The organism is Bradyrhizobium jicamae (assembly GCF_001440395.1).
Taxonomy (GTDB): domain Bacteria; phylum Pseudomonadota; class Alphaproteobacteria; order Rhizobiales; family Xanthobacteraceae; genus Bradyrhizobium; species Bradyrhizobium jicamae.
This window is the reverse complement of sequence record NZ_LLXZ01000194.1, coordinates 71,735-128,456: the sequence shown is the minus strand read 5'-3', so window position 1 is coordinate 128,456 and position 56,722 is coordinate 71,735. Positions and strand designations below refer to the sequence as shown.

General features: G+C 63.8%; 46 protein-coding genes. 19 read left to right on the top strand and 27 right to left on the bottom strand.

The genetic code is table 11. The features are described 5' to 3' along the window. Nucleotides 1–268: 268 nt before the first annotated feature. Together alkB and CQ12_RS33720 are read right to left on the bottom strand one after the other, a co-directional pair. A complete protein-coding gene (alkB, locus tag CQ12_RS33725) occupies nucleotides 269–922 on the bottom strand; it encodes a DNA oxidative demethylase AlkB (protein ID WP_057839594.1) in 654 nt (217 codons plus the stop codon). A 12-nt stretch (nucleotides 923–934) separates the two neighbouring features. Continuing rightward, complete coding sequence (locus tag CQ12_RS33720) at nucleotides 935–1,678, bottom strand: 2OG-Fe(II) oxygenase (RefSeq protein ID WP_057839593.1); 744 nt, start codon at nucleotides 1,676–1,678, stop codon at nucleotides 935–937. A 163-nt stretch (nucleotides 1,679–1,841) separates the two neighbouring features. Between CQ12_RS33720 and CQ12_RS33715 the strand changes: the two genes are divergently transcribed. Next, nucleotides 1,842–2,621 (top strand): transglycosylase domain-containing protein, encoded by a 780-nt coding sequence (locus tag CQ12_RS33715; RefSeq protein ID WP_063799863.1) that lies wholly within the window; start codon nucleotides 1,842–1,844, stop codon nucleotides 2,619–2,621. A gap of 1 nt (nucleotide 2,622) precedes the next feature. On the opposite strand, the gene CQ12_RS33710 is transcribed toward CQ12_RS33715, so the two are convergent. The 4 genes from CQ12_RS33710 to CQ12_RS33695 are packed head-to-tail and all read right to left on the bottom strand — an operon-like array spanning nucleotide 2,623 to nucleotide 6,339. Continuing rightward, on the bottom strand, nucleotides 2,623–3,309 hold the full coding sequence (locus tag CQ12_RS33710) for a DUF2848 domain-containing protein (RefSeq protein WP_057839599.1): 687 nt from the start codon (nucleotides 3,307–3,309) through the stop codon (nucleotides 2,623–2,625). After that, complete coding sequence (locus tag CQ12_RS33705) at nucleotides 3,302–4,654, bottom strand: amidase (protein ID WP_057839591.1); 1,353 nt, start codon at nucleotides 4,652–4,654, stop codon at nucleotides 3,302–3,304. Before CQ12_RS33705 ends, CQ12_RS33710 begins: the two co-directional genes overlap by 8 nt. A 22-nt stretch (nucleotides 4,655–4,676) precedes the next feature. Continuing rightward, nucleotides 4,677–4,997 (bottom strand): AtuA-related protein, encoded by a 321-nt coding sequence (locus tag CQ12_RS33700; protein WP_057839590.1) that lies wholly within the window; start codon nucleotides 4,995–4,997, stop codon nucleotides 4,677–4,679. A 1-nt stretch (nucleotide 4,998) separates the two neighbouring features. Next, nucleotides 4,999–6,339 carry an acyclic terpene utilization AtuA family protein gene (locus CQ12_RS33695; protein WP_057839589.1) on the bottom strand — a complete coding sequence of 447 codons (1,341 nt, stop codon included), beginning with the start codon at nucleotides 6,337–6,339 and terminating at the stop codon, nucleotides 4,999–5,001. 183 nt (nucleotides 6,340–6,522) lie between these two features. Between CQ12_RS33695 and CQ12_RS33690 the strand changes: the two genes are divergently transcribed. The 4 genes from CQ12_RS33690 to CQ12_RS33675 all read left to right on the top strand — a co-directional run bounded on the left by CQ12_RS33690 (nucleotide 6,523) and on the right by CQ12_RS33675 (nucleotide 10,492). Further along, a complete protein-coding gene (locus CQ12_RS33690; protein ID WP_057839588.1) occupies nucleotides 6,523–6,936 on the top strand; it encodes a Zn-ribbon domain-containing OB-fold protein in 414 nt (137 codons plus the stop codon). Between the two features lie 4 nt (nucleotides 6,937–6,940). Then, nucleotides 6,941–8,080, top strand: a complete 1,140-nt coding sequence (locus CQ12_RS33685) for a thiolase C-terminal domain-containing protein (protein WP_057839587.1) — start codon at nucleotides 6,941–6,943, stop codon at nucleotides 8,078–8,080. Between the two features lie 107 nt (nucleotides 8,081–8,187). After that, a complete protein-coding gene (locus tag CQ12_RS33680) occupies nucleotides 8,188–9,102 on the top strand; it encodes an SDR family oxidoreductase (RefSeq protein WP_057839586.1) in 915 nt (304 codons plus the stop codon). A gap of 223 nt (nucleotides 9,103–9,325) precedes the next feature. Then, nucleotides 9,326–10,492: an SMP-30/gluconolactonase/LRE family protein gene (locus CQ12_RS33675; RefSeq protein WP_057839585.1), complete on the top strand. Its 1,167-nt coding sequence runs from the start codon at nucleotides 9,326–9,328 to the stop codon at nucleotides 10,490–10,492. Between the two features lie 126 nt (nucleotides 10,493–10,618). On the opposite strand, the gene ppc is transcribed toward CQ12_RS33675, so the two are convergent. From ppc to CQ12_RS33660, 3 genes are all read right to left on the bottom strand, one after another. Beyond that, nucleotides 10,619–13,411, bottom strand: a complete 2,793-nt coding sequence (ppc, locus tag CQ12_RS33670; protein ID WP_057839584.1) for a phosphoenolpyruvate carboxylase — start codon at nucleotides 13,409–13,411, stop codon at nucleotides 10,619–10,621. Nucleotides 13,412–13,627: 216 nt separating this feature from the next. Beyond that, nucleotides 13,628–15,169: an acyl-CoA synthetase gene (locus CQ12_RS33665; protein WP_057839583.1), complete on the bottom strand. Its 1,542-nt coding sequence runs from the start codon at nucleotides 15,167–15,169 to the stop codon at nucleotides 13,628–13,630. A 127-nt stretch (nucleotides 15,170–15,296) separates the two neighbouring features. Then, nucleotides 15,297–16,112, bottom strand: coding sequence for a crotonase/enoyl-CoA hydratase family protein (locus CQ12_RS33660; RefSeq protein WP_057839582.1), 816 nt, complete (start codon nucleotides 16,110–16,112; stop codon nucleotides 15,297–15,299). 100 nt (nucleotides 16,113–16,212) lie between these two features. On the opposite strand from CQ12_RS33660, the gene CQ12_RS33655 reads away from it, so the two are divergent. Continuing rightward, nucleotides 16,213–17,085 (top strand): SDR family oxidoreductase, encoded by an 873-nt coding sequence (locus CQ12_RS33655; RefSeq protein ID WP_057839581.1) that lies wholly within the window; start codon nucleotides 16,213–16,215, stop codon nucleotides 17,083–17,085. A 193-nt stretch (nucleotides 17,086–17,278) separates the two neighbouring features. After that, a complete protein-coding gene (locus tag CQ12_RS33650) occupies nucleotides 17,279–18,859 on the top strand; it encodes a fatty acid--CoA ligase (protein WP_057839580.1) in 1,581 nt (526 codons plus the stop codon). A 137-nt stretch (nucleotides 18,860–18,996) separates the two neighbouring features. Here the strand turns inward: CQ12_RS33650 and CQ12_RS33645 are convergent, their stop codons facing one another. Beyond that, nucleotides 18,997–19,467: a GFA family protein gene (locus tag CQ12_RS33645; RefSeq protein ID WP_057839579.1), complete on the bottom strand. Its 471-nt coding sequence runs from the start codon at nucleotides 19,465–19,467 to the stop codon at nucleotides 18,997–18,999. 10 nt (nucleotides 19,468–19,477) lie between these two features. Continuing rightward, on the bottom strand, nucleotides 19,478–20,752 hold the full coding sequence (locus CQ12_RS33640) for an acyl-CoA dehydrogenase family protein (protein WP_057839578.1): 1,275 nt from the start codon (nucleotides 20,750–20,752) through the stop codon (nucleotides 19,478–19,480). 221 nt (nucleotides 20,753–20,973) lie between these two features. Here CQ12_RS33640 and CQ12_RS33635 point away from each other — a divergent pair, with 221 nt between their 5' ends. Then, nucleotides 20,974–21,753, top strand: coding sequence for an enoyl-CoA hydratase-related protein (locus CQ12_RS33635; protein WP_057839577.1), 780 nt, complete (start codon nucleotides 20,974–20,976; stop codon nucleotides 21,751–21,753). 123 nt (nucleotides 21,754–21,876) lie between these two features. On the opposite strand, the gene CQ12_RS33630 is transcribed toward CQ12_RS33635, so the two are convergent. Genes CQ12_RS33630 through CQ12_RS33620 form a run of 3 tightly spaced genes read right to left on the bottom strand, consistent with a single transcriptional unit; the run spans nucleotide 21,877 to nucleotide 24,027 of the window. Continuing rightward, entirely contained in the window at nucleotides 21,877–22,251 is a 375-nt protein-coding gene (locus tag CQ12_RS33630; RefSeq protein ID WP_057839576.1) for a DUF6285 domain-containing protein, read from the bottom strand. 1 nt (nucleotide 22,252) lies between these two features. Next, nucleotides 22,253–23,239, bottom strand: a complete 987-nt coding sequence (locus CQ12_RS33625; protein WP_057839575.1) for a phosphotransferase family protein — start codon at nucleotides 23,237–23,239, stop codon at nucleotides 22,253–22,255. Then, on the bottom strand, nucleotides 23,236–24,027 hold the full coding sequence (locus CQ12_RS33620) for an enoyl-CoA hydratase/isomerase (RefSeq protein WP_057839574.1): 792 nt from the start codon (nucleotides 24,025–24,027) through the stop codon (nucleotides 23,236–23,238). Before CQ12_RS33620 ends, CQ12_RS33625 begins: the two co-directional genes overlap by 4 nt. On the opposite strand from CQ12_RS33620, the gene CQ12_RS44470 reads away from it, so the two are divergent. The 3 genes from CQ12_RS44470 (at nucleotide 24,013) to CQ12_RS33610 (ending at nucleotide 26,708) form a co-directional block, all read left to right on the top strand. After that, complete coding sequence (locus CQ12_RS44470) at nucleotides 24,013–24,192, top strand: hypothetical protein (protein ID WP_157088642.1); 180 nt, start codon at nucleotides 24,013–24,015, stop codon at nucleotides 24,190–24,192. The two genes, CQ12_RS33620 and CQ12_RS44470, sit on opposite strands and share 15 nt — an antisense overlap. Next, nucleotides 24,189–24,968 (top strand): SDR family NAD(P)-dependent oxidoreductase, encoded by a 780-nt coding sequence (locus CQ12_RS33615; RefSeq protein ID WP_057839573.1) that lies wholly within the window; start codon nucleotides 24,189–24,191, stop codon nucleotides 24,966–24,968. The genes CQ12_RS44470 and CQ12_RS33615 overlap by 4 nt, the downstream gene beginning before the upstream one ends. Before the next feature lie 315 nt (nucleotides 24,969–25,283). Next, nucleotides 25,284–26,708: an FAD-binding protein gene (locus CQ12_RS33610; protein WP_057839572.1), complete on the top strand. Its 1,425-nt coding sequence runs from the start codon at nucleotides 25,284–25,286 to the stop codon at nucleotides 26,706–26,708. On the opposite strand, the gene CQ12_RS33605 is transcribed toward CQ12_RS33610, so the two are convergent. The 3 genes from CQ12_RS33605 to CQ12_RS33595 form a co-directional block, all read right to left on the bottom strand. Continuing rightward, complete coding sequence (locus CQ12_RS33605) at nucleotides 26,705–27,598, bottom strand: LysR family transcriptional regulator (protein ID WP_057839571.1); 894 nt, start codon at nucleotides 27,596–27,598, stop codon at nucleotides 26,705–26,707. The genes CQ12_RS33610 and CQ12_RS33605 overlap by 4 nt on opposite strands. 163 nt (nucleotides 27,599–27,761) lie before the next feature. Further along, the gene (gene htpX, locus CQ12_RS33600) at nucleotides 27,762–28,703 is read right to left on the bottom strand and encodes a zinc metalloprotease HtpX (protein ID WP_057839570.1); all 942 of its coding nucleotides are present in this window, start codon (nucleotides 28,701–28,703) and stop codon (nucleotides 27,762–27,764) included. Nucleotides 28,704–28,911: 208 nt separating this feature from the next. After that, nucleotides 28,912–30,432, bottom strand: coding sequence for an amidase (locus CQ12_RS33595; RefSeq protein WP_157088643.1), 1,521 nt, complete (start codon nucleotides 30,430–30,432; stop codon nucleotides 28,912–28,914). A gap of 205 nt (nucleotides 30,433–30,637) precedes the next feature. On the opposite strand from CQ12_RS33595, the gene CQ12_RS33590 reads away from it, so the two are divergent. The 5 genes from CQ12_RS33590 (at nucleotide 30,638) to CQ12_RS33570 (ending at nucleotide 36,491) form a co-directional block, all read left to right on the top strand. Continuing rightward, nucleotides 30,638–32,356 carry a winged helix-turn-helix domain-containing protein gene (locus CQ12_RS33590; protein WP_057839569.1) on the top strand — a complete coding sequence of 573 codons (1,719 nt, stop codon included), beginning with the start codon at nucleotides 30,638–30,640 and terminating at the stop codon, nucleotides 32,354–32,356. Nucleotides 32,357–32,474: 118 nt separating this feature from the next. Continuing rightward, entirely contained in the window at nucleotides 32,475–32,855 is a 381-nt protein-coding gene (locus CQ12_RS33585) for a VOC family protein (protein ID WP_057839568.1), read from the top strand. Nucleotides 32,856–33,000: 145 nt separating this feature from the next. Next, nucleotides 33,001–34,332, top strand: a complete 1,332-nt coding sequence (locus tag CQ12_RS33580) for an amidohydrolase (protein WP_057839567.1) — start codon at nucleotides 33,001–33,003, stop codon at nucleotides 34,330–34,332. A gap of 151 nt (nucleotides 34,333–34,483) precedes the next feature. Further along, nucleotides 34,484–35,758 (top strand): acyl-CoA dehydrogenase family protein, encoded by a 1,275-nt coding sequence (locus CQ12_RS33575; RefSeq protein WP_057839566.1) that lies wholly within the window; start codon nucleotides 34,484–34,486, stop codon nucleotides 35,756–35,758. A gap of 112 nt (nucleotides 35,759–35,870) precedes the next feature. Beyond that, a complete protein-coding gene (locus CQ12_RS33570; protein WP_057839565.1) occupies nucleotides 35,871–36,491 on the top strand; it encodes a flavin reductase family protein in 621 nt (206 codons plus the stop codon). Nucleotides 36,492–36,590: 99 nt separating this feature from the next. Here CQ12_RS33570 and CQ12_RS33565 read toward each other — a convergent pair whose 3' ends face one another. Together CQ12_RS33565 and yghU are read right to left on the bottom strand one after the other, a co-directional pair. Continuing rightward, nucleotides 36,591–37,346: an alpha/beta fold hydrolase gene (locus tag CQ12_RS33565; RefSeq protein ID WP_057839564.1), complete on the bottom strand. Its 756-nt coding sequence runs from the start codon at nucleotides 37,344–37,346 to the stop codon at nucleotides 36,591–36,593. 15 nt (nucleotides 37,347–37,361) lie between these two features. Then, complete coding sequence (gene yghU, locus CQ12_RS33560) at nucleotides 37,362–38,255, bottom strand: glutathione-dependent disulfide-bond oxidoreductase (protein ID WP_057839563.1); 894 nt, start codon at nucleotides 38,253–38,255, stop codon at nucleotides 37,362–37,364. Nucleotides 38,256–38,476: 221 nt separating this feature from the next. Between yghU and CQ12_RS33555 the strand changes: the two genes are divergently transcribed. Further along, nucleotides 38,477–39,628 carry an aminotransferase class V-fold PLP-dependent enzyme gene (locus CQ12_RS33555; RefSeq protein WP_057839562.1) on the top strand — a complete coding sequence of 384 codons (1,152 nt, stop codon included), beginning with the start codon at nucleotides 38,477–38,479 and terminating at the stop codon, nucleotides 39,626–39,628. A gap of 193 nt (nucleotides 39,629–39,821) precedes the next feature. Here CQ12_RS33555 and CQ12_RS33550 read toward each other — a convergent pair whose 3' ends face one another. Beyond that, nucleotides 39,822–41,480, bottom strand: coding sequence for a flavin-containing monooxygenase (locus CQ12_RS33550; RefSeq protein ID WP_057839561.1), 1,659 nt, complete (start codon nucleotides 41,478–41,480; stop codon nucleotides 39,822–39,824). A gap of 222 nt (nucleotides 41,481–41,702) precedes the next feature. Between CQ12_RS33550 and CQ12_RS33545 the strand changes: the two genes are divergently transcribed. Both CQ12_RS33545 and CQ12_RS33540 read left to right on the top strand, forming a co-directional pair. Beyond that, on the top strand, nucleotides 41,703–42,836 hold the full coding sequence (locus tag CQ12_RS33545; protein ID WP_057839560.1) for a nitronate monooxygenase: 1,134 nt from the start codon (nucleotides 41,703–41,705) through the stop codon (nucleotides 42,834–42,836). Nucleotides 42,837–42,979: 143 nt separating this feature from the next. Next, entirely contained in the window at nucleotides 42,980–44,500 is a 1,521-nt protein-coding gene (locus tag CQ12_RS33540) for an acetyl-CoA acetyltransferase (protein WP_057839559.1), read from the top strand. A 150-nt stretch (nucleotides 44,501–44,650) separates the two neighbouring features. Here the strand turns inward: CQ12_RS33540 and CQ12_RS33535 are convergent, their stop codons facing one another. From CQ12_RS33535 to CQ12_RS46950, 7 genes are all read right to left on the bottom strand, one after another. Beyond that, nucleotides 44,651–46,393: a methyl-accepting chemotaxis protein gene (locus CQ12_RS33535; RefSeq protein ID WP_057839558.1), complete on the bottom strand. Its 1,743-nt coding sequence runs from the start codon at nucleotides 46,391–46,393 to the stop codon at nucleotides 44,651–44,653. 236 nt (nucleotides 46,394–46,629) lie between these two features. Then, entirely contained in the window at nucleotides 46,630–47,646 is a 1,017-nt protein-coding gene (locus CQ12_RS33530) for a helix-turn-helix domain-containing protein (protein ID WP_057839557.1), read from the bottom strand. A gap of 404 nt (nucleotides 47,647–48,050) precedes the next feature. Then, nucleotides 48,051–49,751: a methyl-accepting chemotaxis protein gene (locus tag CQ12_RS33525; RefSeq protein ID WP_430642290.1), complete on the bottom strand. Its 1,701-nt coding sequence runs from the start codon at nucleotides 49,749–49,751 to the stop codon at nucleotides 48,051–48,053. A 139-nt stretch (nucleotides 49,752–49,890) separates the two neighbouring features. Continuing rightward, a complete protein-coding gene (locus tag CQ12_RS33520; protein ID WP_057839555.1) occupies nucleotides 49,891–51,597 on the bottom strand; it encodes a methyl-accepting chemotaxis protein in 1,707 nt (568 codons plus the stop codon). Between the two features lie 256 nt (nucleotides 51,598–51,853). After that, entirely contained in the window at nucleotides 51,854–53,884 is a 2,031-nt protein-coding gene (locus CQ12_RS33515; RefSeq protein ID WP_245310276.1) for a methyl-accepting chemotaxis protein, read from the bottom strand. A 248-nt stretch (nucleotides 53,885–54,132) separates the two neighbouring features. Continuing rightward, on the bottom strand, nucleotides 54,133–55,824 hold the full coding sequence (locus tag CQ12_RS33510; RefSeq protein ID WP_057839554.1) for a methyl-accepting chemotaxis protein: 1,692 nt from the start codon (nucleotides 55,822–55,824) through the stop codon (nucleotides 54,133–54,135). Between the two features lie 179 nt (nucleotides 55,825–56,003). After that, the coding region (locus tag CQ12_RS46950; RefSeq protein ID WP_283807432.1) for a four-carbon acid sugar kinase family protein at nucleotides 56,004–56,722 on the bottom strand (719 nt) is incomplete at its 5' end.

Genomic DNA, 56,722 nt, shown 5'->3' with positions numbered 1-56,722 from the left:
CGTGCCTGCCGTGGCTGCGCGGTTCGTGCCTGCCGTGGCTGCGCGGTCCGTGGCTGCGCGGTCCGTGCCTGCGCAGTCGGCTGCGCGGTGGGCTGCGCGGCCGGCAGCTGTTGCGCATCTTGGGGATATTGCCGCGTGTGCTAAGTCTCCCGACCTAACGGCCATCGCCCATATCCGCCGGTGCCCTTGGTCTTTACCTCGCCGGCGGGCGCGGCGTTTCCCATGGCGCGAGATGCTCGCAATTCTCCCTTTGTGGGAGAAGGAAGGATCACCGCACTTTGCGAAATGTCAGATTGATCCGCTGGCGGCCCATGATCGCGTGCTCGCCGTCGGCGAGCGGCGCAACACCGTGAAAGAACAACCGCGACGGGCCGCCCCAAACCACGACGTCGCCGTGCTCGAGCCGGTAGCGGTTCGGCTTGTCGGCGCGCTTCGGGCCACCGAACAGGAAGATCGCCGGTAGTCCGAGCGAGACCGAGACGATGGGCGCACCGAAATCGAGCTCGTCCCTGTCCTGATGCAGCGACAGCTTCGCGCCTGATACATAGCGGTTGATCAGGCAGGCCTCCGGCCCGAAGCCGTTGAAGCCGGCGTCATCAGCCGCGTCGGCCGCTAGTCTGCGCAGCACGGGCGGCATTGCCGGCCATGGCTGTCCGGACTCGGGATCGATCGCGTCATAACGGTAACCGGTGGGGTCCGAGACCCAACCGACACTTCCGCAATTGGTCATCGCGACCGACATGCGGTGGCCGCCCGGCGTGGTCAGATGCCGGAACGGCGCCTGTTTGACGATCGCGCGCAGTGCCGGAAGCAGCTCGGCCTCGAACGGCCTGGCAAAGCCGCGCAGCAGCACCGCGCCCTCCGCCATCACCTCGCGTGACGGGCGCACATCCGGAATGGCTTCGAACAAATCCGCTGTCAATTCAGTCCGCGCTCATTTGGCATCGTGGAAGATCACACCGACGGTGTGGCGATGACCGGATCTGATACGGCTGACGCCATGGCGCAGGTTAACCCGATACGGCCCACGCGTCCCCTGTACCGGACGATGGTGCACAGCAAAGGCGACCGCATCGCCCTGTTTGAGCGGCACCACCTCGGGCCGCGACTGCATGCGCGGCCGCTGCTCCGTCAGCACGAACTCGCCGCCCTCGAAATCGCGCCCCGGTTCGGACAGCAGGATCGCGACCTGCAGCGGGAACACGTGCTCGCCGTAGAGATCCTGATGGAGGCAGTTGTAGTCGCCTTCTCCATATTGCAGCAGCAGCGGCGTCGGCCGCGTCTGCCCAGCGTCGTGGCAGCGCTTCAGGAAGGCGGCATGCTTGTCGGGATAGCTGATATCGATCCCCATCGTCTCGTTCCAGCGATTGGCAACGCCGCAAAGCCGCGTGTAGAGCGCGGGCCGCAACTCTGCGATCAGGTCCGGCAGCGGATAGGAGAAATACTTGTACTCACCGCGGCCGAAGCCGTGCCGCCCCATCACGATCCGGCTGCGGAAATTCTTGTCGTCGGGATAGAGCGCGGCCAGCGCCGCGCATTCGTCCGGCGACAACAATCCCTTGAGGACTGCGCAGCCCTCTGCGTCGAGATCGGCGGTTGCCTGCGTCCAGTCGATGGCATCGACGCGGGTGGCGACATCGGAGGCAGGATGGCGGAGGACTTTTGCGGTTGATTTCATGACGGCAAATCTCGCAGTTCAGGCAGTGGCAAGCCACCCGATTTCCGAACAGGAACACCCACACGGAAGTTCCTGTGACGCAATTTCGACGTCTTCCATCGACAAATGTAACCTGTACGGGAACTCGGACAAACTGCCTGCGGCTCCCCTACCCTCACGAGAGATGTCCAAGGCTCTTATCATTGTAGGCAAACTGGTTCTGGCGCTGCTCTCGGTAGCAGGTATGGCGCTATTGATACTGGAAGGCTGGCTGATCTGGCACTTTGAACATGGCATCGGCCTTCCGACTGAAGCCAAGCTGACCAGGATCTCGGCAACCGAACCAGTTTGCTCCGTTAACGGCCAGCGAGTCTACATCCCGCTTTCCGACATCCCTCCTCTCGTTGCCCAGGCGGTGCTCGCTGCGGAGGACCCCGATTTCTACGAGCGCTTATCGATCAACCCGTTCGCAGAGCTCGTCCAGGCGGTGCTGCTCAACCAGCGACCGCGCGCGTCGAACATATCACGATCGGTCGCCCATTGCTTGATGCCCACCAGTCCGGATTGCTGCAAAGGTCCAAGCCTTGAGCGGATGGTCGGGCACACCTTTCTCATGGGCCGTATTGCGAAAGTCTTTTCTCGTGAACGCATTCTCGAGATTTACCTGAATGAGAACTATTTTGGTCGCGGCGCTTACGGCGTAGGAGCCGCAGCAAGTGCCTATTTTGGCAAACCGCTTGCTCTCCTGAGCATCGACGAGATCGCGTTCATTGCAGCACTGCCCAAAGCGCCAGGGTTAATCAACCGCAGGAAAGACCTCGCCGTGGAACGACGAAACCACGTCGTAGAGCGAATGCTTCAGTCTGGCTTCATCAGTGCAGCAGACGCGGCGGCCGCAAACGAACGGCCGCTGGCGTTCCTCGAAAAGCCAGTCGATGGCCCAGCCCCGCAAAAGAGCTTGTGAACTAGCCCAACACCGGCATCGTGATCACATCATACCCATGGCTGATCTTGCGCTTCAGCACGGGGTCCTCCAGTTCGAACTCGAACCGATCGGCCGGACGGATGCCGCCCTTGGCCGCAAACGTGCCGCCGAACATGGCGCAGCCGTCGGGCAGACCCTTGCCGGCAAAACCGCGATCGATCAGGTCCTTGACCGGCAACATCGCATCGAGCGTGCCTTCCTGGTAGAGCACGCGCGCGCCGTCGATCGTGGCCCAGGAGCGCAGGATCATCTTGTCCCAGTGGCCGATGACGTCCTCCAGCTCCCACAGCACCGAGGCCATCGGCTTGTCGCACATCTGTTTGGAGACGGTGACGCTGTAGCTCTCGACCTTGCGGTCGGTATGGTCGGAGCCGCAGCCGACGAAGATGCGGCCCTGCCAGCCGATCAGCACGAACTCGACTTCGCCGCTGGAATTTTCGCCTGACACCTCGATGCGGTCGGCTTGCGTAATCCGTCGCGCCGAGCAGCGATAGTAGATCGGCGTCGTTGCGGGACGCGCAATGCCGATCGCTTCGAGCTCGGCGATATGCTTGTCGCGCGCCACCGGATCGCGGCCGGTCCAGCCGGCGATCACGGCCTGGTCGATCGCCAGCGTCAGCGGCGTCAACATGCCCTTGTCGTCGACGTTGAAGGTCAGATCAAACACGGATGACATCCTCCATTCCGGCCGCGAGTTCGAAGATTCGGCGGTCCGATCCGCCTGATGCCGCGAGCATCAGCCCGACCGGCATCTCGCCTTCGCGATGCGCCGGCAGCGAGATCGCGCAGCCGTCGAGCATGTTGATCAGCGTGCAATTGCGCAAGGAGCGCAGATTCTCCGTGGCGAACAGCTTGTCGTCGGCGACAAGGTCGGCGATTTTGGGCGGCGCGTTCGCCGTGGTCGGCAGCACCAGCGCGTCATACGGCGCGATGCGCTGCTCGGTGCGCGCAATGAACGAGCGGCGCGCATTGAGGATGTCGATATAATCAGCCGCGCTGATGGCTTCGCCGCGCAGGATGCGGACGCGGACGCGGGGATCGTAGACGTCGCCCTTGCTGGTGAGCAGATAGCGATGCCAGGCGTAGCTTTCCGCGGCGGCAAAACCGCCCTTGCTGTTCATGACGCCGACATCGTGGAATTCCGGCACCTCGATCCGCTCGATCAGCGCCCCCCGTCGCGACAGCGCCTCCAGCGCGCGCTCGAAGGTCTTTGCGACCTCCTCGTCGAGATCGTCGAGCGCGACCGTGGTCGGCACCGCCAGCCGCATGCCCTTGACCGGGCGCGGCTGCAGCGGCTGCACGGCTTCATCCGCGAGCACGGCGTCGAGCACCGCGCAGCAGCCAACCGAGCGCGCCAGCGGGCCAAAGCTGTCGAGCGAGGAGGACAGCGGCACGCCGCCATCGAGCGGTACGCGTGCCTGCGTCGGCTTGTAGCCGACGATGCCGTTATAGGCCGCCGGAATCCGGCAGGAGCCCCCGGTATCGGTGCCGAGCGCGCCATAGGCCATGCCGTCCGCGATCGAGACCGCCGCGCCTGAGGACGAGCCGCCCGGCACATGGCCGACACTGCGATTGAACACGCTCTTCGGCGTGCCGTAATGCGGATTGATGCCGATGCCGGAATAGGCGAATTCGGTCATGTTGGTGCGGCCGATCACGATGAAGCCCGCGCACCGCAGCCGCGCCACCACGGGCGCATCGGCTTCGGCGGGCGCAGAATCTTCCAGCGCGCGGGAGCCGGCGCGGGTCACCTGCCCCTTGATATCGTAGAGATCCTTGATCGAGACGGGAATGCCGGCATAGGGCGATGGTGCAGCATGCGCTTTGCGTAAGTGATCCATGGCGTCGGCTGCGGCCAGCGCGGCATCCTTGTCGACATGGATAAAGGCGCGCGCGCCTTCGCCGGCGGGATCGGCAATTCGTGCGAGACATTCCTCGACCAGTTTGCGCGCGGTGGTGCGTCCGGCATCGAGATCGGCGGCCAAGGTGGCGAGTGTCGGGTTAGCAGGCATGATCGTCGGTCGCTCTCTTTTGTTATTTGCTTTCCGGCGCGGGTATGATGTCGAGATCAAGCAGCGCCGAACTCAAAGATTTGCCGTGGGCATCGAGGGCCAGCGAGCGCGTTACGCCGCCTCCCAGCGCCTGGTCCATCACGAAATTCAGCGCAGAAAGATTGGGTAGTTCATAACGAACCACCTCGCCCTGGACAACGCCGGCGAAATGCGATTTCACCCGCGCGGCCGTGACCTGCTCCAGCAACAGCGGATAGTGCTTCGCATCATAGGCGATGACGGAGATGTTGGAGACATTGCCCTTGTCGCCGGTGCGGGAATGAGCGATCTCGCGCAGCTTCACCTTAAGCCCCCACAAACCGGATCTGCGGCTTTGCCAGCTCGCGCGGCAGCAGTACGGAAGCGACCGCCACCACATCGCGCGCCGATTTCCACGCGCCGCCGCCCGCGGCCGGACCGTTGGTGTAGAGCGTTTCGACCTCGTTCCCGATCCTGATCGCCTCGCGCAAATTCTCGGTGCGGCCGGAAACACGCACACGCACCTCATACGGTTCGGCGGCGCGCGCGGAAACTTCGGGCCCGTGCAGGGAATCGACGCCGACCAGTTCGAACCGCAATTCGCTTGCAGCAACATTGGTGAGCTTCAGCCGCTCACGCACGATCTCCAGCGCCAGCCTTCCCCGCGCCAGCGCGCCGGGGCCGGCATAGGAGATCTGTCCCTCACCGATATAGCTGTCGACATAGCCGACCGAGACCTTCAGCGTATCGGTTCGCTTCGCGCCGCGCCCACCGCTGACACGGACGCGATCCGGTCCGATTTCCTCGATCTTCACCTGCGAGAAATCGGCGACCACATCCGGCTGGAAATATTTTGTCGGGTCGTGGACCTCGTACAGCAACTGTTCCTTGCAGGTCTGCGCCGTAACCGCACCGCCCGCCCCCGCAACCTTGGTGACGACAAGGCTGCCATCCTCGCCGACCTCTCCAATCGGAAACCCGAGCCGAGCGAGATCAGCCACATCCTTGTAACCGGGATCGGCAAAATAGCCGCCGGTGATCTGGCCGGCGCACTCCAGCAGATGCCCAGCGACCGTCCCCTGCCCGAGCAGATTCCAGTCATCCATCGCCCAGCCAAAGGCATGGATCATCGGCGCCAGGAACAGCGCCGGATCGGATGCCCTGCCGGTGATGACGATATCGGCGCCCGCAGCGAGCGCCTGCGCCATCGGCTCGGCGCCGAGATAGGCGTTCGCCGACAACAGCCGGTTGCCGAGTTGCTTGATGGTGCCGTCGAATTCCATGATCGGCAGATCGCCGGCCTTGCAGGCGTCGAGTACGTCGTCGCCGACGATGGCGGCCACTTTCAGAGACGGCAGTCCGAGCGACCTGGCGATGTCGGCAGTCTTTCGCGCGGCCGCTTCCGGATTGGCTGCCCCCATGTTGGTTACGATCTTGATACCCTTTGCGGCGCAGACCGGAAGCACCGCGCGCATCCGTTCCTCAAGCAATGGATCATAGCCGCTGTCGGGATTCTTCATGCGCGCCTGCTGCGCCAGCGCGACCGTTCGTTCCCCGAGACATTCGAACACGAGGTACTGGATATCACCCTTCTCGGCGAGTTCGATCGCAGGCTCGATGCGATCGCCCGAATAGCCGGCGCCGGACCCTATTCGTATCGTTCGCACATCGTCTCCCTGTCGCTGCAAATACCCTAGCGCGGAAAATTACTGGCATACAAGCGCTCTCGGGCGCAGGAATGCGGCCATGCAATCACCGCTGCCGTAGAACCGTTGACGGTTCACAGTCAATGTCGCATCAAGATCACAACAGCTAAGCAAGCGCCCGACCTCCCAAGGAGAAATTGCCGCATGGCCGAGCCCGCCCGCGCGAGACCAAAACCCACACCGGAAACCCAGCATTTCTGGGATGGAACGCAGGCCGGCGAATTGCGCCTGCAGCGCTGCGATGCCTGCGCCAACGTCTATTTCCCGCCGCGCCCGTTCTGCCCCTCCTGCGCCTCGCGCAAGGTCTCCGTGTTCAAGGCGAGCGGCAAGGGCAAGCTCTACAGCTACGTCATCAACCACCGTCCCGCGGCGCCCGGCTTCACGCCGCCCTATGCCATCGCCGTCGTCGAACTCGACGAGGGCCCGCGCATGATGAGCAACATCATCGATTGCCCGCAGACGCCCGAGGCGCTGGAGCTCGACATGAAGCTCGAGGTCGCGTTCGAAAAACTCGACGACAAGATCACCCTTCCCCTGTTCCGTCCGGCGAAGGGTTAAGCATATGCGCAGAAATCAGGTCGCCGTCGTCGGCGCAGCCGAGACCACCGAACTCGGTGTCATCCCCAACATGTCGCAGATCCAGCTTCACGCGGATGCGGCGCTCAACGCCATCGCCGATGCCGGATTAAAGCTATCCGACATCGACGGCATCGCAACCGCGGTCGAAACCCCGCAGCAGATCGCGCACTATCTCGGCATCACGCCGACCTGGGTCGACGGCACGTCCGTGGGCGGCTGCTCGTTCATGCTGCACGTCCGCCATGCGGCGGCGGCGATCGAGGCAGGGCTCTGCAAGACCGTGCTGATCACACATGCCGAAAGCGGCAAGTCGATGATCGGAAAATTGCCGCGCTCGACACCAGCCGACAGCCTCAACGGCCAGTTCGAGGCGCCATTCGGCGTCTACGGCCCGCCCAGCATGTTCCCGATTCCCGTGCTGCGCTACATGAAGACCTACGGCATCACCCATGAGCAGATCGCCATGGTCGCGGTCGCCCAGCGCGAATGGGCGGCGAAGAACCCGCGCGCGATGATGAAGGACCCGATCACGGTCGCCGACGTGCTCAACTCGCGAATGATCGCCTACCCGTTCCGCCTGCTGCAATGCTGCCTCGTCACCGACGGCGGCGGCGCGCTGATCCTCACCTCGGCCGACCGCGCCAAGGACTTTCCGAAAAAGCCGGTCTATATTCTCGGCACCGGCGAGAGCGTGGAAACGCCGATGGTCAGCCAGATGGAGACGTTCAACTCCTCGCGCGCCTTCAAGGTCGCGGGGCCGACCGCCTTCAAGGAGGCCGGCATCACCCACAAGGACGTCGATCATCTCATGATCTACGACGCCTTTGCGCATCTGCCGCTTTTTGGCCTCGGCGATCTCGGCTTCATGCCGCACGAAGAGACCGGAAAATTCATCGCCGACGGCAATACCCGCCCCGGCGGCAAGCTGCCGCTCAACACCAACGGCGGCGGCCTCAGCTATATGCACTCCGGCATGTACGGCATGTACGCGCTGCAGGAGAGCGTGCGGCAGATGCGCGGCATCGCGCCGGCGCAGGTCAAGGACGCGAAGATTTCGGTCTGCCACGGCGTCGGCGGCATGTTCGCGGCGTCAGGTACGATCATCTTTACGAACGAGAAGTAATCACGTCGGTCATTCCGGGGCGATGCGCAGCATCGAACCCGGAATCTCGAGATTCCGGGTTCCCGCTTCGCGGGCCTCGGAATGACCGACAACAACAGGAGAACCCCATGGCAAAATCACTGCAAGACAAAGTCATCATCGTCACCGGCGCAGGCCGCGGCATCGGCCGCGAGATCGCGCTGCTCTGCGCGGCCGAAGGCGCCAAGGTCGTCGTCAACGACCCCGGCGGCGCGGCCGACGGCGCCGGTACGAGCGCGGCGCCCGCCGAGGAAGTGGTCGAGGAGATCAAGAAGCGCGGCGGTACTGCAGTGGCCAATTTCGAGTCGGTGGCGGAAGCGATCCCCGCCAGCAAGATCGTGAAGACCGCGACCGATCATTTCGGCCGGCTCGACGGCGTCGTCAACAATGCCGGCATCCTGCGCGACATGATCTTCCACAAGATGAGCGTGGAAGCCTTCGAGGCCGTCATCAAGGTGCATCTGATGGGCTCGTTCTACGTCTCTCACGCCGCAGCGCGGATCTACCGCGAGCAGGAGAGCGGCGCCTTCGTGCACTTCACCTCGACCTCGGGCCTGATCGGCAATTTCGGCCAGGCCAATTACGCCGCCGCCAAGCTCGGCATCGTCGGCCTGTCGAAGTCGATCGCGCTCGACATGGGCCGCTTCAACGTGCGCTCGAACTGCGTCTCGCCGTTCGCCTGGACCCGCATGATCGGCACCATCCCGACCGGGACCGACGCCGAGAAGGCGCGCGTCGAGAAGATCAAGCAGATGGGACCGGAGAAGATCGCGCCGGTCTGCGCCCACCTGCTCTCCGATGCCGCCAAGGACGTCACCGGGCAGATCTTCGGCGTGCGCATGAACGAGATTTTCCTGTTCAGCCAGAATCGTCCGGTCCGCTCGGTTCACCGCGGCGAAGGCTGGACGCCGCAGACCATTGCCGAGCACGGCATGCCGGCGCTGAAGGGATCGTTCACCGCGCTCGACCGCTCAGCCGATATCTTTACGTGGGATCCGATCTGAGCGCTTACGACGCACGACCGTAGGGTGGGCAAAGACGCGTAGCGTCGTGCCCACCATCTATCGGCGATCCCGGTCGGAAATGGTGGGCACGCTGCGCTTCGCCCACCCGACAAACTGCTACGCTGCGCCGCCATTCTGGCTACTCCACCTTCAGCCCGCCCGCTTTATGCCGGAATGCGGGCCGATGTTTTTCCTCCCAACAAAAAATACACGGGAGGAAATCATGACAACCTCGCTGACCTTTTCCGATCCCCACCAACAGGGCGGCGGCCTTGACCGTCGCAAGATACTGACCGGCGCGGCAGCACTCGCCGCCTCGGCTGTAACGATGAAGACGGCTTCTGCCGCCTCCGTGGCGCCGCTCGGCCAGACCGCCGCACCGACCACGGCATCGCCGCCCCTGCCACTCGGCCCGCTTACCGGCGCCCGCTATCCGGATGCTCGCCTGGAGTCGATGAAGAAGCCGAAGGTTTCGTTCGGGCCGACGGGCTTTCCGGCCTTCGCCGGCACCATGGCGGTCGAGCGCGTCGCGACCGGGTTCCGCTGGGCCGAAGGCCCGGTCTACTTTCCGGCGGGGCGATATGTTCTGTTCAGCGACATTCCCAACAACCGCATCATGCGCTTTTCAGAAGATGACGGGCATCTCAGCGTCTATCGCCAGCCCTCGATGAACTCGAACGGCAACACGATCGATCGCGAGGGACGGCTGATCACCTGCGAGCATTCGGGCCGCCGCGTCACCCGGACCGAGCTCGACGGCTCGATCACGATCATCGCCGACAAATACAACGGCAAGAAACTGAACTCGCCGAACGACGCGGTCGTCGCGGCCGACGGTTCGATCTGGTTCTGCGACCCCGCCTATGGCATCGGCGGCTTTTACGAGGGCATCAAGGCCGACGCCGAGCAGGACAAGAAGAACGTCTTCCGGGTGGATCCGAAATCCGGTGACATCAAGATGGTGGTCGATGACTTCGTGCAGCCGAACGGCCTTTGCTTCTCGCCTGACGAGAAGAAGCTCTATATCTGCGATACCGGCTTCACCGACGGGCCGGACAACCCGTCGCATATCCGCGTGTTCGACGTGGATCTCGCGGCCGGAAAGCTTTCGAACAGCAAGGTCTTTGCTGATATGCCCAAGCCCAGCATTACCGACGGGCTGCGCTGCGATCGTGAAGGCCGCCTTTGGTGCTCCGTGGGTTGGGGCGATCCGAATGAGGACGGCGTGCGCTGCTACACGGCGGACGGCGACCTCCTCGGCAAGATCCACATCCCGGAAACCGTCGCCAATTTGTGCTTCGGCGGCCAGCAGCGCAACAGACTCTACATCTGCGGCTCGTCATCGCTCTATGCCGTCTACACCAGCGCGCAGGGTGCGATGAAGCCGTGAGTGCATGAAGGCTTCTCCGCGTCATTGCGAGGAGCGAAGCGACGAAGCAATCCATCCATCCGCGCATTCGGAAAGATGGATTGCTTCGCTGCGCTCGCAATGACGGGGTGAGGCCGTCGCTTCACCTCACCCGCTGTTCCGCAGCCCCGCCGATATCCCGTTGATCGTGAGCTGAATCCCGCGCAGCACCTGCTCATCCGGGTTCTGCGCGCGGTGCTCCTTCAACAGCTCGACCTGCACATGGTTGAGCGGATCGAGATAGGGAAAGCGGTTGCGGATCGAGCGGTCCAGCAGCGGGTTGCCCTGCAGCAGGCGTTCGTGCCCCATGATGTCGAGCAGCGTCTCGATCGAGGAGTGCCATTCGCGCCGGATGCGGCCGAAAATACTCTCGCGCAGGGCTACGTCAGGCACCAGCTCGGCATAGCGCGAGGCGATCGCGATCGAGCTCTTGGCCAGCACCATGTCCATGTTGGACAACAGTGTGCGGAAGAACGGCCATTCGCGGTAGAGCTCCTGCAGGAACGGCATGCCCTGCTCCGGATGTTCCGCGATCCAGGTCTCGACCGCCGAGCCGAAACCGTACCAGCCCGGCAGCATCAGCCGGCACTGCGCCCAGCTGAACACCCAGGGAATGGCGCGAAGGTCTTCGATCTCGCGGGTCTTCTTGCGCGACGCCGGGCGGCTGCCGATGTTGAGCGTCGAGATTTCGGTGATGACGGTGGAGCCCCAGAAATAATCGGCAAAGCCTTCAGTCTCGTAGACCAGCCCGCGATAGGCCTTGAAGGCCAGCGCGGACAGTTCCTCCATCGCGGTCAGATATTCCTTGCGCGGCGCGCTCTGCCGGGGATGCAGGAGGCTCGCCTCCAGCGTCGCGGCCGCGAGGATTTCCAGGTTGCTCCGTCCGACCTCGGGGTTGGAATATTTGCTCGAGATGATTTCGCCCTGCTCGGTGATGCGGATCTGGCCGTTCACGGCACCGCCGGGCTGCGCGATGATGGCGTCATAGCTCGGACCGCCACCGCGGCCGACCGATCCGCCGCGGCCGTGGAACAGCCGCAGCCGGACGTGATGGCGCTCGAACACGTCGACGAGGCCGATCTCGGCCTTGTAGAGCTCCCAGCCGGAGGTGACGAAGCCGCCATCCTTGTTGCTGTCGGAATAGCCAAGCATCACTTCCTGAATGCCGCCGCGGCTGTCGACCAGCCGGCGATAATCATGGAAGGACAGCATCCGGTCCATGATGCCGGAAGAGGCCTGCAGGTCCTCGATGGTCTCGAACAGGGGCACGATGTTGATGGCGCTGCGGCCGGAGGGATTGATAAGGCCGACCTCCTTCAACAGCACCGCCACCTCCAGCATGTCGGACATGCCCTTGCACATCGAGATGATGCATTGGTGGATCACGTCGGGGCCGAAATGGGCATGCGCCTCCGCGGCGGCGCGGAACACCGCGAGTTCGCTGAGCGTTTCGTCGCTGTATCTGACGAAGGCCGAACTGAGCGGCCTTGCGCTGCGTAATTCGCTCAGCAGCAGGCTGACGCGAGCTTCCTCGTTCAGCGCCAGATAGGACATGCCCGGGATTGCCGCATCGAACAGTTCCGCCACCGTGCGCTCATGCACCGCGGAGTTCTGCCTGATGTCGAGCCGCGCAAGGTGGAAGCCGAAACAATCCACGGCACGGCGCAACAGGCGCAAACGGCCGCGCGCGATCACGCCCGAATTGTTCGCAATCAGCGACCGATCGAGGACATCGAGATCGGCCTTGAATTCCCGCACGCTCTCATACGGCGCGCCCTCGCCGACCGGCCGTCTCGTCGTTTCGATCTCGAGCTTCAGCGCCGTCGCGGTCAGCCGCGCATAGATGCCTGAGACCGCGAGGCGGTACGGTTCGCCGCTGCGGTGCGGCGAGGAGTCGGGCGAGCGCCCGGCCAAAGCGCGCAATTCTTCGGAGACATCGGCAAGATGCGCCGCCAGCGACAGTTCCGAGCCGAGGACGTGCAACTCCTCCAGATAGAAGCTCATCACCCGGCTCGATTGCAGCCGCAGCGTGCCGCGCATGACATCGGCGGTGACGAACGGGTTGCCGTCACGGTCGCCGCCGATCCAGCTTCCCATGGTCAGGAACGATGCCAGGTCGCCGGGCGTGCCGCCTTCTTCCCGGTTGAGCCGATCCTCCAGCGCGCAATGCAGCCGCGGCACCTCGTGCAGGAAGGTGTAGTCGTAGAAGGAGAGACCGTTCGAGACCTCGTCCAGCACGGTCAGCTTGGTCCGGCGCAACAGGTTGGTCTGCCACAGTGTGAGCACGGCGCGGCGCAGCTGCTCGTCGCAGGCCTCGGCCTCCTCCGGCGTGAGTTGGACGCGCTCGCGCCGGTCGAGCAGGCCGGCGATCTCCATCTCGCGGTCGATCGTGCTCTTGCGGCGGACCTCGGTCGGATGCGCGGTCAGCACCGGGCTGACCTGGGCTTCCCCGAAGAAGCGGCGCAGTTCGGCTGCGCTGATCCCGGCCGTCTTGGCATGTGCCAGCGTCTGGGTCAGCAGGCTCGGCCGTGGGCCGCCGGGGCCGCGGCCGCGCATCTGGCGGATGTTGTTCTGGTCCTCGGCGATGTTGGCGAGATGCGAGAAATAGCTGAAGGCGCGGACAATCCGCACGGTATCGGCGGTCGACATGCTGTCGAGGATGGTTTCCAGTTCCCGCCGCGCCAGCCTGTCCTCGTCGCGGTGGAACCGGATCGAGGTCTGCCGGATGCGCTCGACCAGGTCGAACACGTCGGCGCCCTCCTGATCGCGCACGGTATCGCCGAGAATGCGCCCGAGCAGGCGGATATCGGTCCGCAACCGGGCATCTTCCTCCATCGCCAGCGTTTCATCGCTGCGGTTGAGCCGGATCTCGATCTCGGAAGGCATGGTCTGGGAAGACATTGGCGCGCCACCTCAGGAACAGCCCGGCTGTCCCGAGTGTGCAATTTTTTTGCCGCAGTGCAAGATAAAGATGGAGGCGGTGCAGGTATCCGTCGTCCCAGCGAAAGCGGGGACCCATACGCCGTGTCCTCCCTTTAGAGCACGCAGGAAGACACCTTTTGAAAGCCCCGCGGCCTGTGGTTATGGGTCCCTGCGTTCGCAGGGACGACGAAATACCTAAATCCTCCGCCCGGCCCGCTCCCAGTAGGGATCGCGCAGCCGGCGCTTGAAGATCTTGCCGGAATCCTCGCGCGGCAGGTTCGACTGGATCTCGATGTGCTTCGGCACCTTGTAGTCGGCGAGCGAGACCTTGAGCTGGCCGCGGATGGAAGCGAGATCGAGTGTCACGCCCGGCTGCGGCTCGACCACCGCCATCAGCGCCTCCCCGAATTCGGCATCGGGAATACCGAACACTGCGCAGTCATGCACGCCCGATATCGCATGCAGCGCGGCTTCGATCTCGGCCGGATAGATGTTGACGCCGCCCGAGATCACCATGTCGCGCTTGCGGTCGCAGATGAAGACGTAGCCCTCGGCGTCGATATAGCCGACGTCGCCCGAGGTGATGAAGCCTTCGCGATCGATCTCTGAACGCTTTTCCGGCTTGTTGTGATAGGTGAAATCCGGATTACCCGCGATGCGCGAATAGATTTCGCCGATCTCGCCCTGTGGCAATTCCCTGCCGTCATCGCCGATGAAGCGCAGCTCCGCGCCGGGCGAAATCTTGCCGACGGTGCCGGGCTTCTTCAGCGCGTCCTCTGATGTGGCAAAGGTGACCGCGCCCGACTCGGTCGAGCCGTAGAATTCGTAGATGACCGGGCCCCACCACTCGATCATCGCGCGCTTGACGTCGGCCGGGCACGGCGCGGCGGCATGGATGATGTGGCGCAGCGAGGACATGTCGTACTTCCTGCGGACCTCCTCCGGCAGCTTCATCAGCCGGATGAACATGGTCGGCACCATGAAGATGGTGTCGATCTCTTCGGTTTCGATCACGTGCAAAAATTCTTCCGCGTCGAAGCGCGGCATGATCACCAGCGCACCGCCGAGCCGGCCGGCGCGCAGGCCGAAGGAGTTCGGCGCCGAATGATAGAGCGGCCCCGGCAGCAGCGCGCGGGCACCCGGCTTGAGGCCATAGATCATCGCGCGCATGCGTTCGGCGTTGGCGGTCTGCTCAGGCGTCGGCGCGAAACGACGAACCCCCTTGGGATGGCCGGTGGTGCCCGACGTATAGATCATGTTCTGCGGCTGCGGCACTGCCGGTCCGTCATAGCGCGGGTGCTGCTTCAGCCAGGATTCGAAATCGATGGCGAAATCGGGCGTCGCGAGATGATCAGGATCGATCTTGTAATTGGCGACGATCTCCGGCGGCGTCGGCACGCTGAGCGCAGTGACGCCATCCGGGATAGCCTCGCGCAACTGGTGCAGCATGTCGGCATGCGCGATCAGCACCGCGGTGCCGGAATCCTTCAGCACGTAATTGATCTCTTCCGGCTTGAAGTGCCAGTTCACCGGCACGCCATAGGCGCCGAGCCGCATGGCGGCATAGGCTGCCTCGATGAAGGCGATGTCGTTGCGCATCAGCATGGCGACACTGTCGCCCTGCTTGACGCCGAGTTTTTGCAGGCCGCTGGCGATGCGCTCACTGTGCTCGGCAATCTCGTCGTGGCTGCGGCGGCGCGGGCCGCTGATGATGCCGAGGAAGGGGGAGGAAGACATTTGTCGCTTTCCGATCTGCTGCCGGGTTTTGTGTCGACGTCATTCCGGGGCGATGCGCAACATCGAACCCGGAATCTCGAGATTCCGGGTCTGGTGCTAACGCACCATCCCGGAATGACGGATTAAACTATCCCGCCTCCGCAAACCGCGGCGCGCGTTTTTCCATATTGGCACGCACCGCCTCGGTCTGGTTGGGGCTGCCGATCAGTTTCTGCTGCTCGACGGATTCAGCCAGCAGCGCCGGCGCCGGATCGACGGACAGCTTGTTGAGCATGCGCTTGGCGGCGCGGATCGCATCGGGGCTGTTGCCGGCGATCTCGCGCGCAACTTCGAACGCCGCCGCGCGGGGATCGTCGCAGATCCGCGTCGCAAGCCCGTAGCTCATGGCTTCCTGCGCGGAGAAGATGCGACCGGTATAGGTCAGATCCCGCAAAATATCGTCGCGGACGAGGCTGGCGAGGATCGGCGTGCCCGCCATGTCGGGCACCAGGCCCCATTTGATTTCCATGATCGACATCCGCGCGTCGGGCGTGAGGAAGCGCATGTCGGCGCCGAGCGCAAGCTGGAAGCCGCCGCCGAACGCCACGCCCTGAATCGCAGCGATGACAGGCACCGGAAGCTGGCGCCAGCCCCAGACCGCAGCTTGCGGAAAGTTCGCGAGACCATGGGTGCGTGCAGTGAGGTCGCGTTTCTCGCCACCGGCGATCCCGTTACCGCCATTTTCCTTCATGGCCTGGAAGCGCCCCATATCGAGACCGGCGCAAAACGCCCGTCCCTCCCCCGACAATACTACCACCCGGACGCCTTTTTCATGCGCCAGCCGCTCGGTCGCCGCCACCAGCGCCTCGAACATGGCAGCATCGAGCGCATTCATCTTGTCGGCCCGCACCAGCCGGACATCGGCGATACCGTCCGAAATCGAGATCGCGACGCGTTGCTCCATGAAAATCTCCTCGCTGATACCGCTGTTGCGGCTTTACAGAACGGAATTGTCCGGTTTTAGTCAATCGACCAATTAACAGACAATCCCGTGGGTGGAAACGATGTTCAACGATCAGCTTCTCGCCGGGCGCCGCATTCTCGTGACCGGAGGCGGCACCGGCCTCGGCAAGTCCATGGCCGCGCGGTTCCTGCAACTGGGAGCCGAGGTCCACATCTGCGGCCGACGCAAAATTGTGTGCGACGAGACTGCAACCGAATTGATGGACCTGCATGGCGGGCGCGTGGTCAGCCACGGCGTCGACATCCGCAATGCGATGGCGGTCGATGAAATGATCGAGCAGATCTGGACCTCGGGTCCCCTCACCGACCTCATCAACAACGCCGCCGGCAATTTCATCTCGCGCTCGGAAGAGCTTTCGCCGCGCGGCTTCGATGCGGTCGCCAACATCGTGATGCACGGCACCTTCTATGTGACACATGCGGTCGGACGGCGCTGGATCGCCGGAGGCCACCGCGGCAACGTGGTGTCGATCACGGTGACCTGGGTGCGCAACGGCTCGCCCTATGTGGTGCCGTCGGCGATGAGCAAATCGGCGATCCACGCCATGACGATGTCGCTTGCGGTCGAATGGGGTAGACACGGCATCCGCCTCAACACGATTGCGCCAGGTGAAATCCCGACCGAGGGCATGAGCAAGCGCATCAAGCCCGGCGACGAGGCCGGCGCGCGCACCCGGGCGCAGAACCCGATGGGCCGCGTCGGCACCATGGAGGAGTTGCAGAATCTTGCCGTGTTCCTGATCTCCGGCGGCTGCGACTGGATCAACGGCGAAACCATCGCCATGGACGGCGCGCAGGCCCTCGCCATGGGCGGCAATTTCTATCAGTTGCGCGACTGGAGCGACGACGACTGGAACAAGGCGCGCGACTCGATCAAGGCGCAGAACGAGAAGGACCGCGCGGCCAGGGGGTAGGTTGTCGTCCCTGCGAAAGCAGGGACCCATAACCACCAGCGTTGGTTTTGCGAAGGCAATTGGCGGCATCGTCTTTACCGATGAGCCGCGGCGTATGGGTTCCGGCTTTCGCAGGAACGACCGAGCCGTATTGTCTTTGCCGCGCGATAACGCCAAACTCTGCGCAACGATAACAAGACGATACGGGAGTGACATGTCCGCTTCGCAGGAATTGACTGACCTTGTCGAGATGGTGCGGGAACGCGCACGAACGTATGGCGAGGCCATCGCCTATGAGTTCGAGGGACGGCAGACCAGCTTTGCCGAGTTCGACGTCAGGACCAACCGCGTCGCCAACGCGCTGATTGCGATGGGCGTCAAGCCGGGCGAGCGGATCGCCTATCTCGGCAAGAACAGCGACTTCTATTTCGAACTGCTGATGGGGGCTATGAAGGCCCGGGTGGTGATGGCGCCGGTCAACTGGCGCCTCGCTGGCCCCGAGGTCGCCTTCATCGTCGGCGACTGCAAGGCGCCGGTGCTGTTCGTGGGGCCTGAGTTCATCACCCAGGTTCGCAACATCAAGCCGCAATTGCCCGATGTCGGCACCGTCATCACCACCGAAGGCGGTGCGCCGGAATGGCAGGATTTCACGGCCTGGCGCGATGCGGCCAGCGGCGACGATCCGAAGGTGCCGATCAGCCCGCAGGACATCGCGATCCAGCTCTATACCTCGGGCACCACAGGCAAGCCCAAGGGCGCGATGCTGTCGCATGCCAACTTCCTCAACCTCGCGACCGCCGGCAACGCGGCCGAGAAGCCGGAATGGAACACGTGGTCGACGGATGACGTCTCGCTGGTGGCGATGCCGGTGTTCCATATCGGCGGCTCCGGCTGGGGCGTGATGGGTCTCTATCACGGCGCCAGGGGCGTGATCGCGCGCGAATTCGATCCGACCAAGGTGCTGGATTTCCTCGAGCAGTCCGGCATTACAAAGCTGTTCATGGTGCCGGCGGCGATGCAGTTCGTGGTGCGGCAGCCGCGGGCGAAGCAGGTCGATTTTTCCCGCCTGAAATACATGCTCTACGGCGCCTCCCCGATTCCCGCCGCGCTCCTGAAGGAGTGCATCGAGGTGTTCAAATGCGGCTTCGTGCAGCTCTACGGCATGACCGAGACGACAGGCACCATCGTTGCCCTTCCGCCCGAAGACCATGTCGAGGGGCTGGAGCGCATGCGCTCGGCCGGCAAGGCGCTACCCGGCATTGAGCTTGCAATCCTCGATCCCGACGGCAACCGCCTGCCGCCGCGCCAGGTCGGCGAAATCGCCACCCGCTCCGGCTCCAACATGGCGGGCTACTGGAACCTGCCGGAGGCGACCGCGAGAACGCTCGGCAGCGACGGCTGGCTGCGCACCGGTGACGCCGGCTACATGGACGAGGACGGCTACCTCTATATCCATGACCGCATCAAGGACATGATCATCTCCGGCGGCGAGAACATCTATCCGGCCGAGGTCGAGAGCGCGATCTGCGATCATCCAGATGTCGCCGAAGCCGCCGTGATCGGCATCCCCGACGACAAATGGGGCGAGGCGGTGAAGGCGATCGTGGTGGTGAAGCCCGGCAAGCAGGCGACCGCCACCGACATCATCAATTTTACGCGCGAGCGCATCGCCGGCTTCAAGACGCCGAAGTCGGTGGAATTTCTCGACGCGCTGCCGCGCAATCCGTCGGGGAAGATTTTGCGGCGGAATCTGCGCGAGCCGTATTGGGCAGGCAAGGATCGGCAGGGGAATTGATCCCGCTTCGTAGGGTGGGCAAAGCACAGCGTGCTCACTATTTCAGCCACCTTCACGCATCAAGATGGTGGGCACGGCGCTAACGCGCCTTTGCCCACCCTACGATTCCTTGCAAGGCCGAACGAACGTAGCAGCGCTTACTTCTTCATCCGCTCCCGCAACGCCCGTCTCCGCTCCTTGGCTTCGTCCGACCAGACCTCGTTGATATCGTAGAACTCGGCGAACACCTTGGCACCCGGCGGCAGCGTTACCCAGGGCTGCTTGGTGGACGTGAAGATATGAACGTCCGGCGGGCATTGCGACGGGACGTCCATGGTGCCGACGCGCACGAAGCGCATCGCCGGACCCGCGCCGGGATAGTTGCTCCAGATGGCGACCTTGCAGACCGGGCAGCGCGCGATGCGCTGGCCCTTGCCGCTGGCCGATGGCGTGTCGATGATTTCCGGCTCCGCTGCGATATGCTCGACCCGGTCGAACTCGTACACCGCGTTCAGCGCGTGCACAGTGCCGGTCTCGCGCTGGCACCAGGTGCAATGGCAGGCATTGACGATCAGCGGCCTGCCGGTCAGGCGATAGCGGATATGTCCGCAGGCGCATCCACCTTCCATGGCTTTGCTCCTAGTGTTTCCCCGCCCCCATGTAGCCGAACAGGAACCCCGCCACCTTCCGCTTCTGGATTTCCTCGCTGCCTTCAGTGATGCGGTAGCGGCGGTGGTGGCGGTAGATGTGCTCGAACGGCTTGTGGCGCGAATAGCCCATGCCGCCATGCACCTGCATGGCGCGGTCGGCGGCTTCGCAGCACAGGCGGTTTGCCCAGTAGTTGCACATCGAGACCCGGTCGGAGAGCGTGTTCTCGACCTGGGCCTGGGTGAGCTGGTCCATCTCCCATGCCGTCTTGCGGATCAACAGCCGCAGCATTTCGGCCTGCGTCGCCAGTTCGACCAGCGGCCACTGGATTGCCTGGTTCTCGGCCAGCGCCCTGCCGAACGGCTTTCGTTCACGCGCGTATTTGACGCTCTCGTTGATGCAATAGACCGCCGCGCCCAGCGAGCTTGCCGCCTGCCGGATGCGGTTCTCGTGCACAAAACATTGCGCCAGCGACAGCCCGCGGCCGATCTCGCCGAACAAGGCGTCCTCCGGCACGAATACATCCGTGAAGCTGACGCGCGGATGATCCGTCGGCATGTTGAAGGTCCACATGTACTCCTCGACCTTCACACCTTCGCTCTTCGCCGGCACCAGGAAGCAGGTGATGCCGCGCGCGTCGCCGTCATTGCCCGCGGTGCGGGCGAACAGCGCGCAGTGGGTCGCGACATGCATGCCGGTGGTCCACATCTTCTGGCCGTTGATGATCCAGCCCTTGACGTTGTCGCGCGTCGCCTGCGCCGCCCTGGTTTCCATATGCGTCGCATCCGAACCATGGTCGGGCTCGGTGAGGCCGAAGGTGATGCGGAATTTCCCCGTGATCGAGCCTTCGATCATCGCCTTCTGCTCATCGGTGCCGTAGCGGTCGAGCATGGTGACAAGCGGCAGGTTGCCGACGATCGAATGCTCGTTCTGCAGATCATTGTGCAGACCGAGGCCCTTTGACGCAAAGTGCTCGCGGATCACGGCCATCCAGAGGTTGGAACCATCCTTGCCGCCATAGCGCTTCGGAATCGCGAAGCGCAGGTGGCCTGCGGCATCGGCAAGATTCTTCGCCTTGCGCAGCAGCGCTTCCCATTCATGCCGCGGCAGGCCGCCCTTTTCGAAATCGGTGCGCGCCCATTCGCGGCGGTGGTCGAAGAAGCGGATGTTGTCGTCAGCCTCCTCCAGCGGCTTGATCTCGCGCGCGATGAAGCGGTCGAGTTCGTCGAGATAGGCCGTGAGGTCGGCAGGCAGGTTGAAATCCAAGGTCTCTCTCCCGGAAATGTCGTTTATTGCTTTTGCGTTTAGGCGCTACGGAGCGCTCCTGCTCGGATCGATTTAGCTGAGAAGACCGCGTCCAAGTCAAGCAACGGAATTGACCTTGGCATGCGCGGGGGCCTTGCGTAATTGGATGGTTTCAGGCGCGCGCCTCGCGCTATGATCGCGGCCAATATTCTTCTCCGCAGAAAATCGAAACGGGAGCCAACATGGACCTGAAATTCTCCAAGGTGACGCGCAAGGGGCCGATCACGATCATCACGCTGTCGCGGCCGGAAGTGTACAATGCGTTGCATATCGACGCGCATTTCGAACTCAACAAGGTGTTCGACGACTTCTCCGCGGACCCTGAACAATGGGTCGCGATCGTCACCGGCGCCGGCGACAAGGCGTTCTGTGCCGGCAACGACCTGAAATGGCAGGCGGCCGGGGGCAAGCGCGGCTGGGACAAGGGCGGCTTCGCCGGCCTCACCTCGCGTTTCGACTGCGACAAGCCGATCATCGCCGCAGTGAATGGCGTCGCGATGGGCGGCGGTTTTGAGATCGCACTGGCCTGCGATCTGATCATTGCCTCTGACAACGCGACGTTTGCCCTGCCCGAGCCGCGCGTCGGCCTCGCCGCGCTGGCCGGCGGCGTGCACCGGCTGCCGCGGCAGATCGGCCTGAAGCGCGCCATGGGCATGATCCTCACCGCGCGCCACGTCTCGGCCAAGGAGGGGTTCGAACTCGGTTTTGTGAATGAGGTGGTTCCCGCCGGCGAAGCGCTCGCTGCCGCGGAGCGTTGGGCCGAGACGATCTGCAAGAACTCACCGATGTCGATCCGTGCTTCCAAGCAGGCGATCCAGCGCGGGCTCGATGGATCGCTGGAACAGGCGATCGCCGAGCAGCGGGAATACCCGGCCGTGAAGGCGATGGCGGCGTCGCAGGATTACATCGAGGGCCCGAAGGCGTTTGCCGAGAAGCGGCCGCCGAAATGGCTGGGCCGGTAGGGATCGCGACGCTCCATCCCCGTCATTGCGAACGCAGCGAAGCAATCCACGCCTCAACCCGGGGATAGATGGATTGCTTCGTCGCTTGCGCTCCTCGCAATGACGGGAGAGTTGGTCGCTACCCTACTTATTCCCCAACTCCCGTTTGTACGAAGCGTAATTCGGCTGGTCGACCGCGAGCTTGTCCATGGTCGTCTGCCACAGATGTTCCGTGAGCCCCGGCGTCTGCAGATCGACCTCGCCCCTGGCGATCTTTTCGCAGAGCGCACGATTCAATTCGAACAGTGCGCCATCCGAGCCGAGCAACTGCTTCAACCGATCGGCCTCGGCCGCATCACTCGCCTGCTCCAGCGCCAACTGCCGCGTCACAAGGTCAAGCGCGTTGATGCCGACGCGGAGCTTGAAGGCGTTGTGGCCCTTGATCCCCGGTGCGATCTCGTTGCGGAGGAAATCCGCGACCGCCTTGATCAGTTCGGTAGGCGTGGGCTCATCCTGCATCTCACCCTCCTCTCGGAGCAAGCAACCTCAACAGATCGATTTCCGTCTCCGACGAACGCCGCCCGATCATGGCGCGCTCCATCGAATGGTCGGGTCCGCTGCGAAAACGCTGCATCATGCCGCAGCACATGATGCCCCAGCGCAGCGTGCCCATCACTTCCCAGAACATCACCCTGTCGGCATCGACCGTGCGGCCGGCTTCCTCATAGCCTGCGAACAGCTCTTCGCGCGTACCGAAGCCGCCAACCGGCTTGTCGATCTCGCCGAAGCGCCAGGAGTTGACGCAGATCCACCCGAGATCCTCCATCGGATCGCCGAAATGCGCGAGTTCCCAATCCAGCACGGCGCGAACGCCATCGGGACCGATGATGAGGTTGCCGTGGCGGAAATCGCCATGCACCAGCGTCACCTCCTGCGACTGTCCAGGATCGCGCTCGCGCAGCCAGCGCAGCGCCAGTTCGAACACTGGCCGCGGCCAGTTGAAGCTGCGATATTCGCGCTCGAGGTCGGCGATCTCCTTGGTCGCGCTCATCTCGCGCAACTTCGGCAGTTTTGCCGCCGGCAGGCCATGGATGCCCGCAATCACGCGGCCGAGCTGCCGCGCCAATAGCGGTCGCGCCTTGGCGAATTGCTCGTCGCGCAGGATCTTGCGCGCGATGGTCTCGCCCTCGATGCGCTGCATGATGAAGCCGCGGCCGAGTTCGTCCTCTGGCGTCAGCACGTGCATCACCCGCGGCGACGGCAGGCCGGCATCATACGCGAGTTGCATCAGCGTCGCCTCGGCGTCGAGCCCGGCGGCACGGCCCGGCGAGGCGCCATAGCCCGGTGGCGCGCGGCGCAGGATGGCGCCTACATTGCCGCTGGCGTGCACGATGTCGAACGTCCAGGTCTCCTGGCTGGCGCCCCCGGAGAGTTTTGCGGCGCCGGTGACGCCGGTCGCTCCCGGATACCAGGAGGCGACGCAGCGTCCGAGTTGTTCCTCGATCATTTGCCCTTGAACTTGGCGGGACGCTTTTCCAGGAACGCGGTGACGCCTTCCTTGAAATCCTCCGCCGCGCCGGCGAGGCGCTGCGATTCATATTCGAGGTTGAGCTGTTCCTCGAAGGAGTTTTCCGGGCTATCCCAATAGAGTTTCCGGATCAGCGACAGCGCAATCGTCGGACCGTTGGCGAGATCATGCGCGAGCTTCATCGCCTCTTCCATCAATACCGCATCGTCATGGACGCGGTTGACGAGGCCCCATTCGAGCGCCTTCTCGGCCGGCAGCCGCTCGCCCATCAAGGACAGCTCTACCGAGCGCGCCTTGCCGATCATCCGCGGCAACAGCCAGGTCGAGCCGCAATCCGGCACCAGGCCGATACGGCGGAACGCCTGCAGGAAATAGGAAGAGCGCGCGCACAGGATCATGTCGCCCATCAATGCAAAGCTCATCCCGGCGCCCGCGGCGGGGCCGTTGACGGCGGTGACGAGCGGGCAATGCAGCCGGCGAATGCGACGCAGGAACGGGTGAAAGCCGATCTCCAGCGATTGCCCGGCATTGCTCTTGCCGGGCTTCTGGTTGTTGCGGCCCTGCAGATTAGCGCCGGTGCAGAAGGCGCGCCCGGCGCCCGTCAGCACGACGCAGCGGACTTCGTCGCGTCTGTCGTCGATCGCATCTAGCGCTTCGCCGAGACCGCCCAACATGTCCATCGAGACCGCGTTCATCACCTCCTGATGGTCGAGCTTGAGAATGGCGACCGGGCCGTCGAAATCGAGCGTGACGTGCTTGAACTGCATTGTTTCCTCTTGACTTGTGTTTACGCGCTATTTCGCTGCGCGGAAGACCTGATGATGTCGCGCCCATATTTGATTTTCCTGACGGCGTTGTCCATGCTTGCGCCAGAACATCTGCCCGCCACCGGGCGCAAGTCTGCCATTCAACAAATTGGAAACATCCCATGAGCATCTTTGACCTCACCGGCCGCACGGCCGTCATCACCGGCGGCAATGGCGGTATCGGCCTCGGTATTGCGCAGGCGCTGAACGCACAGGGCTGCAACGTCTCGATCTGGGGCCGCAACGCGGACAAGAACAAGGCCGCGGCGGCGACCATGTCGGCCGGCCCCGGCAAGGTTCATACAGAGATCTGCGACGTCTCCGATCCCGCCTCCGTCAAGGCCGCGATGAAGGCGACGCTCGACACATTCGGCCGCGTCGATGGCTGTTTTGCCAATGCCGGTATCGGCGGCGGCGGACGCCGATCCTTCATCGACCGCACCGAGGAAGAGTGGCGAAGAATGTTCGCGACCAATCTCGACGGCGTCTTCCACGTATTCCAGGCGGCGGCCCGCCACATGACCGAGCGCGCGGAGGCCGGCGACAAGTTCGGCCGGCTGGTCGCAACCTCCAGCCTCGCCTCGCTGTTCGGCACCGCCCGCAACGAGCATTACGCCGGCACGAAGGCGGCGCTGAACGCGCTGTGCCGCGCGCTCGCCGTCGAGCTCGCGCGCCACGGCGTCACCGCGAATGCGATCCTGCCCGGCTGGATCAAGAGCGACATGACCGCCGGCATCATGGCCAACGACAAATTCGTCGCCAATGTGATGCCGCGCATTCCAGTGCGGCGCTTCGGCGAGCCGACGGATTTCGGCGGCATCGCGGTATACATCATGAGCAAGGCGTCGTCGTATCATACGGCGGATTGTTTTGTGATCGATGGCGGCTATACGGCGTTTTGAGATTGGGTACGGCGCTGCCTGCGACCTGCCCTTGCGCGGAAAGCAAATCAGTTCGCAGTTTCGTAGGGTGGGCAAAGGCGCGATCGCGCCGTGCCCACCATCATTACCGATCGCACTAGCTGATGGTGGGCACGCTACGCTTTGCCCACCCTACGATATCTGCGCCGCGGCCGCCGCAACGGCACCAGAACTATCCCGATTTGCGGGAAACTCCATCGCGCAAGGCGGCAATTGTTTCCCGGCATAATCGAAGCCAGCTTCACTCACATCACCCCAACTGAGTTCGCTTTTGGTTGGGCGATGGAGGATTGCTGCATGACGTCAGACAGACGCGAATTTTTGGGCACCAGTCTCGGTATCGCCGCTGCGGTTACTTCACACAGCTGTGGCCTGACCGCCGCCACGCAGGCCAATGCCGCCGAAATGCCATCACGCGACGGCCTTCGCACCGAGGCGAGCGGCGATTTCGGTCGCCTGATCCATCGGGAGCCGCGCGCGGTCGCACAACCGGTTTCCAGTGCGGAGGTCGCCAGCCTGTTGCGCCTGGCAGGAAGCGAAGGACTGAAGGTTGCGGCGCGCGGACAGGGGCATTCGATCTACGGTCGCTCGCTGAGCGAGGACGGCATCGTGATCGACATGAACAGGCTCAAATCGATCCGTGAACTCCGGGCGGACCGCATTGTGGTCGAGGCCGGCGCCACCTGGAAAAGCGTGCTCGACGCCACGCTCGCGCAAGGCCTGACGCCGCCGGTGCTGACCAACTATCTCGGCCTGTCGGTCGGGGGCACGCTGGCGGTCGGCGGAATCGGTGGTGCTTCCTCCCGGCACGGCATGCAGACCGACAATGTTCTTGAACTCGACGTCGTTATTGGAGATGGCCGCGAACTGACCTGCTCGGCGGAATCGAACCCGACCGCCTTTGACGCCGTTCGCGCCGGGCTCGGCCAGTGCGGTATCATCACACGCGCGACCTTGCGCCTGGAGCGCGCGCCGGAGCGCGTGCGCCGCTTTCAACTGTTCTATCTTGGCCTGACCGAACTGATGGCCGACCAGCGGCGCGTCTTGGCGGAAGAACGCTTCGACCAGTTGCAGGGAGCAATCCTCCCCGATGGTGCCAGCGGCTGGCGATATCAGCTTGACGGAGCCGTGTACTACAGCGGAGACCGGCCGCCGGATGATGCAGCCCTGCTCAAGAGACTATCGGACTCGCGCAGCGCCGCCGTGATAACCGACCTGACCTATGGTGAAGACGCCGCCGCGTTTGCAAAGTTCGAAGCCCTGCTGCGATCGAAGGGCCAATGGTCCACGCCCAAGCCATGGCTGCTGACATTCCTGCCCGGGCGCAACGCGGAACAGATTGCGCGCGAAATCCTTGCCGGATTGACCGAGGCGGATGTCGGGCCGTTCGGACGGATCACCTGCTATCCAATGCAGACGCGCGCATGCCGCACGCCGCTGCTTCGTCTGCCGGACGAGAGCGTCGTCTTCCCGTTCAACGTCATCCGCATGCCGGCCTCGAACGATGCCGCTGCGGCGGAGCGCATGGTGACGCAGAACCGGGCGCTCTATGATCGCATCCGCCGTGCCGGCGGCGTGCAGTATCCGGTCGGCGCCTTTACGATGTCCCACGGCGACTGGAGGGATCATTTCGGATCGATCTGGCCGCGATTCAGCGAAATCAAGCAGCGCCTTGATCCGGCCAATCTGCTCACGCCGGGCTACCGAATATTCCAGGATTAAAGCAGCTCCGTCTTGAGACCGTTCGCGAGGAAATCGGCAAAGCGGCGCATGCGCTCCAGCGGCGCTTTCGTCGGCGGCCAGACAAGCTGGATCGGCATGCCCTCGGTCTCGAACTCCTGCAGAATGATCGCAAGCGTGCCGTGCTCGACGAACTCCCTGATCTGCCAAAGCGGTAATTGCGCGAGGCCGATGCCTTCGCCGGCCACCGCGCGGATCGCCGCGGCGCTGTTCGAGTGAAAGCGACCGGAAACCCTCACCGCCTGCAACTTGCCGCCGATGCGAAACGGCCATTTGTCGGCCCCGCCGGTGCTCGCCCGCAGCACGCAGTGATGATTTTCGAGTTCGTCTGGATGTTTCGGAGTGCCACGCTCTGCGAGGTAGGACGGCGCGCCACACGTCACGACGCGCAGCGCCTGCAACCGCCGCGCGGTCAGCTGTTCGTCGACGGACTCGCCGATCCGCACCGCCATGTCGATCCCGCCGGCAACCAGATCGACCTGATCATCGGATGCCTTCAGCTCGATCTCGACATTCGGATAGAGTTTTAGAAAGCGGCCGATGATCGGTGCGACATAGGACGAAGCGAACAGCACCGGCGCGCCAATCTTCAGCGAACCCGAGACCTCTCCGCGAATGTTGGCGGCTTCGTTCCGCGCTTCGATGATTTCGGCAACGGCCGGCTTGATGCGCGCGTAGAACGTTCGCCCGGCTTCCGTCGGCTCCGATCGCCGCGTCGTGCGCTTGATGAGTTCGACACCGACGGCGCGTTCCAGGGCGATCAGCGAGCGGTTGAGGGATTGCAGCGGACGCCGGAGGTAGCGCGCGGCGGCAGCCTGACTGCCCTTCTCGACCACGGCCACGAATGCTTCGAGGTCGTCCAACCGTTCCATGCCGGGATCCCCTTTTTGCGATGCTGTATCACGATAGGGGGCAAGCACGATCGCTCCATAGGGTTTCACCAACAGGAGCGGCGCAAGAAGAAAGGATATCGGCTGATCGCCGGCACGACGAAACCCGCCGCTGGTGACGGCGGCGGGTTCCTGCTCTATCGGCTTAACCCCACGGTCCGCGTGAGGCGGAAGTCCGGCCCCACGGGCCGCGGCGCGGGTAGTTGCCGCGGTCATTGACGGAAAGCGTTCCGCCCTGCGCGCCCATCTGCGCCGCAAGCTGCTGCAAGGCGGCGATGCGGTTCTCGGTCGCGGGGTGCGTGGTGAACAGATTGTCCATGCCCTGCCCCGACAACGGGTTGATGATGAACATGTGCGCGGTGGCCGGATTGCGCTCGGCTTCCGGGTTCGGCACCACATGCGCGGCCCCCGCAATCTTGCTCAAGGCGGATGCAAGCCACATCGGCTGGCCGCAGATGCGCGCGCCGAGATCGTCGGCGGCGTATTCGCGGGTCCGGCTGATCGCCATCTGCACCAGCATGGCGCCGAGCGGCGCCAGGATCATCATGGCGATCGAGCCGATGACGCCCGGGCCGCTGTTGTTGCTGCGATGGCCGCCGAAGAACATGCCGAACTGCGCCAGCATCGAGATCGCACCGGCAATGGTCGCGGTGATGGTCATCAAGAGCGTGTCGTGGTTCTTGATGTGCGCGAGCTCGTGCGCGATCACGCCGGCGAGCTCCTCGCGGCTGAGCTGTTGCATCAGGCCCGTGGTCACGGCGACCGCGGCGTTCTGCGGATTGCGGCCGGTGGCGAACGCATTCGGCTGCGCCTCGTCCATGACAAACACGCGCGGCATCGGCAGGCCGGCGCGGCCGGCAAGTTCGGCCACGAGGTGCACGAGGTCGGGCGCGCTGTTGCGGTCGACCTCATGGGCGCCGTACATCGACAGCACCATGCGGTCGGAATTCCAGTAGGCAAATATGTTGGTGGCGGCCGCGACCACGAGCGCGATCATGGCACCGGTGGCGCCGCCAATCAGATAGCCGACGCCCATGAAGAGGCCGGTAAGACCGGCCAATAGAATGGCAGTCTTCAGATAGCTCATTGTTGTCTCCCCTACAGCCTGCGGCCGATAAGCCGTGGCTGGCATCCCAGAGGTAGGAACTGCCCCGCCGACGCTTCAAGAGGCCATGGTGCGTCGTGGCGCCGCGCGGCTGGGGGCACGCACGGCGGATTACCAAAGCGTAATCCGCCGGATCGGTTCCCGCCCGCTGTTCACGGGTGGGATCGGATCGCTCTCCGGAAAGGTCAAATCAAAGTTGAAGCTCCGGTGGCCGGACGAAACCGCCGAATTCGCGCTCCAGCAACCCCGCAAAGACAAGCGGGGTTCGGTCTTCAAACAACGGTCCGATGATCTGCACGCCGATCGGAAGACCGGCTTTGGAACGGCCCACCGGCATCACCGTGGCCGGCAAACCCGGCGGCGTCGCGACCGTCGACCAGACGATCAGTGAGAGGTAGGGGTGGGTTTCGCCATCGATGTCGATCGTGCGCTGCTCCTGATCCGGCTTCTGGTCGTGCGGGAATGCGACCACCGAAAATGGCGGACACAGCACCACGTCGAATTCGCGGAACAGGGCAGCCCATTGCTGGCGCAGCCGGGCGCGGGCGATTTCCGCCGCCATCCATTGGTGATGATTAAGCAAGGGCGCGCGCGTTCGCCACGCCTTCAGACTGTCGTCATCGGGTTTGAGTGCCGCAACTTCGTCCTGGTGTTGCTTGAAGAATTCCGGAGGCCGGCCGAAGGCGACGAAGTTGCGCACCATACGGGTGTGCAAGCGTGCGGTTTCGGCGAGATCGGGCAGCAGCGCGCTTGACCGCGCAACTTTCGCGCCCGCAGCCGATAGCCTGCCCGCGAGTTGATCCAACGCAGCGCGAATTTCGCTCGCCACCGGCAACAAGGGATGACTATCGAGCATCAGGACACGAAAGTCTTTCAAGGCTCCGTGGCGCGCCGGCGGGAGGGTAAGACGGTAAGCCAGCGCATCGGACTCGTCCGGTCCTGCCAGCACGTCCAGCGCCAATGAAAGATCAGCAGCGGTTCGAGCCATCGGTCCGCAGACGCCAAGTCCACTTGTCAGATCGGTCGCCAACGCCGGCGAGCGCAGCGGCGCATGGCCGCGTTGCGGGACCAGATTGGACGTGGGCTTGTGGGCGAAAACACCGCACAAATGCGCCGGTATCCGGGTCGAGCCGCTGAGGTCAGAACCGAGCTCCAGCGGCACGTATCCGGCAGCCAGTGCAGCCGCCGAGCCGCCGGACGATCCGCCGGCCGTGCGCGTGATGTCCCAGGGATTGTTTGTCGTGCCGTAGATCGGATTGAAGCTCTGCCAGTCGGCGATGGCGATTGCGAGATTGGTCTTGCCGAGGATCACGGCGCCGGCCGCCTTCAGGCGAGCAGCGGCAACGGCGTCTTCAGCCGGCCGCCAGTCGCGGCCTGCCGGCAATCCCCAGGTGGTCGGCAATCCCGCGACATTGAAGGATTCCTTGACCGTCATGGGTATGCCGAGTAACGGCCCGCGCTCGCCCCGCGCCAGCGCGGCATCCGCTTGTACCGCCGTCGCAAGGCCCCGCTCGAAGTCGCGCACCACCACGGCATTGATGCGGGAATCCAGCGCCTCGATCCGGCGGACGCTCTGCTCGAGCAGCTCGACCGCGGAGACCTTGCGCGCATCCAACAGCGCCCGCAGTTCGCTGACGCTGCGATAGTGGAGGTCCTGCCCGGCTGCGCGTGCATTCCGGGCGGAAGCCGGATTGGGCGGCGCACTTCCCATGGTCGCCAGGGTGCCGGCGGCTGCGCCCAGAAAGAAGCGTCGATTCATGGTCATGATGGCTCTCCGTGTCCGGGTGGACGCCATTCCCGCAGCCGCCGATCTGGCCTAGGATCGGCGCCGAGCATGACGTCGGCATTGCCGGCGTTCTGTTTCGATTGGGAGAGTTTGGGCTCGACTGACGCCGCAACGCCCGAAAGAGTGCCGAATGAACGCCGAAATTGGCGCGAAAACCGAGCCGATGGCCACGGGCAGCAGCACGCCAGCGACAAGTTCCGGCGGCCTACGGCGCTTCGCCGGCTTCGATGTCGATCTCGACCGGGGCGAGTTGCGCGTCGGCGGCGCGGCGGCTTCCCTTCGTCCCAAGAGCTTTGCGTTGCTCGCTTATCTGGCTGGTCATCCCGGCCGGCTGTTGACCAAGGACGAACTGATCGAAGCGGTGTGGCCTGACGTCACCGTCACCGACGACTCGCTGGTGCAATGCGTCAGCGAGTTGCGGGCAGCGCTCGGCGACAGCGGTCAGCGTTTGATCAAGACTGTTCCGCGGCGCGGTTACCTGTTTGACGCAGCCCCGGGCAATACGGCAGACACCGAAGTAACGCCCGAGCCCTCCGAAAATGCAGCGCCCGCCAACGATGCGTCGCTGCGATCTCCACGCAGGGGATCTTTGCTGCTGCTTCTCGCCCTGCTAGCCGCGATCGCATTCGTCGGCGTGCTCTGGTTCGCTCTTTCACATCGCGGGCAAACCGGCGCCGTCGTCGGCAAGCAGACGATCACCATTCTGGCGCTGGCCGGCGTCGGCGGCCAGAATGCAGCCGACCTCGCCGAGGCCGTCACCGAGGATTTGACGATCGAAGTGTCTCGCCTGCCCGACACGCTCGTGATTGCGCCTCCGGCAGGAAACGCGGACGGCCGATCGGACGCCGCCTATGCCCTGAGCGGTAGTCTGCAGCGGCAGGGCGAAGCGGTTTCGATCGCGGTCAAACTGCAGTCGATGACGACAGGCGCGCTGTTGTGGTCCGAGCGGTTCGACTATGGCGAACAGGCCGGATGGAACTGGCGTCGCGACATCACGGCGCGCATCGCCAATGAACTGAAGGTCCGCATCGACGACTCCAGGAGCTTCGAAAAGCCCTACGCCGGCCGCGCCTTCGCCGCCATCGACCCGACACTTGAAGGCTGGCGACTGTTGAGACGCGTGCATACGCGCGAGGCGCCACAACAGGCGCGCGCGCTGTTCGAGCAGGCGCTGCAGATCGATCCCGATTCAGCCAGCGCGCTCTCGGGACTGGCGCTCAGCCACATCACCGAGGTGCTGAACCGATCGAGCGGTAATTCACACAACCAGACGGCGCTGGCCGCGCAGGCGATCGAGCGCTCGCTGGCGCTGCAGCCCAACGATCCCCGCGCCAATTATGTGCGAAGCCTCGTGCTGTCGACGCAGGGACGGATCGACGAAGCCGAGCAGGCAGTACAGCGCGCGCTGTCGCTCTATCCGAACCACCCACGGTCGCTGCAGCGGCTGGGTTTCCTCAAGCTTCAGCAGGGCCGGCCCGAGCAAGTCGCCGAACCGGTCAAGCTGTCGCTGCGGCTTGATCCGACCAATGCCGAGCAGGTGAGCCTTGGTCACTTTACGCTGGGCATGGCGGAATTCCATCTGCGCCGCGACGATGCCGCCTACGAGCATATGCGGCAGGCGACCATCTCGAGCCCGCAGAACGGTTTTGCCTGGCAATGGCTCGCCGCAATCGACGCGCTGCATGGCCGCGCCGAGCAGGCCAGGATGAATCTGGCGGAGTATCGGAAGCGCCTGCCGGGCCACACGATCGGCGGCCTGAAAGCCTCGGAGCTCTCGCGCTACCCTGCGTTCTGGCAGGAACGCAACCGCTTCTATGAAGGGTTGAAGCTGGCCGGATTGCCCGAATAGGCGTTGCATCCCCCGCACCTCGCCCTGCCCGCTTGTGCAACGCCCGTGCAGCCGTTTACATTCCCCGCAGGCGGGCGGCGTGGACCATTCGCCCCAAGAACCGGGAGGAATATAGAATATGTTTTCGCATGTGATGATCGGCACCAACGACCTCGAAAAGGCCAAGGCGTTCTACGACGCCCTGCTCGGCACGCTCGATATCCGGCCGGCCAAGGTCGACGGCCACCGCATCTTCTACTTCACCAAAACCGGCGTGTTCTCGGTGTCGAAGCCGATCAACGGCGAGCCGGCAACGTTCGCCAACGGCGGCACCATCGGTTTTGCGGCTGCTTCCCCCGAGCAGGCTGACGCGTGGCACGCGGCCGGCATCGCCAATGGCGGAAAGACCTGCGAGAACCCGCCCGGCATTCGCGAGGGTTCTGCGGGCAAACTCTATCTCGCCTATCTGCGCGATCTCGACGGCAACAAGATCTGCGCCATGCACCGGATGCCGGCGTAGGCAGATCGTAGAATCGTAGGGTAGGCAAAGCGAAGCGTGCCCACCATTAAGCGGCTTACTGTGGACGGATGGTGGGTACGGCGCGAGTGCGCCTTTGCCCACCCTACGCACTGAGCGCTGTAACGCAATCAAGGAGCGCCAAGCCATGAATCGATTTACCATCTCATTGGCAGCGTCCGTCGCACTCCTCGCGGCAAGTCTGGCGCCGGCCCATGCAGAACTCGATGTCGCCCAACTGAAGAAGGCAATCCAGGCCTCGATCGAAAGCGACTATCCGAAGCTCGACACGCTCTACAAGGAGATCCACGCCCATCCGGAGCTTGCCTTTCAGGAAGTGAAGACCGCCGCCAGGCTCGCCGCGGAAATGCGCGCGCTCGGCTTCGAGGTCACCGAGAAGGTCGGCATGACCGGGCTGGTCGCCATCTACCGGAATGGCGACGGGCCCACCATCATGGTGCGCACCGAGCTCGATGCGCTGCCGATGGAAGAGAAGACCGGCCTCGACTATGCGAGCCGCGACAAGGCCAACTGGAACGGGCGGGAGGTGTTCGTCGCGCATAGCTGCGGCCACGACATCCACATGGCGAGCTGGGTCGGAACGGCAAAGACGCTGCTTGGCCTGAAGGATCAATGGCGCGGCACGCTGATGTTCATCGCCCAGCCGGCAGAAGAGATCGTGTCCGGCGCCCGTGCCATGCTTGCGCATGGCCTGTTCACGCGCTTTCCCAAGCCCGACGCCGCCTTTGCCCTGCATGCCGGCCCATTCTCTCACGGCACGGTCTTCTATCGTTCCGGGGTCGGCACATCAGCCGCCGACAGTCTCGAGGTGACATTCCACGGCCGCGGCGGTCACGGTTCGGCGCCGCACACGACCATCGATCCCGTTGCGATTGCGGCCCGGTTCATCGTCGACGTCCAAGGCGTGATCAGCCGAGAGAAGGATCCAACCGAATTCGGCGTCGTGACCATCGGCGCCATTCACGGCGGCACTGTTGGAAACATCATTCCCGACTCCGTGCAGCTCTCCGGCACCATCCGCTCCTACAAGCAGGAAGTTCGCGCCAAATTGCATGCTGGGATCGAACGAACGGCAAAGGCCGCCATGTCAGGTGCACCTGCGCCCACGATCAGTATCCTCGAGGGCGCCAAGCCCGTCATGAACGATCCCGATGTGGTCGCCGCCACTGCCGAGGTGTTGAAGATAGCATTCGGCGACAAGTTCAGGGTTTCGCCGCCGGGGACCGCCAGCGAGGATTTCTCCGAATTCGCCGGCGCAGGCGTGCCGTCGATGATGTTCAACATCGGCGTCTATGATCAGGAACGTATCGCTGCTGCACGCAATGGTGCCGGGGCGCCAATACCGTCAAATCATTCGCCGCTGTTCGCGCCGGTGCCGAAGCCGACCATCGAAACCGGCATCACCGCAATGACGCTCGCGGTGATCAGTGCGTTCGACCAGAAGGCGCGGCGGAAATAGGAAGCGGCGCGCCGCCGCTTCCCATGAGACGGAAAATCGTTGTCCTCCGCGCGCGCTTGTACAAGGCCCTCCCCGCCGTCTACATTGCCAGCCAACGAGCCAAGCGCACGCCCGCGGGATCAACATTCCTGCGTAAATGGGAGGAATATTCATGAAACACGCCTATATCCCGCGAACCACGACCTACAATCTCAATCCGGGCGAAGAGCTGAACGATTTGCGCATGTCGGACGAGGTCCGTCCGCTCTACGAGCACGTCAAAAAATTCATCCGCGAAACCGTCGACCCGATGTCGGTCGAGTTCATGCGGCTTGGCGAGGCCAAGAAGGACCGCTGGAGCTTTACGCCGGAACAGCTCGCAGTGCTGCAGAAGGCCAAGGACAAAGCCAAGGAGGAAGGATTGTGGAACTTCTTCCTGCCCGATGACGAGACCGGACAGGGCCTGAAAAACCTCGACTACGCCTATATCGCGGTTGAGCTGGCGAAAAATCCGCTGGCCTCGGAGACCATGAACTGCTCGGCGCCCGACACCGGCAACATGGAAGTGCTGGAGCGCGTCGGCACCAAGGCGCAGAAGGAAAAGTGGCTGAAGCCGCTGCTGGCCGGCGAGATCCGTTCGGCCTACGCGATGACCGAGCCGAACGTCGCCTCCTCCGACGCCAAGAACATCTCGACCACGGCAAAGCTCGTCGGCGACGAATGGGTCATCAACGGAGAGAAGTATTACATCTCCGGCGCCGGGGATCCGCGCTGCAAGATCATGATCGTGATGGTGAAGACCAATCCCGATGCGCCGCCGAGCAAGCAGCAGTCGCAGATCCTGGTGCCCATCGACACGCCCGGCGTCGAGATTTTGGGCCCGATGCATGTGTTCGGCCACGACCACGCGCCGCGCGGCCACATGCACCTGCGCTTCAACAATTGCCGCGTGCCGAAGGAGAACATTCTGCTCGGCGAAGGCCGCGGCTTCGAGATCTCGCAGGTGCGCCTCGGACCCGGCCGCATCCATCACTGCATGCGCACCATCGGCAAGGCGGAAAAGGCGCTCGACCTGATGGTGTCGCGCGGGCTCACCCGCGAAGCCTTCGGCAAGAAAATCGCCCATCTCGGCGGCAATTTGCAGATCATCGCGCAGGCGCGCTGCGAGATCGAGGCGATGCGGCTGATGGTGCTCAAGGCCGCCAAGGCGATGGACGTGCTCGGCAACAAGGAGGCGCGGATCTGGGTCAGCATGGTCAAGGCGATGGTGCCGGAGCGCACCTGCAAGATCATCGACCAGGCGATCCAGATGCATGGTGCCACCGGCATCTCGCAATGGAGCCCGCTCGGCGAAATGTACCAGGACGTCCGCCACCTCCGCTTCGCCGACGGCCCGGACGAAGTGCACTGGATGGTGGTCGGAAGGCATGAACTGAGCATGCCGTAACCGTAAGCTGTTGTAGGGTGGGCAAAGGCGCGCAAGCGCCGTGCCCACCACACCTTGCGCCCGCGCAAAATGGTGGGCACGCTGCGCTTTGCCCACCCTACGCGGAGCCCTCATGCAATACGATCCCGCCGACCTCAAACCACGCGAGCGCTACAAGGTGCTCACCTCTTTCGTGCTGCCGCGGCCGATCGCATGGGTGACCTCGCTCGGCCCGACCGGCGTGGTCAACGCGGCGCCGTTCAGCTTCTTCAACGTGTTCTGCGAGGATCCGCCGCTCTGCATGTTCGCCGCCAATCTGCGGCCCGATGGGCGCATCAAGGACACGGTGATCAATATCCGCCGGACCGGCGAGTTCGTCGTCAACATGACCGACGAGCCGCTGGCACAGGCGATGCATGAATCCAGCGGCGACTTCCCGCCCGATGTCGGCGAGCCGGACTATCTGAATCTGAAACTCGCGCCCTCGACGAAAATCGCCGTGCCACGGCTGGCGGATGCGCCGTTTGCGATGGAATGCAGGACGTGGAAGGAAATCGACGTCAACGGCGACCGACTGCTGGTGATGGGCGAAGGCATCCACTTCCACATCCGTGACGAATTGTGGGACCACGCCGCGATGCGCGTGCACATGGAGCGCTATCACCCGATCGGCCGCATGTTCGCGGACCGCTATTGCCGTACGGATGACCGCGTGGTGTTTCCGCCGGCGGAAGGGGCGAAGACGGCGGTTTGAGCCGTAGGGTGGGCAAAGGCGCGTTAGCGCCGTGCCCACCATTTAACGCTGCGCTCGTGATGGTGGGCACGCTTCGCTTTGCCCACCCTACGAAGCTGGCTACGACGCCGGCCTGTGCGCGCGCAGGAAGGACCGGATCTGGCGCACGGCCAGCGGCACGCGCTCTTTCGGCTCCTTCCACGGAAACAAACTCACTTCCGCGTTCGGCGCCAGCAGCGCGCTCTCCATCGCGACCGCGTAGGGATGCGCCGGGATATCGTCAGGCAGGATCAAGACCGGCGTCTGGCATTGGCGCACGAAATCGCGCGTCACCGTGAAGACGAAATCCGGATCGTTACGGTACATCCGCGTCAGGAATTTCTCCGCCTGCTCCATCGTGATATCAGGCCGGCCCGCGACGAGTTGCGGCGCCCAGCCCTTCATGTTGTTGTCGTAGAACAAATCGCGCATTTCGGGCCGCGAGCCTGAGGGCATCGCCAGCACGCCGGCGACGATGCGATCGGGCGCGCGCTTGATCAGATTCCAGATCAGGGGACCGCCGATGCAGAAACCCAGCACCATGAATTTCTCGAAGCCGAGGTGATCCATCAGCGCGAGCTGATCGTCGGTGTGGGAATCCCATGGGCGGTCGATCTCGAGCGGGCCGGAGGACTGGCCGGGCGGCGCGTTGCGCAGGTCGTAGGCGATGCAGCGGTACTCGTTCCCGAACTCCTTCATCGCGTTGAAGGGCGGATAATCGCCGGTGATGCCTGTTATGTTCGAGTTCAAGCCGCCGCCCGCGATCAGGAGCAGCGGGAAGCCGGAGCCGGCTTCCTGATAATGGATGCGGACTGGGCCCTTTTCGAAAAAGGTCATGGCGTTTCCCCCTCCTCACGCCTTCGCCGGCTCGCCGATCTTGTCCTGTGTCTTCGTGTCGAAGTCGCTGGCCTCGTGCCGCTCGTGCAACTGGCTCGCCGGATCGCCCGAGATGCGGTTGACCATGCGGCCGCGCTTCACCGCCGGGCGTTTGGCGATCGCATCGGTCCAGCGCTGAACATTCTTGTATTCGTGCACCGACAAGAATTCGCCGGCGCCATAGACCAGGCCTTTTGCCAGCGCGCCGTACCACGGCCATGTCGCCATGTCGGCGATGGTGTAGTCCTTGCCGGCGAGAAACTCGTTGTCAGCCAGGCGGCGATCGAGCACGTCGAGCTGGCGCTTCACCTCCATGGCGTAGCGATCGATGGCGTATTCGATCTTGGTCGGCGCGTAGGCGTAGAAATGGCCAAAGCCGCCGCCGAGAAACGGCGCGCTGCCCATCTGCCAGAACAACCAGGACAGGCATTCCGCCCGCGCCTCGCCGCCGGCCGGCAGGAACGCACCGAACTTTTCGGCCAGATGCATCAGGATGGCGCCGGATTCGAACACCCGGATCGGGGTCGGTCCGCTGCGATCCATCAGCGCCGGGATTTTCGAGTTCGGATTGACGGAGACAAAGCCGCTGCCGAACTGGTTGCCGTCGATCTTGATCAGCCAGGCGTCGTATTCCGCGCCGCTGTGGCCGGCGGCCAAAAGCTCCTCGAACATCACGGTGACCTTGACGCCGTTGGGCGTCGCCAGCGAATAGAGCTGGAACGGATGGCGGCCCACCGGCAGCTGCGCCTCATGCGTGGGGCCTGCGATCGGGCGGTTGATGGCGGCGAATTGGCCGCCGCTTGCCTTGTTCCAGGTCCAGACTTTTGGCGGGGTGTATTCGATGGGTTCGTTCACGGGGGCGTCGGTCATTTCTTTTTATCTCCAGAGCCACAGGGTGGGCAAAGGCGCGCTTGCGCCCACGCCTACCACGCAATTGTGCGTGTTGCATATGGTGGCCACAATCCGCTTTGCCTACCCTACAGATCTACGTGATAGGCCACGGCCGCAGATGTACTCGGAGCAATGCTCCTGTGGCTGGCGTGATCGAGATCGGCCATACTGGATGCATAGCGACAGCAGAGACCCTCCAGATGCTCCCATCACAGCGCGCCCTGTTCGAGATACCGCGCCAGATTTGCTATCTCAATGCCGCCTCTTACAGCCCGCTGCCGCTTCGAACCTTGGAGGCCGGGCGATCAGCGGTTCTTCGCAAGGGCACGCCGTGGACGCTCGAGGCCTCCTTCGCCGGCCAACAGAACGAGCGTGCGCGCCTTGCTGCCGCCCGGCTGATCAATGCCGAGGCCTCCGATATCGCGCTGATCCCCTCGATCAGTTATGGCGTTGCGACCGCCGCGAAGATACTGCCGATTGCGCGGGCCACGCGCGTGATCGTGCTGGAAAACGATCATTCCTCGCCGGTGCTCGAATGGCAGACGCGGGCCGAGGTGGATGGTTTTGCCGTCGAGACGGTCCGCCAACCTGATGATGGCGACTGGACGTCGGCGGTGCTTGCCGCGGTCGAGCGATCCGGCGCACCGCCGGTCAGCCTGGCCTCGATCTCTTCCGTGCACTGGTCGGACGGCGGGTTGATCGATGTCGAGAAGGTCGGCGCAGCACTGCGGCGACAAGGCGCTGCCTTCCTTGTCGACGCGACGCAGAGCACCGGCGTACTGATGACCGACGTGAAGCGTCTCGACCCGGATTTCGTGGTCTTCCCGACCTACAAATGGCTGCTTGGCCCCTACGGCCGCGCCTTTCTCTACGTTGCAAAACGTCATCAAGACGGAATCCCGCTTGAGCAGACCGCATCCGGCCGCCGCAACGTCCGCGCCGAGAACGAAGTCTATTTCACCGATCCCAGTTACGTCGGCGATTCCCGTCGCTACGACATGGGCGAGCGCGATTATTTCATCTCGATGGAGATGGCCTCGATCGGCATGGAGATGATGGCCGACTGGGGCGCGCCGGCCATCGAGCAACGCCTCACGATGCTGACGGAGCGGATCGCGGCGGGCGTGCGCGGCGTCGGCGTCAGCGTGCCCGAGCCTGGTCCGCGCAGCCCGCATATTTTGAGCCTCGCCTTCAAGGGCGGAATGCCGGCGGGATTGATCGAGGGCATGGCAAGCGAGGGCGTATACGTCGCACCGCGTTTGGGTCGCATGCGGGTGTCGCCGCATGTCTATAATGACGAAGCCGACGCCGACCGGTTCGTTGAGGTGTTGAGCCGGCGGCTGCGAGGCTGATCCATAGGGTGGGCAAAGGCGCACTTGCGCCGTGCCCACCACCTGCCCCGATCGTTTAAACGAATGGTGGGCACGCTGCGCTTTGCTCACCCTACAAACTCCGAGTTTGCCGTCATTGCGAGCGAAGCGAAGCAATCCATATCGACCCATAGATGGATTGCTTCGTCGCTTTCGCTCCTCGCAATGACGGTGGCTATAAGGCAGCCATCTCGCGCGGCTGCTCCGCTCGCTCCATCACAAAGCCCTCATACCCCTTTGCCGCAACATCGTTGCAGATCTGCCGGTAGGGGCCGACGCCGCCGATATAGGGCATGAAGATGCGCGGCTTGCCGGGAACGTTGGCGCCCATGTACCAGGAATTGGCCTGCGGATAGAGCGTGGTGGCAGCGACCTCGTTGACGTGGGTCACCCATTTGTCCTCCGCATCGACCCTTGCTTCGATGGTATCGAGGCCGCGGTCGCGCAAATACGCCATGCAGTCGGTGATCCAGTCGACATGCTGCTCGATCGAGACGATCATGTTCGACAGCACCGACGGGCTGCCGGGGCCGGTGACGACGAAGAGATTGGGAAAGCCTGAACTCATCAGGCCGAGATAGGTGCGTGGGCCCGCGGCCCATTTTTGATTGAGCGTCTGCCCGCCGCGGCCCCTGATGTCGATCTTCGCCACCGAGCCGGTCATGGCGTCGAAACCCGTCGCGAGCACGAGCGCATCGACCTCGTAATCCCTGCCCGCGACGCGCACCGCGTTTTCGGTGATCTCCTCGATCGGATTCGATTTGATATCGACCAGCGTCACGTTCGGGCGGTTGAAGGTCGCGAAGTAATTCGTGTCGATGCAGATGCGTTTGGAGCCGATCGGATGGTTGTTCGGCTGCAGCAACTTTGCGGTCTCTCGGTCCTTGACGATCTCCGCGATCTTGCCGCGAACGAAATCGGCGGCGGTATCGTTGGCGGCCTTGTCCAGCGCGAGGTTGTTGTAGACCGACATGAAGGTGAGCCCGCCGCGATTCCAGCGCGCCTCGTACTTCGCGCGGCGCTCGTTGCCGCCGTCGTCGAGCGCGCCGCGGTCGGGCATCTCGGTATAGATGCCGTTCTTCGCGACTTCGCGCGCAAAGCGCCTGATCTCGGGATAGTTGTCGCGGAATTTTTGTCGCTCTTCCTGCGTCAACGGCGCGTTGCGGGCGGGAATGGAAAAGTTCGCGGTACGCTGGAACACCGTGAGCTGGCTCGCCTGCTCGGCGATGACCGGCACCGACTGAATGCCCGACGAACCGGTGCCGATGACGCCGACGCGCTGGCCGGTGAAATCGACTTCCTCATGCGGCCAGTGGCCGGTGTGATAGACCTTGCCCTTGAACCGATCCAGGCCCTTGATCTCGGGCATGCGCGCGTTCGACAGGCAGCCGGTGGCGAGCACGACGAATTTTGCCGTCACCGTCCTGCCGTCGGAGGTCGAGACCGACCAGAGATTGTTGGCCTCGTCGAACGCGGCGCGCTCGACGCGGGTATTGAACTGGATGTCCCTTCGCAGATCGAAGCGGTCGGCGACGTGGTTGGCGTATTTCAGAATCTCCGGCTGCGGCGCGTAGCGCTCGCTCCAGTCCCATTCCTGCTGCAGCTCTTCCGAAAACGAATAGGAATACTGCATGCTCTCGACGTCGCAGCGCGCGCCGGGATAGCGGTTCCAGTACCAGGTGCCGCCGACGCCCGAACCCTGCTCGTAGACCCGCGCCGTCATCCCCTGCCCGCGCAACCGGTGCAGCATGTACATGCCGGCAAAGCCCGCACCGACCACGACAACGTCGTAGCTCTCGGGCGATTTGGCGGTAACGGAAGACGTAGCGGACATGAAAACTCCCTGAAAGATTATCTTGTTTGCCCGTTAGCATTCTCTCGATAGCGTCAAAGCGCAAGACGCAAATCGGCGGCATGGCATTGCATATTTTGCGCGGTGGAATGTTTGCTCCTCATGGCGAGGAGCAAGGCCGCTTGGCATGCAAGCCTCCAATGGGCTAGCGTCGCGCAGAAAGCTGAGCAGCAATCTGGAATGCTGCCGCCGGGAGGACAAGCCATGAAATCGCCGATCTGCGACATGCTGGGAATTGAGTTTCCACTGCTCGCCTTCAGCCATTGCCGCGACGTCGTCGCCGCTGTCAGCCGCGCCGGCGGCTTTGGCGTGCTGGGCGCGACGGCGCACTCGCCTGAAACCATCGAGCAGGAATTGAAATGGATTGATGATCACACCGACGGCAAGCCCTACGGGCTCGACGTGCTGATCCCCGAGAACATTTCGACCGCGGGCGAAAAGGACGTCACCTGGAAGAGCCTGGAAGCGCGGATCTCGCCGCAGCATCGCGACTTCACCCGCAACCTGCTGAAGAAATACGGCATCGAGCTAACGACCACCAACGTCGCCGACAACCAGCCGCAGCCGTTCGACGCGCAGCGCGCGCTCGAGGTACTCGATGTTTCGTTCCGTCACCCGATCAAGCTGATCGCGAACGCGCTCGGCGTGCCGCCGAAGCAGATGATCGACATGGGTCGCAAGCACGGCGTGCCGGTTGCGGCCCTCGTCGGCTCGAAGGAACACGCGCTGCGGCAAGTCGCCGCCGGCGTCGATATTCTGGTGGCGCAGGGCACCGAGGCCGGCGGCCATTGCGGCGAAGTGTCGACCATGGTGCTGGTGCCCGAAGTGATCAAGGCGATCAGGCCGGTGCGCGACGTGCCGGTGCTGGCCGCGGGTGGCATCATGACGGGACGGCAGATGGCAGCCTGCATGGCGATGGGCGCGGCCGGCGCCTGGACCGGATCGGTGTGGCTGGCGACGGTGGAATCCGAGACCACCGAAATCTTCCGCGAAAAAATGATCGCGGCCTCCTCGCGCGACGCGGTGCGCTCCAAGGGCCGCACCGGCAAGCCGGCGCGGCAATTGCGTTCGGTATGGACGGATGCGTGGGATCGCGGGCCGGACAGTCCCGGCGCGCTGCCGATGCCGCTGCAAAGCATCATCAGTCGCGACGCCTTCAACTCGATCGACCGTGCCGCCGCTGCCGGCAATACGCAGGCGCGCGATCTCGTCAGCTACTTCGTCGGCCAGGGCGTCGGCCTGATCGACAGCGTGAAATCGGCCGGCGCGGTGGTGCAGGAGTTCAAGGAAGATTTTGCCGATGCGGTGGAGCATATGAATGCGTTGATGGAGGAATGACGGCGCCTCTCCGCGTCATTGCGAGGAGCGCAAGCGACGAAGCAATCCATACTTTCTTTGCTGCGCCATGGATTGCTTCGCTTCGCTCGCAATGACGGAACAACGAACTGAGAATTGACTCACAGAAAGCAAAGCAAGAAAAAATGCCAAACTCTCCCCTTCCCGAAGACCGCATTCCCGTCATCGTCGGCGTCGGCGAAATCGTCGACCGGCCCAAGGACATCGCTGCCGGCCTTGAGCCGATGGCGCTGCTCGAACAGGCGGTGCGGCGCGCGGAAGCCGACAGTGGCGCAAAGCTGCTCGGCGATCTCGGCTCGCTCGACGTCGTCAACTTCCTGAGCTGGCGCTACCGCGATCCGGAGAAGCAGCTCGCGGCGCGGCTCGGCGCCAATCCGGCGCATTGCTATTACGGGCCGGTCGGCGGCGAGAGCCCGATCCGCTACATTCACGAAGCGGCACAGCGCATCGCGCGCGGCGAGTGCAGCGTGGCCGCGGTCTGCGGCGCGGAAGCGCAATCGACCGCGACCAAGGCGGAGCGCGGTGGCATCTCGCTGCCGTGGACGCCATTCGCCCATGACGTCGAGGAGCCGAAGCGCGGCGCGGCGTTCCAGAAACCAATGGCGGTAAAGCTCGGCGTATTCAGACCGATCACCGTCTATCCGCTCTATGAATCCGCCACCTCGGCGCATTGGGGCCAGACGCCGCGCGAGGCGCTCGCCGAATCCGGCGAACTATGGTCGACCTACGCGCGCGTCGCATCCGGGAATGAAAACTCCTGGCTGAAGAAGCGCTTTACGCCGGACGAGATCACGACGCCTTCGCCGGAGAACCGGCTGATCGCCTGGCCCTACACCAAGCTGATGGTGGCCAATCCGACCGTGAACATGGGCGGCGCGGTGCTGCTGACGTCGCTCGCCAAGGCACGCGCGGCCGGAGTATCAGAGGATCGCTTGATCTATCCGCTCGGCGGCGCTTCCGCGGAAGAGCCCCGCGATTATCTTATCCGGGATCAGTTCTATGAAAGCCATCCGCAGAACGCCGTGTTGAAGGCGGTGATGGACCTCGTCGAGGGTGACGGCAAGAAGTTCAGCGCGATCGAACTCTATAGCTGCTTCCCCTGCGTGCCCAAGATGGCGCGGCGGACGCTGGGCTTAGGTCCCGACGTGCAGCCGACGGTGACCGGCGGCCTCACCTTCTTCGGCGCGCCGCTCAACACCTATATGACGCATGCGGCGGTGGCGATGGTGCGGAGCCTGCGCAAGGGCGGCAAGCTCGGCCTGCTCTACGGCCAGGGCGGCTTTGTTACCAAGCATCACGGCCTGGTGCTGTCGCGCGAGGCGCCGAAGGCGGCGCTGAAGCAGGACACCAGCGTGCAGGCCGAGGCCGACCGTAACCGCCGCAGGGTGCCTGATTTCGTCACCGAGGCTACCGGCAAGAGCAAGGGCAAGGTCGAAGCCTTCACCGTGATCTACAAGGGCAAGGGCGACGTCGAGCATGGCGTGGTGATGCTGCGCACGGAGGGCGATGCACGGGCACTGGCTCGCATCCCGGCCAATGACGAGAAGACGCTCAAGCATTTGCTGAACATGGAGCGGACGCCGGTAGGGACGGCGGGCGACATCGTCGCGGCCGACGACGGCGTGCTGGAGTGGCGCGTGGGGTAGCGGTCGCTTTCTTCCTTCTCCCCTTGTGGGAGAAGGTGGATCGCTGACGCGTAGCGGCAGCGAGACGGATGAGGGGTCTGTCTCCGCGGAGAGAACCCCTCATAGGGAGAGAGTTCTGCTTCTTCTACCTTCTCCTGGAAACCGGCCCCGTCAGGCCGCCCGCACCGTATTCAGGAATTTGCCGACCTCCAGCTTGAGGCGATTGCTGTCCGCAGAAAGCGACTGCGCCGCCGAGAGCACTTGCGCGGAAGCAGAACCCGTCTCGCCGGCGCCGCGCTGCACGTCGGTGATGTTGGCGGAGACCTGCTGGGTGCCTTCGGCCGCCTGTTGCACGTTGCGGGAGATTTCCTGGGTGGCGGCGCCCTGCTCTTCCACCGCGGCAGCGATGGCCGAGGCGATCTCCGCCAGCCTCTCGATTGTGCCGCTGATCTCCCTGATCGCGCCGACCGACTCCTGGGTGGCGCCCTGGATGCCAGTGATCTGCTGGCCGATCTCGCCGGTCGCTTTCGCGGTCTGCTCGGCGAGCGCCTTCACTTCCGACGCCACGACCGCAAAGCCGCGGCCGGCCTCGCCGGCCCGCGCCGCCTCGATGGTGGCGTTGAGCGCCAGGAGGTTGGTTTGCCCTGCGATGGTGTTGATGAGTTCGACGACGTCGCCGATGCGGGCTGCCGCTTTCGACAATTCGCTGACGCGGTCGTTGGTGACGCGGGCCTGGTCGACGGCCTCGCCGGCCATCCGCGCCGATTCTTGCACCTGACGACTGATCTCGTTGACGGAAGACGACAGCTCTTCCGTCGCTGAAGCAACCGACTGGACATTGGTAGAAGCCTCTTCCGAAGCCGCTGCTACCGTCGTCGTCACTTCCTGAGCGCGCTCGGCCGTCGCGGTTAGCGTCTTAGCCGAAGCTTCCAGCTCGGTCGACGCCGACGAGACGGTTTCGACGATCTCGCCGACGGCTGCTTCGAAGGAATCCGCGAGCCTGACCATCTCGGCCTTGCGCTGTTGCGCTGCGATCTGGTCCTGCTTCATCTTGGCTTCTGCTTCGTCACGGGCCTTCTGCTCCGAGACGACCTTGAATTTCTCGACGGCGCCAGCGACCGCGCCGAGCTCGTCCTTGCGGCCAAGGCCCGGCAGCACCACCGCAAAATTGCCGCCGGCAAGCTCTTCCATCGACGCGCTCAAGGCGCGCATCGGCCGGGCAATGGTGAAGAAGGAGAATATGCTGGTTGCAATCAGCAGCAGGATCGTGCCGATGCCCAGGGCCAGGGCTTCCCATTCCGCCGTTGCCATTTCCCGCTCGGCCTGCGCGGCCTGCTCGTCCAGCCTGTGCTTGGCGAAATCGGCGATCTGGCTGGCAAGCGGCTCGAGCTCGGCCGCGATCGGCAATGTAACTTCCCGGGCGATGCGGATCGCCTCTTCGTTCAGCTTCGCAACTTTCGCGGCCGCCTCGGCACCACCGCCTGCCGCAGCAATCGCTTCGCTGCGAACGGCCACGATCTGCTGCGCGCCCTTCGAGTAATCCTCGGCCCGCACCTTGAGCTTCTCGATGCGGGCTTTGTTCTCGGCGAATTTCGACAGTCTGTGCATTTCGTCGGCGAATTTGTTGACCGACTGGAGGCGGACGGCGAGATATTCATTGGCCTTCTGCAAGTCTGCCGCCGTGTTGGCGAGGCGAAGATCGCGCACACCAATCTGCATGCCCCGGATCGAACCCCTTGCATCTATCGCGTCGCGCGCGATCGTCTGCTGCCCCGCCATGCGGGCGTCCAGGTCGCGCATCGCGGCGTTGGCGCGGATCTGGACAATCACCATCGTGGCGACGAGCAGCACGCCGATGGCTGAAGCGATGCCGAGCTTGGCGCCGATCGACAGGTTGAGGATGAGTCGGGACATGGCCTTGCGTCCTTCAAAGTCGGGGGAACTCGCAACACGACCGCCCGTTTCCCGCACGGCGGGATCACGGTTGAAGAAGCGCCGGGCCAAAATTGGACGAGCCGGTCGTTACGACCGAAGGGCTCCTGTGGCAGATGACCACAGAGCGGCACCCATGATGCCACGGTCCCATGCAGTGGTTAACCAGTGTCTAACGGACCGCGGATGACGGTAGTCTTACGGAATCACCGTCGTCATCATGAAGAGTGATTGGTTTGCTTGCGTGCCGCCAACAATGTCTGCTGCGGCGTTTCGCCAAACAAGTCGCGGTAGAGCGAGGTGAACTCGCCCATGTGCCAGAAGCCATTCGTAAGCGCGACCGCCTTGATCGACTGCGGCGGAGCTCCGTGCACCAGTTGTTGTCGCACATTCCACAGTCGCCGCAGCCGCATGTAGCGATGCATGCTCATGCCGCGAATGGCAACCACGGCATTATGCAGCGTCCGTACCGACACCCCGAGTTGTCGCGCCACGTCGGCGCTGTACAACGTCTTGCCGGTGCTATTGGCCACCAACTCGTCGAACTTCCGGACCAGCGCCAGGTAATGGCTCAGGCTCAACCGCTTGCCTTCGAGCGCAGGCGATGCGGCAGCCATCGCCAGATCGACCGCCTGCAGGACCGATTCTTCGACACTTTCGATCACGCTCGGCTGTGCGAAGGTATCGGGCGAATGCGAAGCGAGCGTCAGGACATCGCGAACCGTCACCCGCAGCGCCTCGCACCTGTCCGGCAACGTCGATATCAATTGAGCGCTATCGGCTTCGCCCGGCCAGCCGCGATCGTCGATGGAATCGAAATTCAGAAGCGCCACCAGATTGGCCTGCGGCTCCACGATCTCGCACGTCGCGGTGCCCTTGACGAGAAGCAGGGTGGGCGCGCGGCCTTCGACGCCGTTGACAATCAGCGAAGCCGCATCGTCCATCGTGAAGCCGATGATCGCGCCGGTCGTGGAATACCGCATCTGCAGAATTCGCGGGAACGTCTGCTGCAGATAGACCGAGCAGGATTTCAGCCTCAAGGAGGCGAACGAGGCGGCGAAGCCCCTGGTGTCGAGCGGAATGCTGCTGGCGTCGCCCAGTCCCTCGATGTTCCGGAAATGATCGACGTCCGGAGACCGGCTGATCTTTACGAACCTGGACTCACATAGTTCATCAAGCAACGACACGCAGCGCTCATCCGAGCCGTCGGTAGCGGTCGTCGAAAAAACGAGCAAGAGCGCTATCCGCAATTGAGGGGGATCGTGCGCGCATCTTGACCGTGGCGGATAGGCGCTTCGATGCGCCCTGCCACTGGATGAAGCGTCTTGAGTTCTGACCCGTCTTCATTGACGCAGAACACTTGGCATCGGATCATCTAACATCAGACTTTCACGACGCGCTTGCATCTTACCAATTTTTCCCGATTCCGGAAATTTGTTCGCCACATATGCTCCCAGTTTCGCTCAAGGCGATTGATCGGCGCGCGCCGCAATCGCAGTTTTACGATCTAGGGATGTCTCCCGCTTCTCGTGCAGCCGAAAGCAGACTGCCAGCTGCAGCGCGAGCGTCTGATTCGAATCATCGACAGTCGCGAAGCCGGCATGAGGGGCCGGCTTCAGAGCGAACAATCAGGACGGCCTCAGGCCGCCCGCACCGAGTCGAGGAACCGGCCGACCTCGAGCTTGAGGCGGTTGGAGTCGCCCGAGAGCGATTGCGCCGCCGCAAGCACCTGCGAGGACGCCGATCCGGTTTCGCTGGCGCCGCGCTGCACATCGGTAATGTTGGAGGATACCTGCTGGGTGCCCGTCGCCGCCTGCTGCACGTTGCGGGAGATTTCCTGCGTCGCGGCGCCCTGCTCTTCCACGGCGGCCGCGATCGTCGACGATATCTCGGACAGTTTCTCGATCGTGCCGCTGATCGCCTGGATGGCGTTGACGGACTCCTGGGTGGCAGCCTGGATGCCGGTGATCTGTTGCCCGATCTCGCCGGTGGCCTTCGCGGTCTGCTCGGCCAGCGCCTTGACCTCGGAGGCCACGACGGCAAAGCCGCGGCCCGCCTCGCCGGCGCGCGCCGCCTCGATGGTGGCGTTGAGCGCCAACAGGTTGGTCTGGCCTGCGATGGTATTGATCAGCTCGACGACGTCGCCGATGCGGGTTGCCGCCTTCGACAACTCGCTGACGCGTTCGTTGGTGATGCGCGCCTGGTCCACGGCATCGTTGGCCATCCGCGCCGATTCCTGCACCTGGCGGCTGATCTCGGTAACGGACGACGCCATCTCCTCGGTGGCCGACGCCACCGACTGCACGTTGGTCGAGGCTTCCTCGGAAGCCGCCGCGACGGTGGTCGCAAGCTCCTGCGCGCGTTCCGCGGTTGCCGTGAGCGTGCCCGCCGAAACCTCGAGCTGGCCGGACGCCGACGACACGGTCTCGACGATGCGGCCGACCGCAGCCTCGAAATCGTCGGCCATCTTGTTCATGTCCACCTTGCGGCTGGTTGCCGTGCGCGCCTCGGCCTCGCGCTGCTCGGCCTCCAGCGTCTTCTGGGCGACGGCGTTGCTCTTGAACACCTCCACTGCCTTGGCCATCTCGCCGATCTCGTCGCCGCGTCCGACACCGGGCACCTCGACGGCGAGGTTGCCGCTGGCGAGATCGTTCATCGCACCGGTCATCCTCTGCAGCGGGGTGGTGACGCTCCGCGCCACGAACACCGACACCACGAGTGTAAACAGCAGGATCACGCCGGCCACGATCAGGGAACGCTGGGTCGAGGCCCAGGTCTGCGCCGTCAGGTCGTCGATATACACGCCGGTGCCGACGACCCAGTTCCACGGCGCGAAGCCGACCACATAGGACAGTTTCGGTTGCGGCTTGTCGAAGCCGGGCTTGGGCCATTCATAGGGAACGAAGCCCGATCCGCCCTTTTTGACGGCATTGACGAAATCGACGAACAGCAGCTTGCCGTTGGGGTCCTTGTAGGCCGACAGATCGTTGCCGTTCATTTCCGGCTTGATCGGATGCATCACCATCTTCGGATGCATGTCGTTGATCCAGAAATAGTCGTTGCTGCCGTAGCGGAGCGCTCCGATCCGCGCCATCGCCCGCTTCTGCGCGTCGGCTTCCGAAACGCCGCCCTTCTGCACCGCGGCGTGCTCTTCCTTGATGATGCCGAGCGCGAGGTCACCGAGGTGCCGCAGCTCGATCTGTTTCTGCTGACTGAGGCTCGACGCCAGCTCCCGCGAGTCGAGGAAGGCGATGCCCAGGAGCCCGGCGAAACCGAGGCAGATGAGGGCATAGATCTTTCGGCCAACCGTCATCCTGGCCTGACTTACCATTGCAAGCATGCTCGAATCTCCACGCGACGACGAAGGTCGTCCGCCCCATTGCGCGGAATCGTATAGGTTAGCCGCTTTCCACCCGTTAATTTTGTAATCAGTAAATATACGGGGGTTCTGTTAGCCAGGGCCCGGCGCGGCCGGCGACTCAGGCCGCCCGCACCGTGTCGAGGAACTTGCCGACCTCGAGTTTGAGGCGGTTGGAGTCCGCGGACAGCGATTGCGCCGCCGACAGCACCTGCGAAGAGGCCGAGCCGGTTTCGCTGGCGCCGCGCTGCACGTCGGTGATGTTGGAGGAAACCTGCTGGGTACCGTGAGCGGCCTGTTGCACGTTGCGGGAGATTTCCTGCGTGGCGGCCCCCTGCTCTTCCACGGCTGCCGCGATGGTCGAGGCGATTTCGGACAGCCGTTCAATGGTTCCGCTGATCTCCTTGATGGCGCCGACCGACTCCTGGGTCGCAGCCTGAATGCCTGAAATCTGCTGGCCGATCTCGCCGGTCGCTTTCGCCGTCTGCTCGGCGAGCGCCTTCACCTCGGACGCCACGACCGCAAAGCCCCGGCCAGCCTCGCCCGCGCGCGCCGCCTCGATGGTGGCGTTGAGCGCCAGCAGGTTGGTCTGGCCCGCGATGGTATTGATGAGCTCGACGACGTCTCCGATGCGGGCTGCCGCTTTCGACAACTCGGCGACGCGATTGTTGGTGATGCGGGCCTGGTCGACCGCCTCGCCGGCCATCCGCGCCGATTCCTGCACCTGGCGGCTGATCTCGTTGACCGAGGAGGACAGCTCTTCAGTGGCCGACGCCACCGACTGCACGTTGGTGGAAGCTTCTTCCGAAGCCGCAGCCACCACGGTCGTCAGTTCCTGCGAGCGCTCGGCGGTCGACGTCAGCGTGCCGGCGGAGGCTTCGAGCTCGGTCGAGGCCGACGACACGGTCCTGACGATCTCGCCTACCGCCCGCTCGAAACCGTCGGCGAGTTGAAGCATGTCGGTGCGGCGCTGCGCGGCGGCGCGAACTCCCGCCTCCTTCTGCTCGTGCTCCATGCGGATCCGGGCGAGACCATTTTCCTTGAACACAAGGGCGGTCTTGGCGACGTCGCCAACCTCGTCGCCGCGCTCCGTGCCCGAAATGTTGATGTCGTACTTGCCGCCGGCAAGCTGCTGCAGCAACTCGACGACCGCCCGGATCGGCTTGGCAATGCCGTACTGACCGACCGCGAAGCCGAAGCCGAGGCCGAACACCATGCTTCCGACCGCGAGAATCATGAGGAGGCGGGACGCGGAGGCATATTCCTCCTCTGCGGCCTTGTTGTTTTCCATGACCCGCTGGTCAAGCCTGTTGGCCACCGCGCGGATAGCGACCTGCAGCGTCTCTGCCGCGGCGCGGCTCTTCATCGTCGCATCCCGCAATGCTGCAGCCGACTGCGTCACTTCGGCGGATTTGGCGTCCTCGACCGATTGAAGCGTCTGCTTCAGTTGCGCCTGATAGGCGGCAAGCGCCGATCTGACGGCCGGCAACAGCGCCTGCGTCTTCTCATCCGCGGTCTTGCTCACTTCGGCAAGACGCTCCTCGAGCTGCTTGACCTGCTCGTCAATCATCGCGCGCGCAGCCAGCCTGTTTTCGTCACGCGGATCGAGCGCGCTGCGAAACTCGCCGCGGTTGATGGCCACCACATTGTTGTTGGCGCGGGTAGCCAGCAAGGCCCGTTCCGCCGATCGCGCCATGGTATTCGACTTTTCGCTTACCGATTGCAGCGAGCTGATCCCGAGCCAGGCCATGATTCCCGTGATCAGCGACAGCACGCAAATGATTGCCAGCACTTTCGTGAGCACACGGAAATTCGACAGAAACGACATCGGGGAGACCTCATTGTCAGCCGCGTTCAAACAACGCTTCAACAAAGGGTTTAGGTTCCAGCCCTTTATCCAGTGTAAAGTTGACGCTCCGTAACTTTACGGACCTCGCCAGCGCACTTGCCGAAGCCGACGTCGGCTTTTGTTTCTGTTTGTTGCTGGTGACAAGGAAGGGCGTGAGTCAGCCGATGCTTCGACCTCGAAAACAAAAGCCCGGCCGCGAACGGCCGGGCTTTGAATTCGTCTGACGGTGGAGAAATCAGGCGGCGCGCACCGAGCCGAGAAACTTGCCGACCTCGCGCTTGAGACGGCCGGAGTCGGACGACAGCGACTGCGCCGCCGAAAGCACCTGCGATGAGGCCGAACCGGTTTCGCCGGCGCCGCGCTGCACGTCGGTGATGTTGGAGGAAACCTGCTGCGTTCCGCGCGCAGCCTGCTGCACGTTGCGGGAGATTTCCTGGGTCGCCGCGCCCTGCTCTTCCACGGCGGCGGCAATGGTCGAAGAGATCTCCGACAGCTTCTCGATGGTGGAGCTGATCGCCTGGATTGCGCCTACCGACTCTTCCGTCGCGGCCTGGATGCCCGTGATCTGCTGACCGATCTCACCGGTCGCCTTCGAGGTCTGTTCGGCCAGCGCCTTTACCTCGGAGGCCACGACGGCAAAACCGCGGCCGGCGTCGCCGGCGCGCGCCGCCTCGATGGTGGCGTTGAGCGCCAGGAGGTTGGTCTGCTCGGCGATGGTGTTGATGAGTTCGACCACGGCACCGATGCGGGCAGCGGCCTTCGACAGTTCGCTGACGCGGTTATTGGTAGTGCGGGCCTGATCGACGGCCTCATTGGCCATCCGCGCCGATTCCTGAACCTGACGGCCGATCTCGGTGATCGACGACGCCATCTCTTCGGTGGAAGAGGCCACCGACTGCACATTGGTGGAGGCTTCCTCGGACGCCGCCGCCACCATCGTGGTCAGTTCCTGGGCGCGTTCGGCGGTCGTCGTCAGCGTGCCGGCGGCGTTTTCGAGGTCGGTCGAGGCCGACGACACGGTCTCCACGATGTTGCCAATCGCGCCTTCAAAATCGTCGGCGAGCTTGATCATTTCGGCCTTGCGCCGCTGCGCCGCGACCAGGTCCTGCTGGACCTTGGCTTCGGCTTCCTCGCGCGCCTTCTGCTCGGCGTTCTCGCGGATGACGGTCACGGTCTTGGCGAGGTCGCCGATTTCGTCGCCGCGGGTCGCACCGGGAATCTCGACCTCGAGATTGCCGCCGGCCATCTCGCCCAGCGCGCCGTTCAGGCACGTCATCGGACGGGCGACGCCGAGGAAGGAGAACACCACGGAGGCGATCAGCGACGCGACGACGATGATCGCCATGATCAGGTTGATCTGGTTGGCACGCTCGGTGTCGGCCATGACCTCATCCTTCGAGGTCCTGGCATCCTTCTGCGCGCCGGCGACGGTGGCTTCCATCAGATCGGCGACATCGGCGGCGGCCTTGACGGTTCGGTTGGCGATAATGTCGTTCTTGACCTGCTCGGTCTTTACGGCTTCCTCATTGGCCGCGAGGAAGCGCTTGACGATCGAAGACAGGTTGCTGACCACGACCAGCAAGTCCCGGTCGTCGGCCTCGCCGCGCAGCTTGTTGAAGATATCCTTCAGCGAGGCCTCGGTCTTGGCCATCTCCGTGACCAGATTGGCATCACCGGTGGCGCCGAGCTTCCAGGCACCAGCCCGCAGCGCGTTCACCTTGCCATCGGCCTGGAACAGCAGGCGCTCGATCTCGAGGCGGTTGTCCAGCTTCTGCATGGCCGGCAGCTTCATCTGCGTATCGACGGCCTTGTTCCATTCCTCCGAGACCACCGAGCGCTTGTCGATCTGCGTCAGCAGCGTCGCCTGCGCCTTGGCGAGATCTTCCACGGCGGCGGTGAAGCCTTCCATCAGGGATTTCGTCTTCTGAAGCCGCTCCTTGGCGTCCGCTTGCTGGGCCATCGCCAGCGCTGCCTCCAGCTCCTTTGTCGCGCTCGCCTTGTGGCGCTGCAACTCGGCAAGGGCTTTTTCGACTTCAGCCGACCTTCTGGACAGGCGAACGTCGCCGGCAGCCAGCTGAATCTTGCGCAAGTCGATATGCGCGGCGAGCGCACTGTTCGCAACCTGCTGCGATCGGTTGGCGCGCTCACTGGCTTCCTCGATCTTCGCTTCGGTGACCATCTGGTTGGCCACCATGCCGATCGCCAGCAGGACGCCGACCGCCCCGGCCAAGCCCAGTTTGTTTCCGATGCGGTTGAGCTTGATCATGTCGACGCCCCCAAATTCTTCTGAATCAGTTTTCCCGGAGACGGAATTTGCCGTACCAGGAACCGGCAACCTTCGCGCGTGAAGCCGGGAGATGCGGGGGCCAGCGTAGCGGCGACCGGTTAATTTCCGCTTGCGGGAAACTGCGGAAAATCCAGCCTGGTTGCAGTTCGCACGACTTCGCGCTAAACGCGAAACGGCCCGACTCCCTGTCGGGGAGCCGGGCCTCATCGCCTGTTGCCGTCCAGTTGTCAGGCTGCCCGGACCGACTCCAGAAACTTGCCGACCTCGTGCCGGAGGCGGTTGCTGTCGCCCGACAGCGACTGCGCCGCCGACAGCACCTGCGACGAGGCTGCGCCGGTCTCGCTGGCGCCGCGTTGCACGTCGGTGATGTTGCTGGAAACCTGCTGGGTGCCGCGCGCGGCCTGCTGCACGTTGCGGGAGATTTCCTGGGTTGCAGCGCCCTGTTCTTCCACGGCGGCGGCAATCGCCGAAGAGATCTCCGCCAGCCGTTCGATGGTGCCGCTGATTTCCTTGATCGCGTTCACGGACTCCTGGGTCGCGCCCTGGATGCCGTTAATCTGCTGGCTGATCTCACCGGTGGCCTTTGCGGTCTGTTCGGCCAGCGCCTTGACCTCCGAGGCCACGACCGCAAAGCCGCGACCGGCATCGCCGGCGCGCGCCGCCTCGATGGTGGCGTTGAGCGCGAGCAGATTGGTCTGGCCTGCGATGGTGTTGATGAGTTCGACCACGTCGCCGATCCGGCCCGCTGCCTTGGACAATTCGCTGACGCGGTCGTTGGTGACGCGGGCCTGGCCGACGGCATCGGTCGCCATCCGCGCCGATTCCTGCACCTGGCGGCCGATCTCGGTGACCGAGGAGGAAAGCTCCTCGGTCGCTGACGCCACCGACTGCACGTTGGCAGAGGCTTCGCCGGAAGCCGAAGCGACCGTCGATGTCAGCGTCTGCGAACGCTCGGCGGTCGCCGACAGCGTGCCGGCGGACGCTTCGAGCTGCGTCGAAGCCGACGATACCGTCTGCACGATCTCGCCGATCACGCTTTCGAAATTGCGGGTAATGCCGTCGACCCGCCGGCCGCGCTCGATCTTGGCTTCGGCGTCCGCTGCGGCGGCCTGATCGGCGGCCTTCTTGGCGATCAGCGCCTGCTTGAACACCTGCAAGGTGTCGGCCATCGCACCGATTTCAGTCTTCTCGCCCTGATGCGGCACGTCGGCGCTGAGATCGCCATTGCCCAGCGCCTGCATCGGCGTGACGATGGAGGCGATACCGCTCGAGACGTCGCGGACCAGATAGGCGCTGATGGCAATTCCGGCGATGACGGCAGCGCCGAGGATCAGCGCCAGCATCATGAGCGCGGCGCCAAAGCTGTCAGCCGCCTCGCTCGCCGCCTTGTCCGCGCCGGCGTTGTTGAGGTCGATGCCCTTTTTCAGCACCGCATCGGCCTGGAGCCCGATCTTGTTGACCGTCTGGGTGTTCAGATCGTGGGCTTCAGTGGGAATCCTGCCGGCCGCCTTGCGCGACAGCTCCATCACTTCCTGGCTGCCCTTCTTGTAGCTTTCCCACAGCCTGACCCATTCATTGTACATCGCGCGCTCTTCCGGCGAGGTGATCAGTGGCTCATATGTGGCGCGAATCTTGTTGTTGCTCTCGACGACGGCAGCAAGGGTTTTTTCCTGCGCCAGCTTCTCTTCCAGCGTCTCGGACAGCATGTGCTCGCGGATCACGTTGCGATAGGTGATGACGCCGGCGCGCAGGTCGCCCAGCACGCGGACGCTCGGCAGCCAGCTCGTCGAGATGTCGACCGTGTTGGCGTTGATGGCGCGCATGTTCCGGACAGCGAGCAAGCCCATGCCCGTCATCGCGACGAGCAGGAAGGCGACCACGGCGATGATCTTGGTGCGGATCGAATAGCGGGCGAGCATGGCGGAATCTCTTGGTTTTGGGCGTGCGGGGACACGCCGGATGGAAAAGCCGAGGAGCTGGAAAAGAGGGATGCCTTGCGAGTATCAAACCCGACGCGCCCTCAGGTTGAGTTAACGCGCGTCGGTACAAATACCTACGCGACAGACCTCACCAGGAAATGAATGTCGGCTTGAGGCGCTCAGCGCATCAGCTTCAGCGCGTCGGAGAAGAACTCCGGTCCACCGAAATTGCCTGACTTCAAGGCAAGCAGCATCTCACCTTTGTCGGAGCCGACCGCGCGCAAAACCGGCACTCCTGCAGCGATTTCTTCGCCTACGAGGAAGCCGGGAAGGCCCAGGCGATCGACGACGGCGCCTGAAGTTTCACCACCGGCGACCACCAGCCGCCGCACGCCCGAGCGCACCAGACCTTCGGCGATATCGGCCATCGCCTGCTCGATGGCATGCCCGGCTGCATCGCGGCCATGCCGGGATTGCAGAGCTGAAACCTGATCCGGCGTCGAGCTGCTGGCGATCAGGATCGGGCCGTCAGTGATTCGGTCGCTCGCCCACGCCAGCGCGCGGCGAGCTTCGGCGGGGCCGGCGATGATCTGCTCGGGATCGAGATGCAAAACGGGCATCGTCTCTTCGGCAGTGGCAATCTGCGCCAGCGTCGCCTGCGAGCAGCTCCCCGCAAGGCACGCCGCCGGTCCGCCCACCGGCGCGCCCGATACCGCGCCCGCGGCAGCCGCCTTGACCTTGCCGGAGGCAACCAGCGCCCGGGCGAGGCCGAGGCCAATGCCCGATGCCCCCACCGACAGACGGTGATCCAACGCGACGGCGCCGATCGTTTCGAGATCGCGGTCAAACACGGCGTCGATGATAACAGCGCCGATGCCCTTGCCTGCGAGATCGGCGA

What these genes read in the sequence shown, in the direction of transcription:
- CQ12_RS33720 (WP_057839593.1), bottom strand. Translation starts at nt 1,678, where the DNA reads ATGAAATCAACCGCAAAAGTCCTCCGCCATCCTGCCTCCGATGTCGCC.
- CQ12_RS33715 (WP_063799863.1), top strand. Translation starts at nt 1,842, where the DNA reads ATGTCCAAGGCTCTTATCATTGTAGGCAAACTGGTTCTGGCGCTGCTC.
- CQ12_RS33705 (WP_057839591.1), bottom strand. Translation starts at nt 4,654, where the DNA reads ATGCCTGCTAACCCGACACTCGCCACCTTGGCCGCCGATCTCGATGCC.
- CQ12_RS33690 (WP_057839588.1), top strand. Translation starts at nt 6,523, where the DNA reads ATGGCCGAGCCCGCCCGCGCGAGACCAAAACCCACACCGGAAACCCAG.
- CQ12_RS33685 (WP_057839587.1), top strand. Translation starts at nt 6,941, where the DNA reads ATGCGCAGAAATCAGGTCGCCGTCGTCGGCGCAGCCGAGACCACCGAA.
- CQ12_RS33680 (WP_057839586.1), top strand. Translation starts at nt 8,188, where the DNA reads ATGGCAAAATCACTGCAAGACAAAGTCATCATCGTCACCGGCGCAGGC.
- CQ12_RS33675 (WP_057839585.1), top strand. Translation starts at nt 9,326, where the DNA reads ATGACAACCTCGCTGACCTTTTCCGATCCCCACCAACAGGGCGGCGGC.
- ppc (WP_057839584.1), bottom strand. Translation starts at nt 13,411, where the DNA reads ATGTCTTCCCAGACCATGCCTTCCGAGATCGAGATCCGGCTCAACCGC.
- CQ12_RS33665 (WP_057839583.1), bottom strand. Translation starts at nt 15,169, where the DNA reads ATGTCTTCCTCCCCCTTCCTCGGCATCATCAGCGGCCCGCGCCGCCGC.
- CQ12_RS33660 (WP_057839582.1), bottom strand. Translation starts at nt 16,112, where the DNA reads ATGGAGCAACGCGTCGCGATCTCGATTTCGGACGGTATCGCCGATGTC.
- CQ12_RS33655 (WP_057839581.1), top strand. Translation starts at nt 16,213, where the DNA reads ATGTTCAACGATCAGCTTCTCGCCGGGCGCCGCATTCTCGTGACCGGA.
- CQ12_RS33650 (WP_057839580.1), top strand. Translation starts at nt 17,279, where the DNA reads ATGTCCGCTTCGCAGGAATTGACTGACCTTGTCGAGATGGTGCGGGAA.
- CQ12_RS33645 (WP_057839579.1), bottom strand. Translation starts at nt 19,467, where the DNA reads ATGGAAGGTGGATGCGCCTGCGGACATATCCGCTATCGCCTGACCGGC.
- CQ12_RS33635 (WP_057839577.1), top strand. Translation starts at nt 20,974, where the DNA reads ATGGACCTGAAATTCTCCAAGGTGACGCGCAAGGGGCCGATCACGATC.
- CQ12_RS33630 (WP_057839576.1), bottom strand. Translation starts at nt 22,251, where the DNA reads ATGCAGGATGAGCCCACGCCTACCGAACTGATCAAGGCGGTCGCGGAT.
- CQ12_RS33625 (WP_057839575.1), bottom strand. Translation starts at nt 23,239, where the DNA reads ATGATCGAGGAACAACTCGGACGCTGCGTCGCCTCCTGGTATCCGGGA.
- CQ12_RS33620 (WP_057839574.1), bottom strand. Translation starts at nt 24,027, where the DNA reads ATGCAGTTCAAGCACGTCACGCTCGATTTCGACGGCCCGGTCGCCATT.
- CQ12_RS33615 (WP_057839573.1), top strand. Translation starts at nt 24,189, where the DNA reads ATGAGCATCTTTGACCTCACCGGCCGCACGGCCGTCATCACCGGCGGC.
- CQ12_RS33610 (WP_057839572.1), top strand. Translation starts at nt 25,284, where the DNA reads ATGACGTCAGACAGACGCGAATTTTTGGGCACCAGTCTCGGTATCGCC.
- CQ12_RS33605 (WP_057839571.1), bottom strand. Translation starts at nt 27,598, where the DNA reads ATGGAACGGTTGGACGACCTCGAAGCATTCGTGGCCGTGGTCGAGAAG.
- htpX (WP_057839570.1), bottom strand. Translation starts at nt 28,703, where the DNA reads ATGAGCTATCTGAAGACTGCCATTCTATTGGCCGGTCTTACCGGCCTC.
- CQ12_RS33595 (WP_157088643.1), bottom strand. Translation starts at nt 30,432, where the DNA reads ATGGGAAGTGCGCCGCCCAATCCGGCTTCCGCCCGGAATGCACGCGCA.
- CQ12_RS33590 (WP_057839569.1), top strand. Translation starts at nt 30,638, where the DNA reads ATGAACGCCGAAATTGGCGCGAAAACCGAGCCGATGGCCACGGGCAGC.
- CQ12_RS33585 (WP_057839568.1), top strand. Translation starts at nt 32,475, where the DNA reads ATGTTTTCGCATGTGATGATCGGCACCAACGACCTCGAAAAGGCCAAG.
- CQ12_RS33580 (WP_057839567.1), top strand. Translation starts at nt 33,001, where the DNA reads ATGAATCGATTTACCATCTCATTGGCAGCGTCCGTCGCACTCCTCGCG.
- CQ12_RS33575 (WP_057839566.1), top strand. Translation starts at nt 34,484, where the DNA reads ATGAAACACGCCTATATCCCGCGAACCACGACCTACAATCTCAATCCG.
- CQ12_RS33570 (WP_057839565.1), top strand. Translation starts at nt 35,871, where the DNA reads ATGCAATACGATCCCGCCGACCTCAAACCACGCGAGCGCTACAAGGTG.
- CQ12_RS33565 (WP_057839564.1), bottom strand. Translation starts at nt 37,346, where the DNA reads ATGACCTTTTTCGAAAAGGGCCCAGTCCGCATCCATTATCAGGAAGCC.
- yghU (WP_057839563.1), bottom strand. Translation starts at nt 38,255, where the DNA reads ATGACCGACGCCCCCGTGAACGAACCCATCGAATACACCCCGCCAAAA.
- CQ12_RS33555 (WP_057839562.1), top strand. Translation starts at nt 38,477, where the DNA reads ATGCTCCCATCACAGCGCGCCCTGTTCGAGATACCGCGCCAGATTTGC.
- CQ12_RS33550 (WP_057839561.1), bottom strand. Translation starts at nt 41,480, where the DNA reads ATGTCCGCTACGTCTTCCGTTACCGCCAAATCGCCCGAGAGCTACGAC.
- CQ12_RS33545 (WP_057839560.1), top strand. Translation starts at nt 41,703, where the DNA reads ATGAAATCGCCGATCTGCGACATGCTGGGAATTGAGTTTCCACTGCTC.
- CQ12_RS33540 (WP_057839559.1), top strand. Translation starts at nt 42,980, where the DNA reads ATGCCAAACTCTCCCCTTCCCGAAGACCGCATTCCCGTCATCGTCGGC.
- CQ12_RS33535 (WP_057839558.1), bottom strand. Translation starts at nt 46,393, where the DNA reads ATGTCCCGACTCATCCTCAACCTGTCGATCGGCGCCAAGCTCGGCATC.
- CQ12_RS33525 (WP_430642290.1), bottom strand. Translation starts at nt 49,751, where the DNA reads ATGCTTGCAATGGTAAGTCAGGCCAGGATGACGGTTGGCCGAAAGATC.
- CQ12_RS33520 (WP_057839555.1), bottom strand. Translation starts at nt 51,597, where the DNA reads ATGTCGTTTCTGTCGAATTTCCGTGTGCTCACGAAAGTGCTGGCAATC.
- CQ12_RS33515 (WP_245310276.1), bottom strand. Translation starts at nt 53,884, where the DNA reads ATGATCAAGCTCAACCGCATCGGAAACAAACTGGGCTTGGCCGGGGCG.
- CQ12_RS33510 (WP_057839554.1), bottom strand. Translation starts at nt 55,824, where the DNA reads ATGCTCGCCCGCTATTCGATCCGCACCAAGATCATCGCCGTGGTCGCC.